Annotated in this window: 52 protein-coding genes and 1 tRNA gene (1 of these 53 cut by a window edge); 14 read left to right on the top strand and 39 right to left on the bottom strand. The window is 63.1% G+C overall.

Annotation, left to right across the window (positions count from 1 at the left end; all coding sequences use genetic code 11):
- From LB558_RS30235 to rsfS, 3 genes are all read right to left on the bottom strand, one after another.
- A protein-coding gene (locus LB558_RS30235; protein WP_224700840.1) for a murein hydrolase activator EnvC family protein crosses the window boundary here: on the bottom strand, positions 1-719 show its 5' portion. The gene continues 619 nt to the left of window position 1, outside the view; 719 of the gene's 1,338 nt are visible here — the first part of the coding sequence; the start codon lies at positions 717-719; its stop codon lies off the left edge, out of view.
- 124 nt (positions 720-843) lie between these two features.
- Complete coding sequence (rlmH, locus tag LB558_RS30230) at positions 844-1,326, bottom strand: 23S rRNA (pseudouridine(1915)-N(3))-methyltransferase RlmH (protein ID WP_224700839.1); 483 nt, start codon at positions 1,324-1,326, stop codon at positions 844-846.
- A gap of 27 nt (positions 1,327-1,353) precedes the next feature.
- Positions 1,354-1,731 carry a ribosome silencing factor gene (gene rsfS / locus LB558_RS30225; protein ID WP_013529073.1) on the bottom strand — a complete coding sequence of 126 codons (378 nt, stop codon included), beginning with the start codon at positions 1,729-1,731 and terminating at the stop codon, positions 1,354-1,356.
- Between the two features lie 242 nt (positions 1,732-1,973).
- Here rsfS and LB558_RS30220 point away from each other — a divergent pair, with 242 nt between their 5' ends.
- Positions 1,974-2,825, top strand: coding sequence for a mechanosensitive ion channel family protein (locus LB558_RS30220; protein ID WP_224700838.1), 852 nt, complete (start codon positions 1,974-1,976; stop codon positions 2,823-2,825).
- 9 nt (positions 2,826-2,834) lie between these two features.
- On the opposite strand, the gene LB558_RS30215 is transcribed toward LB558_RS30220, so the two are convergent.
- The 5 genes from LB558_RS30215 to obgE all read right to left on the bottom strand — a co-directional run bounded on the left by LB558_RS30215 (position 2,835) and on the right by obgE (position 8,576).
- Complete coding sequence (locus tag LB558_RS30215) at positions 2,835-4,118, bottom strand: MFS transporter (protein ID WP_224700837.1); 1,284 nt, start codon at positions 4,116-4,118, stop codon at positions 2,835-2,837.
- Positions 4,119-4,186: 68 nt separating this feature from the next.
- On the bottom strand, positions 4,187-4,774 hold the full coding sequence (locus tag LB558_RS30210) for a nicotinate-nucleotide adenylyltransferase (protein WP_224700836.1): 588 nt from the start codon (positions 4,772-4,774) through the stop codon (positions 4,187-4,189).
- A gap of 249 nt (positions 4,775-5,023) precedes the next feature.
- Positions 5,024-6,310: a glutamate-5-semialdehyde dehydrogenase gene (locus LB558_RS30205; protein WP_224700835.1), complete on the bottom strand. Its 1,287-nt coding sequence runs from the start codon at positions 6,308-6,310 to the stop codon at positions 5,024-5,026.
- Between the two features lie 3 nt (positions 6,311-6,313).
- A complete protein-coding gene (gene proB / locus LB558_RS30200; RefSeq protein WP_224700834.1) occupies positions 6,314-7,540 on the bottom strand; it encodes a glutamate 5-kinase in 1,227 nt (408 codons plus the stop codon).
- 4 nt (positions 7,541-7,544) lie between these two features.
- Positions 7,545-8,576 carry a GTPase ObgE gene (obgE, locus tag LB558_RS30195; RefSeq protein WP_224700833.1) on the bottom strand — a complete coding sequence of 344 codons (1,032 nt, stop codon included), beginning with the start codon at positions 8,574-8,576 and terminating at the stop codon, positions 7,545-7,547.
- A gap of 134 nt (positions 8,577-8,710) precedes the next feature.
- Here obgE and LB558_RS30190 point away from each other — a divergent pair, with 134 nt between their 5' ends.
- Positions 8,711-9,580 carry an endonuclease/exonuclease/phosphatase family protein gene (locus tag LB558_RS30190; protein WP_224700832.1) on the top strand — a complete coding sequence of 290 codons (870 nt, stop codon included), beginning with the start codon at positions 8,711-8,713 and terminating at the stop codon, positions 9,578-9,580.
- Positions 9,581-9,790: 210 nt separating this feature from the next.
- Here the strand turns inward: LB558_RS30190 and LB558_RS30185 are convergent, their stop codons facing one another.
- From LB558_RS30185 to LB558_RS30175, 3 genes are all read right to left on the bottom strand, one after another.
- Positions 9,791-10,378, bottom strand: a complete 588-nt coding sequence (locus LB558_RS30185; protein ID WP_164754369.1) for a GNAT family N-acetyltransferase — start codon at positions 10,376-10,378, stop codon at positions 9,791-9,793.
- A 120-nt stretch (positions 10,379-10,498) separates the two neighbouring features.
- The gene (gene rpmA / locus LB558_RS30180; RefSeq protein ID WP_013529063.1) at positions 10,499-10,768 is read right to left on the bottom strand and encodes a 50S ribosomal protein L27; all 270 of its coding nucleotides are present in this window, start codon (positions 10,766-10,768) and stop codon (positions 10,499-10,501) included.
- A gap of 97 nt (positions 10,769-10,865) precedes the next feature.
- Positions 10,866-11,546 (bottom strand): 50S ribosomal protein L21, encoded by a 681-nt coding sequence (locus LB558_RS30175; protein ID WP_127260461.1) that lies wholly within the window; start codon positions 11,544-11,546, stop codon positions 10,866-10,868.
- A gap of 404 nt (positions 11,547-11,950) precedes the next feature.
- Between LB558_RS30175 and LB558_RS30170 the strand changes: the two genes are divergently transcribed.
- Positions 11,951-12,040 (top strand) — tRNA-Ser (locus LB558_RS30170).
- A 258-nt stretch (positions 12,041-12,298) separates the two neighbouring features.
- On the opposite strand, the gene LB558_RS30165 is transcribed toward LB558_RS30170, so the two are convergent.
- Together LB558_RS30165 and LB558_RS30160 are read right to left on the bottom strand one after the other, a co-directional pair.
- Positions 12,299-12,898 (bottom strand): NADPH-dependent F420 reductase, encoded by a 600-nt coding sequence (locus tag LB558_RS30165; protein ID WP_224700831.1) that lies wholly within the window; start codon positions 12,896-12,898, stop codon positions 12,299-12,301.
- A gap of 73 nt (positions 12,899-12,971) precedes the next feature.
- Entirely contained in the window at positions 12,972-13,706 is a 735-nt protein-coding gene (locus LB558_RS30160) for an SDR family NAD(P)-dependent oxidoreductase (RefSeq protein ID WP_224700830.1), read from the bottom strand.
- A gap of 266 nt (positions 13,707-13,972) precedes the next feature.
- Here LB558_RS30160 and LB558_RS30155 point away from each other — a divergent pair, with 266 nt between their 5' ends.
- A complete protein-coding gene (locus tag LB558_RS30155) occupies positions 13,973-14,869 on the top strand; it encodes a LysR family transcriptional regulator (RefSeq protein WP_224700829.1) in 897 nt (298 codons plus the stop codon).
- A 49-nt stretch (positions 14,870-14,918) separates the two neighbouring features.
- Here LB558_RS30155 and recQ read toward each other — a convergent pair whose 3' ends face one another.
- The 10 genes from recQ to uxaC all read right to left on the bottom strand — a co-directional run bounded on the left by recQ (position 14,919) and on the right by uxaC (position 25,189).
- The gene (recQ, locus tag LB558_RS30150) at positions 14,919-16,763 is read right to left on the bottom strand and encodes a DNA helicase RecQ (RefSeq protein ID WP_224700828.1); all 1,845 of its coding nucleotides are present in this window, start codon (positions 16,761-16,763) and stop codon (positions 14,919-14,921) included.
- Positions 16,763-17,449 (bottom strand): sulfotransferase family protein, encoded by a 687-nt coding sequence (locus tag LB558_RS30145; RefSeq protein ID WP_224700827.1) that lies wholly within the window; start codon positions 17,447-17,449, stop codon positions 16,763-16,765. The genes recQ and LB558_RS30145 overlap by 1 nt, the downstream gene beginning before the upstream one ends.
- 491 nt (positions 17,450-17,940) lie before the next feature.
- Entirely contained in the window at positions 17,941-18,279 is a 339-nt protein-coding gene (locus LB558_RS30140) for a cupin domain-containing protein (protein WP_224700826.1), read from the bottom strand.
- 112 nt (positions 18,280-18,391) lie between these two features.
- Positions 18,392-19,150, bottom strand: coding sequence for a 2-dehydro-3-deoxy-D-gluconate 5-dehydrogenase KduD (gene kduD, locus LB558_RS30135; protein ID WP_224700825.1), 759 nt, complete (start codon positions 19,148-19,150; stop codon positions 18,392-18,394).
- The gene (gene kduI, locus LB558_RS30130) at positions 19,147-19,998 is read right to left on the bottom strand and encodes a 5-dehydro-4-deoxy-D-glucuronate isomerase (RefSeq protein ID WP_224700824.1); all 852 of its coding nucleotides are present in this window, start codon (positions 19,996-19,998) and stop codon (positions 19,147-19,149) included. Before kduI ends, kduD begins: the two co-directional genes overlap by 4 nt.
- A gap of 22 nt (positions 19,999-20,020) precedes the next feature.
- Positions 20,021-20,794: a FadR/GntR family transcriptional regulator gene (locus LB558_RS30125; RefSeq protein ID WP_224700823.1), complete on the bottom strand. Its 774-nt coding sequence runs from the start codon at positions 20,792-20,794 to the stop codon at positions 20,021-20,023.
- A 104-nt stretch (positions 20,795-20,898) separates the two neighbouring features.
- The gene (locus LB558_RS30120; protein WP_224700822.1) at positions 20,899-22,179 is read right to left on the bottom strand and encodes a TRAP transporter large permease; all 1,281 of its coding nucleotides are present in this window, start codon (positions 22,177-22,179) and stop codon (positions 20,899-20,901) included.
- The gene (locus tag LB558_RS30115) at positions 22,179-22,706 is read right to left on the bottom strand and encodes a TRAP transporter small permease (protein WP_224700821.1); all 528 of its coding nucleotides are present in this window, start codon (positions 22,704-22,706) and stop codon (positions 22,179-22,181) included. Before LB558_RS30115 ends, LB558_RS30120 begins: the two co-directional genes overlap by 1 nt.
- Positions 22,707-22,765: 59 nt before the next feature.
- Positions 22,766-23,743, bottom strand: coding sequence for a TRAP transporter substrate-binding protein (locus tag LB558_RS30110; RefSeq protein ID WP_224700820.1), 978 nt, complete (start codon positions 23,741-23,743; stop codon positions 22,766-22,768).
- 33 nt (positions 23,744-23,776) lie between these two features.
- Entirely contained in the window at positions 23,777-25,189 is a 1,413-nt protein-coding gene (gene uxaC / locus LB558_RS30105; protein WP_263495452.1) for a glucuronate isomerase, read from the bottom strand.
- Between the two features lie 143 nt (positions 25,190-25,332).
- On the opposite strand from uxaC, the gene LB558_RS30100 reads away from it, so the two are divergent.
- Positions 25,333-26,853 carry a mannitol dehydrogenase family protein gene (locus LB558_RS30100; protein ID WP_224700819.1) on the top strand — a complete coding sequence of 507 codons (1,521 nt, stop codon included), beginning with the start codon at positions 25,333-25,335 and terminating at the stop codon, positions 26,851-26,853.
- Positions 26,854-26,907: 54 nt separating this feature from the next.
- On the opposite strand, the gene LB558_RS30095 is transcribed toward LB558_RS30100, so the two are convergent.
- From LB558_RS30095 to LB558_RS30060, 8 genes are all read right to left on the bottom strand, one after another.
- Entirely contained in the window at positions 26,908-27,315 is a 408-nt protein-coding gene (locus tag LB558_RS30095; protein WP_183447452.1) for a F0F1 ATP synthase subunit epsilon, read from the bottom strand.
- Positions 27,316-27,417: 102 nt separating this feature from the next.
- A complete protein-coding gene (atpD, locus tag LB558_RS30090) occupies positions 27,418-29,010 on the bottom strand; it encodes a F0F1 ATP synthase subunit beta (RefSeq protein WP_224700818.1) in 1,593 nt (530 codons plus the stop codon).
- 70 nt (positions 29,011-29,080) lie between these two features.
- Complete coding sequence (locus tag LB558_RS30085) at positions 29,081-29,965, bottom strand: F0F1 ATP synthase subunit gamma (protein ID WP_127261419.1); 885 nt, start codon at positions 29,963-29,965, stop codon at positions 29,081-29,083.
- A gap of 31 nt (positions 29,966-29,996) precedes the next feature.
- Positions 29,997-31,526, bottom strand: a complete 1,530-nt coding sequence (gene atpA / locus LB558_RS30080; RefSeq protein WP_224700817.1) for a F0F1 ATP synthase subunit alpha — start codon at positions 31,524-31,526, stop codon at positions 29,997-29,999.
- Positions 31,526-32,086: a F0F1 ATP synthase subunit delta gene (locus LB558_RS30075; RefSeq protein ID WP_224700816.1), complete on the bottom strand. Its 561-nt coding sequence runs from the start codon at positions 32,084-32,086 to the stop codon at positions 31,526-31,528. Before LB558_RS30075 ends, atpA begins: the two co-directional genes overlap by 1 nt.
- A gap of 246 nt (positions 32,087-32,332) precedes the next feature.
- Positions 32,333-32,728 (bottom strand): DUF4345 family protein, encoded by a 396-nt coding sequence (locus LB558_RS30070; protein ID WP_127294213.1) that lies wholly within the window; start codon positions 32,726-32,728, stop codon positions 32,333-32,335.
- Between the two features lie 94 nt (positions 32,729-32,822).
- Entirely contained in the window at positions 32,823-33,518 is a 696-nt protein-coding gene (locus LB558_RS30065) for an aspartate/glutamate racemase family protein (protein ID WP_224700815.1), read from the bottom strand.
- A gap of 54 nt (positions 33,519-33,572) precedes the next feature.
- Positions 33,573-35,756: a primosomal protein N' gene (locus LB558_RS30060; protein ID WP_224700814.1), complete on the bottom strand. Its 2,184-nt coding sequence runs from the start codon at positions 35,754-35,756 to the stop codon at positions 33,573-33,575.
- A 90-nt stretch (positions 35,757-35,846) separates the two neighbouring features.
- Between LB558_RS30060 and fsa the strand changes: the two genes are divergently transcribed.
- A complete protein-coding gene (gene fsa, locus LB558_RS30055; RefSeq protein ID WP_224700813.1) occupies positions 35,847-36,503 on the top strand; it encodes a fructose-6-phosphate aldolase in 657 nt (218 codons plus the stop codon).
- An 88-nt stretch (positions 36,504-36,591) separates the two neighbouring features.
- On the opposite strand, the gene LB558_RS30050 is transcribed toward fsa, so the two are convergent.
- From LB558_RS30050 to leuS, 3 genes are all read right to left on the bottom strand, one after another.
- Positions 36,592-39,288, bottom strand: coding sequence for a DNA translocase FtsK (locus LB558_RS30050; RefSeq protein ID WP_224700812.1), 2,697 nt, complete (start codon positions 39,286-39,288; stop codon positions 36,592-36,594).
- Positions 39,289-39,564: 276 nt separating this feature from the next.
- On the bottom strand, positions 39,565-40,143 hold the full coding sequence (lptE, locus tag LB558_RS30045; RefSeq protein WP_023811749.1) for an LPS assembly lipoprotein LptE: 579 nt from the start codon (positions 40,141-40,143) through the stop codon (positions 39,565-39,567).
- Positions 40,130-42,754, bottom strand: a complete 2,625-nt coding sequence (gene leuS / locus LB558_RS30040) for a leucine--tRNA ligase (protein WP_224700811.1) — start codon at positions 42,752-42,754, stop codon at positions 40,130-40,132. Before leuS ends, lptE begins: the two co-directional genes overlap by 14 nt.
- 155 nt (positions 42,755-42,909) lie before the next feature.
- On the opposite strand from leuS, the gene LB558_RS30035 reads away from it, so the two are divergent.
- Both LB558_RS30035 and LB558_RS30030 read left to right on the top strand, forming a co-directional pair.
- Positions 42,910-43,572, top strand: coding sequence for a YggS family pyridoxal phosphate-dependent enzyme (locus LB558_RS30035; RefSeq protein ID WP_224700810.1), 663 nt, complete (start codon positions 42,910-42,912; stop codon positions 43,570-43,572).
- 111 nt (positions 43,573-43,683) lie between these two features.
- Positions 43,684-44,733 (top strand): aldo/keto reductase, encoded by a 1,050-nt coding sequence (locus tag LB558_RS30030; RefSeq protein WP_224700809.1) that lies wholly within the window; start codon positions 43,684-43,686, stop codon positions 44,731-44,733.
- Between the two features lie 44 nt (positions 44,734-44,777).
- On the opposite strand, the gene LB558_RS30025 is transcribed toward LB558_RS30030, so the two are convergent.
- Entirely contained in the window at positions 44,778-45,686 is a 909-nt protein-coding gene (locus LB558_RS30025) for a LysR substrate-binding domain-containing protein (RefSeq protein ID WP_224700808.1), read from the bottom strand.
- Between the two features lie 119 nt (positions 45,687-45,805).
- On the opposite strand from LB558_RS30025, the gene LB558_RS30020 reads away from it, so the two are divergent.
- The 3 genes from LB558_RS30020 (at position 45,806) to LB558_RS30010 (ending at position 48,668) form a co-directional block, all read left to right on the top strand.
- Positions 45,806-46,987: an MFS transporter gene (locus LB558_RS30020; protein WP_224700857.1), complete on the top strand. Its 1,182-nt coding sequence runs from the start codon at positions 45,806-45,808 to the stop codon at positions 46,985-46,987.
- Between the two features lie 58 nt (positions 46,988-47,045).
- A complete protein-coding gene (locus LB558_RS30015; RefSeq protein ID WP_224700807.1) occupies positions 47,046-48,080 on the top strand; it encodes an aldo/keto reductase in 1,035 nt (344 codons plus the stop codon).
- 75 nt (positions 48,081-48,155) lie between these two features.
- On the top strand, positions 48,156-48,668 hold the full coding sequence (locus tag LB558_RS30010) for an SUKH-3 domain-containing protein (RefSeq protein ID WP_224700806.1): 513 nt from the start codon (positions 48,156-48,158) through the stop codon (positions 48,666-48,668).
- 20 nt (positions 48,669-48,688) lie between these two features.
- On the opposite strand, the gene LB558_RS30005 is transcribed toward LB558_RS30010, so the two are convergent.
- The gene (locus LB558_RS30005) at positions 48,689-48,961 is read right to left on the bottom strand and encodes an usg protein (RefSeq protein WP_013529022.1); all 273 of its coding nucleotides are present in this window, start codon (positions 48,959-48,961) and stop codon (positions 48,689-48,691) included.
- A gap of 302 nt (positions 48,962-49,263) precedes the next feature.
- Between LB558_RS30005 and acs the strand changes: the two genes are divergently transcribed.
- The gene (acs, locus tag LB558_RS30000; RefSeq protein ID WP_224700805.1) at positions 49,264-51,219 is read left to right on the top strand and encodes an acetate--CoA ligase; all 1,956 of its coding nucleotides are present in this window, start codon (positions 49,264-49,266) and stop codon (positions 51,217-51,219) included.
- Entirely contained in the window at positions 51,219-51,962 is a 744-nt protein-coding gene (locus LB558_RS29995; RefSeq protein WP_224700804.1) for an MOSC domain-containing protein, read from the top strand. Before acs ends, LB558_RS29995 begins: the two co-directional genes overlap by 1 nt.
- Position 51,963: 1 nt before the next feature.
- On the opposite strand, the gene LB558_RS29990 is transcribed toward LB558_RS29995, so the two are convergent.
- The 3 genes from LB558_RS29990 to LB558_RS29980 form a co-directional block, all read right to left on the bottom strand.
- Positions 51,964-53,232, bottom strand: coding sequence for an SAM-dependent methyltransferase (locus LB558_RS29990; RefSeq protein ID WP_224700803.1), 1,269 nt, complete (start codon positions 53,230-53,232; stop codon positions 51,964-51,966).
- A 410-nt stretch (positions 53,233-53,642) separates the two neighbouring features.
- A complete protein-coding gene (locus LB558_RS29985; protein WP_224700802.1) occupies positions 53,643-55,061 on the bottom strand; it encodes a pilus assembly protein in 1,419 nt (472 codons plus the stop codon).
- Between the two features lie 341 nt (positions 55,062-55,402).
- Complete coding sequence (locus tag LB558_RS29980; RefSeq protein WP_224700801.1) at positions 55,403-56,272, bottom strand: transglutaminase-like domain-containing protein; 870 nt, start codon at positions 56,270-56,272, stop codon at positions 55,403-55,405.
- 166 nt (positions 56,273-56,438) lie between these two features.
- On the opposite strand from LB558_RS29980, the gene LB558_RS29975 reads away from it, so the two are divergent.
- Positions 56,439-57,104 (top strand): HAD-IA family hydrolase, encoded by a 666-nt coding sequence (locus LB558_RS29975; RefSeq protein ID WP_224700800.1) that lies wholly within the window; start codon positions 56,439-56,441, stop codon positions 57,102-57,104.
- Positions 57,105-57,175: the final 71 nt, after the last annotated feature.

The raw sequence follows: 57,175 nt of genomic DNA, 5'->3' as shown, positions 1-57,175 counted from the left end.
GCCGCCAGCGCTTCGGATCGCTGCTTTTCGGCGGCCATTTGCGTTTGCGTATCGGCTTCGAGCTTCTGCTTGGCCTCCAGCAGCATGCCGAGCCGCTTCTTTTCCGCCGCCTGGTCGCCGACCGCCGCCGTCAGCCGTGCCCGTTCGGCCTCGATCGAGGCCGTGACCCGCGACTGCTCCTTGAGATCGGCGAGCAGGCTATCTGTCTGCTGGCGCAATTCCGGCACCACGGCACCGAGCAGGATGGCGCTGCGCACCGACGACAGCGCATCCTCGGGCTTGACCAGGATCGCCGGCGGCGGGTTGAGGCCCATGCGCTGCAGCGCGCCCAGCACTTCGGCCAGAACGTCGCGCCGCGCCATCAGCGAGGCGCGGATCTTCTGCTCCTGGCCCTTCAGCCCTTCCAGCCTGGCGCCGATGTCTTCGATGTCTTGGCCGAGCTTCTGTTCGGTCATCGCCGACTGGATCAATGCGGCGGTGATCGAGGCGTGATCCTTCTTGATCGTCGCGATGTCGGCGGAGAGCTTGGCCAATCGTTCGGACGACAGCGTGATCTCCTTCGAGACCCGTTCGTATTCGGCCCGGCTCTGATCCGGATCAGGAGCCATGTCGAGCGTGTTTTCCGCCCGACCCGCATGCAGCGACAGCACAAGCACCGCCGCCGCGATGCAGCAGCGCGCGCGCCATGAGCCTGTTCTTGATTTTCTGTCTTCAGACATTGAAGCCCGACTCTATGCGTGGCTTCGTTAACGAACAATCAACCATGTTCGAAACTGCCCACTCGATGCAATCTTGCTTCGGCATTGGGGCGGAAATCCGGGTGTGTCGCACCAATTCACCGGTTTACGAGCGATGGTAGGGATGTCCCGAAAGGATGGTGGCCACCCGATAAAGCTGCTCTCCCAGCATCACGCGCACCAGTTGATGCGGCCATGTCAGCAATCCGAACGACATTACCAGTTCGGCCTGGTCGCGCAGCGACTGATCGTGGCCGTCGGCGCCACCGATGGCGATGATCACGGCCTTGCGGCCACCGTCACGCAACAGACCGAGGCGCCCGGCGAAATCTTCCGAGGAAAAGCTTTTGCCGCGTTCGTCGAGCAGGATCAGCGCGGTGCCGGGCTGCAACTGCGTCTGCAGCTTCTGGCCTTCCTCACGCCGCCGCTCGTTGGCGGTCTGGCCGCGCCCCTCGGGGATTTCGGCAATGCCGCCAAATTCAAGCCCTACCGCCGGGCCGCTCTTGGCGAAACGCTCGAAATAACGGTCGGCGAGCAGCTTTTCGGGGCCGGCTTTCATCCGGCCCACGGCATGAACTGATATCTTCATCCTCGCCTTGTAAGCCGCGCGAACGACTTAGTGGAGCGTTTCTTCCTCGAGATCCGGCGCCTGCCACATCTTTTCGAGATTGTAGAATTCGCGGACTTCGGGACGGAAGACATGGACGATGATGTCGCCAGAATCGATCAGGACCCAGTCGGCGCCGGACAGCCCCTCTACGCGCGCGGTGCCGAGACCGGCATCCTTGATCGCTTTGAGAAGATGATCGGCGACAGCCGCGACATGACGGTGCGATCGGCCCGAAGCGACGACCATGTAGTCGCCGAGGCTCGATTTCCCCTGGATGTCGATGGAGACAATGTTTTCGGCCTTGGAGTCTTCCAGACTGGCAAGGACTGTCTTGATGGCGCGGGACACGGCGTCGTCTACGCTGATCCTGGCCGGCGAAGGCATGATATCGGCCTTCTTCCGCAGTGCTGTTCTCAGTGTATTTCCTTTCGCAGCAAGAACAACCAAATCACCCCTTCAAGCAGGTGACACCACTTAAATAGGCAGAGTTCCCTGACAGTTTCAAGACGGGACCCTGCCTCGCACGAACGTATTGTCGCTGCTGTGGTTCCGCCGCATGCTGGAAAAGATCGGAACCCTCGCTGTTGGCACGGGTTATCGGCTCACCGACCAACCGGATTTCCCCCATGCCGATCGACCCGCAAAACGCCTTACTCAGCGTCCAGGCTGGCCTTGCCCAACTGAGCACGCTGATTGTTTCGTATTCCTTCTCTGCCATCGGTGCCGTCATCCTCTTGATTGTCGGCTATATCGTCGCCGGCCTTGCCGAACGTTCGATCTTTGCCGGTCTCGGCCATATCCATGGTTTCGACGCGACGTTGCGGCATTTCTTCTCCAAGATCGTCCGCTACGCCATCCTGATCCTCGTCACCATCATGGTGCTCGGCCAGTTCGGCGTGCAGACGGCCTCGATCATTGCCGCGATCGGTGCCATTGGCCTCGCCATCGGCCTGGCGTTGCAAGGCACGCTGCAGAACATCGCCGCCGGCATCATGCTTCTGGCGCTGCGGCCGTTTCGCATCGGCGAGTCCGTCGAGGTCGGTTCGATTGCCGGTACAATCGAGGAGATCGGCCTGTTCGCAACCAAGCTCAGGACGGCCGACGGGGTCTACATATTGGCGCCCAACTCGACGCTGTGGAACCAGCCGGTGCGCAACTTTTCGCGCAACGGCGTGCGCCGCAGCGACATCACGCTCAGCATCGGCTCCTGGAACGACATCGACAGGGCTCAGAAAACCTTGCTTAGCATTGCCGCGGCCGAGCGGCGGATCAAGCGGGAGCCGGCACCGATCGCTTTCGTCTCGACATTGGGCGACAGCACTGTTTCGATTGCCTTGCGCTATTGGACATCGTCGGCGGACTTCTTCGCCACCCAGACCGATCTCACCAAGCGCGCCAAGCAGGAATTCGATAGCGAAGGCATATCGATCCCGCTGCCGCCACCGGAAGCGCCGTCGCCGGAAGCCCGTCGACAATAGTCGGTTGGCTCAGTGCCGGCCCTCATCGTCCGGTGCGAAGGCAAGTTCGACCGGCAACGGAGCCTGCGCCGTCATCGGTGCGAAACTGCCGGTTTCACCGACCGGGACCGCACGCGTCGTGAACACACGCAAAAGCACGAACAGGCAGAAGGCTGCGGCGATGAGAACAGCCACATAGATGAAAGCCTGCGTTCCGAAGACGGCCGACAGCGCCGTCACAATGCCGGGCACGACGAAGCCCGACAACGACCAGGCAAACAAAAGCGAACTGGACAGCGCCACCATGTCATCCTTGCCGGCGCGGTCGGCGGCATGTGCGCTGGCCAGTGAATAGATCGATTCCGAAGCGCCATCCCACACGATGTAGATCACGACCAACGCGGCCAACGCGCCGCCATCGAACCCGAGCGCAAACAGGCCCGCGACCATGGCGAGCGCGGACGCGGCGATCAGCACATAGCGGCGGTCGGTTCGGTCGGAAATCCAGCCAAGCGGGATCTGCAGGATCAGCGTGCCGAGAGGCATCGCCGAAAGCAGCAGCGCCACATCGGCCTGGCTGTAGCCCTTGGCCGTGGCGTGGATCGGCGCGAAGCCCGCAATCGACATCGACAGGCCGCCGACGGCAAGCATGCCGGCGACGCCGACCGGTGAAACCCGCCAGGCACGGCGCAGCGCCACCGAGGCCGCCCGCGGTGCCGGCGGCTGGGCAAGTTTGGTCATCCCGACGGGGAGGATCGATAGCGCCGTGAAGACGATGCCGATCAGCGGCGCATCCGCTGTCCTGATATCGACCAGCGCCAGCGTCGCGTAACCGACGCCGAGCCCGGCGACATAGGCAACGTAGAAGAAAGCCATCACCCGGCCGCGGATGGCGTTTGCAACAGCATCGTTCAGCCAGCTCTGCGCGACGATGAACAGACCACAGATGGCAAAGCCGTAGAGCGCGCGGGCGGCTATCCACAACAGCGGATGGACCCCGGCGCCGACAGCGGCGTTGGCCAGCGCGATCAGCGCCGACAGCACCATGAAGGCACGCGCATGGCCAACCCTTCGCACCAGCGGCCCGGTCAGGATGCAGCCGGCGAGGCCGCCGGCCGAAAGTCCTGTGATGATCAGCCCGGCCCAGGTCGGATCGAAACCCTCGGCGCCGAGCCGCACCGGGATATAGGCAAACATCAGCCCGTTGCCGACGGCGATCAGCGCCATCGATACGATGACGCTGGCAATCGCGATCAGCGGCGTGGGCTCGGCGCCCTGCTCGGCTTCGCTGCGGTTTTTCCCCGGAATCGACATGCCTGCTCAGGATTGCCCATGAAACGGGCAAAGGGAGCGATAAAAGCGACATGGCCGGGCGGCCGGGCTCACCCCTTCGCCAGCTTGCGGATCGCGCTCGACGACAGCGACGAGCGCGGGCCGTGGATGAAGGTCCAGGCCGGCGCCTTCATGCGGGCAAGCCGCGGCGCATCGCCCTCGTCGATGCGGGCATAGTCGAAGGTCTTGGCGACGACCGAGGACAGGAACGACAGCGTCGAGCCCGGGCGGTCGATGACGGCGATCGGGAAGGTCATGACAATCTCGCGCCAGCGCTGCCAGCGATGGAAATCGCGCAGACTATCGGCGCCCATGATCCAGACGAAATCGACACCGGGATTGCGCGCCTTGACCAGCGCCAGCGTGTCGGCGGTGTAGCGGACGTGATGGGCGGCTTCGAAAGCGGTGACCTTGATTTTCGGGTTCTTGGCGATCTGTTCCGACAGCTGCAGCCGCTCGTTGAGCGGCGCCAACTCCCTGGTGCTCTTCAGCGGATTGCCCGGCGTCACCATCCACCACAGCTGGTCGAGCGCCAGACGCCTGAGCGCAATCTCGGCGACCAGCGCATGGCCGGCATGCGGCGGATTGAACGAGCCGCCGAACAGGCCGACGGCGAGGCCTTTTTCGGCGTGCGGCATGCGCAGATGGTGGGAGGGGAAAGGGCGTGGGGAAAGGGATAGCATCGCGCTAAGCACCCCCCTCTGCCCTACCGGGCATCTCCCCCGCAAGGGGGGAGATCAGCAGTTTCAGCGTAGGCGTAAATCTTGCAGCGTTGAAGATTAGCGAAATCAGAAATGTCAGCCAATCTCCCCCCTTGCGGGGGAGATGTCCGGCAGGACAGAGGGGGGTGGCTGGGCGCAAGCTTCAGGCCCTTTGGGCGAAAGACGTCAAGGTCTCACCTGTCCCGAGCCGCGCACGCGGTATTTGAAAGACGTCAGCTGCTCGACGCCGACCGGTCCGCGCGCATGCATCTTGCCGGTGGCGATGCCGATCTCGGCGCCCATGCCGAACTCGCCGCCATCGGCGAACTGCGTCGAGGCGTTGTGTAGCAGGATCGCCGAATCGATCTCATTGAAGAATTTTTCGACCGCTTGCGCATCCTCGGCGACGATCGCCTCGGTGTGGTGTGAGGAGAAATTCTCGATGTGGTCGATCGCACCACCAATACCGTCGACCAGCTTCACCGCTATGATGGCATCGAGATATTCGGTCACCCAGTCGGCATCGGTCGCAGGCTGGGCGTCGAAAAACACTTTCAGCACCTCGGCATCGGCATGGATTTCGCAGCCGGCGGCGCGAAGTGCATCGAGGATCGGCACCAGATGGGTGGAGGCAACCGCCCGGTCGACCAGCAGCGTCTCGGCGGCACCGCAGACGCCGGTGCGCCGCATCTTGGCGTTGACGGCGATCCGCACCGCCATGTCGAGATCGGCCGAACGGTCGATGTAGAGATGGCAGATGCCTTCGAGGTGCGCGAAGACCGGTACCCGCGCCTCGTTCTGCACCCGCCCGACGAGGCTTTTGCCACCGCGCGGAATGATAACGTCTAGCGTACCGCCCAAGCCTTTCAGCATCTCGCCAACAGCGGCGCGGTCAGTGGTCGGCACCAACTGGATGGCGTCTTCCGGCAGGCCGGAGGCCTTAAGTCCCTCGACCAGGCAGGCATGGATGGCGGCCGAGGAATTGAGCGAATCCGAGCCGCCGCGCAGGATTACCGGATTGCCGGCCTTGAGGCACAGCGCGCCGGCATCGGCGGTGACGTTCGGGCGGCTCTCATAGATGACGCCGACGACGCCGAGCGGCGTGCGCACGCGCTCGATATGCAGGCCGTTCGGACGGTCCCATGCAGCGATGACATCGCCGACCGGATCGCGCAGCGCGGCGATTTCTCTGATGCCCTCGGCCATGGCACGGATACGCGCCGGATCGAGCTTCAGCCGGTCCATGAACGAAGCGGACAAGCCAGACTCGTGGCCGTTCGAGACGTCGATGGCGTTGGCGTCGAGGATGTCCTGCTCACGAGCGACGATCGCCTCGGCCATGGCGGCAAGTGCAGCATTTTTGGTGGCGGTCGCGGCGATGGCCAGCGGTCGGGCGGCAGCGCGCGCACGACGGCCGATATCGGCCATCATCGCCACGGTGTCATCCCCGGATTTTTCATGCAGTTTCAGCATGGCTCATCCTCCGCTTATATCACCGTCGACCGTGACTTGGTCACCGGCTCGTACTTGGTCACCGGCCCGTACTTGGTCACCGGCTTGTATTTGGTCACCGGCCCGTACTTGGTCACCGGAATGGCTCACCACAAGGTCGTCGCGGTGGATCATCGCCGAACGCGCTTCGTAACCAAGCACGGTTTCGATCTCGGCCGTCTTCAGGCCCGCGATCCTTACGGCATCGGCTGCATCGTAGGCAACCAGCCCGCGCGCGATCTCGCGGCCCTCGGGCGACAGGATCGCCACCGTGTCGCCGCGCGAGAAATTGCCGCTGACCAGCTTGACGCCGGCCGGCAGCAGCGACTTGCCCGATAGCAGCGCGCCGATGGCGCCGGCATCGACCGTCAGCCGGCCGGCTGGCTCGAGCTGGCCGGCGATCCAGGTCTTGTAGCCCTTGACCGGGTTGCTGCTCGGCCGAAAGAAAGTAGCGCGCTCGCCGCGTTCGATCGCCATCAGCGGCGATAGCCTTGTGCCCGACGTGATGATCATCGCGGTGCCGGCGGCGGTGGCGATCTTGCCGGCATCGAGCTTCGTGCGCATGCCGCCGCGCGACAGCTCGGAAGCGGCGGCGCCCGCCATCGCCTCGATATCTGGCGTGATTCGGTCGACCACCGGAATGAATTTAGCCTGGGGCTCACGCGCCGGCGGCGCCGTATAGAGCCCGTCGATGTCTGAGAGCAGCACCAGCAGATCGGCGCCCATCATCGTGGCGACGCGGGCCGCCAGCCGGTCATTGTCGCCATAGCGGATTTCGGAAGTCGCCACCGTATCGTTCTCGTTGATGACCGGCACCGCCTTCATCTTGAGCAGCGTCGAGATCGTCGCCCGCGCGTTGAGATAGCGGCGGCGCTCCTCGGTATCGCCGAGCGTCAGCAGGATCTGGCCCGATTTCAGGCTGCCCTTGCCGAGCGCGTCCGACCAGGCGCCGGCCAATGCGATCTGTCCCACGGCTGCCGCCGCCTGGCTCTCCTCCAGTTTCAGGGCGCGCTTGCCGAGGCCAAGGATGGTGCGGCCAAGCGCGATGGCGCCGGACGAGACGACGAGGATTTCAGCGCCGCCCTGGGCCAGCACGGCAATGTCGTCGGCGAGCGAGGCCAGCCAGTCGCGCTTCAGGCCCGTCGTGCGGTCGACAAGCAGCGCCGAGCCGATCTTGACGGTGATGCGCCGATATTTTCTCAGCGACTGCATCGTCCTATCTGTCCCAGCGCGTCTCGACCGGCGCAGCGATCTTGTCGCGTGCCTCGGCCACAACAGACATCAGCGCGCGCAGCACCGCCTCGACACCCTCGCCGGTGACCGCCGACAACAGCATAGGCGCGCGGCCGGCGGCGCGCTTTAGCGAGGCGACCTTCTTCTTGCGCGCTTCGGCATCGAGCGTGTCGACCTGGGACAGCGCCACGATCTCGAGCTTGTCGGTCAGGCCGTTGCCATAGGCTTCGAGTTCCGCGCGCACGGTCTTGTAGGCCTTGCCCGGATTTTCCTCCTGCGCCGAAACCAGATGCAGCAGCACGCGCGTGCGCTCGACATGGCCAAGGAAGCGGTCACCGATGCCGACGCCCTCATGCGCGCCTTCTATGAGGCCCGGAATATCGGCGATGACGAATTCGCGCGCATCGATGCGGGCGACGCCAAGGCCGGGATGCAGCGTCGTGAACGGATAGTCGGCGATCTTCGGCTTGGCCGCGGTGACGGCGGCCAGGAATGTCGACTTGCCGGCATTGGGCAGCCCGACCAGCCCGGCATCGGCGATCAGCTTCAGCCGCAGCCAGATGTTGAGCTCTTCGCCCGGCAGGCCGGGATTGGCGCGACGCGGCGCCTGGTTGGTCGAGGTCTTGAAATGCTGGTTGCCGAAACCGCCATTGCCGCCCTTGGCCAGCAGAAAGCGCTGGCCGACCACGGTCAGGTCGCAGATCAGCGTCTCGTTGTCTTCTTCGAACACTTGCGTTCCCGCCGGCACCTTCAGCGTGACGTCGGCGCCCTTGGCGCCGGTCATGTTGCGGCCCATGCCGTGGACGCCGGTCTTGGCCTTGAAATGCTGCTGATAGCGGTAGTCGATCAGCGTGTTCAGCCCGTTGACCGCCTCCAGCCAGACATCGCCGCCACGACCGCCATCGCCGCCGTCGGGCCCGCCGAACTCGATGAATTTTTCGCGCCTAAACGACACCGAACCAGCGCCGCCGTCACCGGAGCGTATGTAGACCTTGGCTTGATCGAGAAATTTCATGAGATTGTACAGTTTCTACTAGTGGCTTTGCGGCATTGCTCTAAACCTTGGCCCTTGCTCTAAACCAAGGCGCGGCGAAGGGCGAGGCCGTTTTGTGACAATGGCCGCGCGGGATCGGCCGGAGAGATGCCGGAATGAAGCTTGTAACCTATAACATCCAGTACGGCATCGGCCTCGACGGACAGTACAATGTCGGGCGCATCGCTGATGCCGTGCGCGGCGCCGACGTGATCGCTTTGCAGGAAGTGACCCGCAACAATCCCCGGAATGGCGGCCGCGACATGGTCGCCGAGATCGGCGAGGCGCTGCCCGACTATTTCGCCGTCTATGGCAGCAATTTCGAGGCCAATATCGGTTCGCACATCAACAACGGCCGTGCCGTCACGAAAACCTTCCAGCTCGGCAACATGGTGCTGTCGAAAACACCCATTCATCTGTCGCGCAACCTGCTTTTGCCGCGCAGCCGCAGCTTCGAGATGATGAACTTCCAGCGTGGCGCGCTGGAAGCGCTGATCGAGACGCCGCTTGGTTTCATCCGCTTCTATTCCATCCATCTCGATCACCGCAGCCCACTCGAACGCGCCAGCCAGATCCAGTTCCTGCGCCAACGCATGCTGAACTATGCGCTCGAAGGCGGCGCGCTGTCCGGCGTCGCCGAGATCGGCCTGCCGGAACTGCCGCATCCCGAAGCCTTTGTCGGCATGGGCGATTTCAACATGCTGGCCGGCTCGCCAGAATATGTCGAACTCGCCGGCCGGCCGGACCATGAATTCGGCATGCCGCTGACCGCCGACTTCGCCGTCGATGCCGCCTTGCGGCTGAACGCCAGCGGCGACGATCTGATCAGCTGGGTCGACCCCAAGCAACCCACAGATCCCAGCCGCCACAAGCGCATCGACTATATCTTCACCAGCGCTTCGCTTGCCAGATCCCTGCAGCGTCTATGGGTCGACCGAAAGGCCGTCGGCTCGGACCATTTGCCGGTCTGGGTCGAACTGGGCTGAGCTTGAGCCGCCAATCCAATGGCGTATGAGAAAGGCCCCCTCATCCGGCCGCTGCGCGGCCACCTTCTCCCTGAGGGGAGAAGAAACTGGCGTCAACGCCGGGACCCCCTCCTCTCCCCCACGGGGAGAGGTCGGATTGCCCCGAATTGCCATTCGCAATTCGGTTGGCAATCCGGTGAGGGGGCCTGTCGTGCGCCCGCAGGGCAGTCATCAGAAATGCACCCAGTTCCGCAGGCTGGTCCACGTCTTCCTGTCCAGCCGGTAGCGCTCGACCGGCACCTGGCCGGCGACGATCGAGTTCAGCATGCCCTGGCCGGCATATTGGAACCCGCATTTGTGGATGACGCGGCGCGAGGCCGGATTGATGACCCGCGTCGAGGCATGCAGAACCTGGATCGACGTCCTCTGGAAGGCGAGATCGACCAGCGCGTGCGCCGCTTCGGTCGCATAGCCCTTCTTCCAGTACGGCTCGCCGATCCAGTAACCGAGCTCCAGCCCGCGATCGGTGGTGTTGAGGCCGGCGCAACCGACAAACGTGTCGGTGCCGGCCAGCGTCAGGGCATAGGCAATGCCGGCCCGGCGCGACTTGGTCATGGCCAGGAAAGAGCGCGCCTCGGCCTCGCCATAGGGGTGCGGCATGCGTGCCAGCATTTCGGCGACATGACGGTTGTCGGCAAGTTCGACCAGTTGCGCGACATCGCCTTCGTGAGGCGCCCGCATCACCAGCCGCTCGGTGACCAGCACCGGACAATCTATCGCGTAACTTTCGTCTTCTGAGTCTTCCGCTTCGGCAACCATTTGAAAGTCCTCCAGGCACAAGAAAAAGGGGAGATGGAAACCCATCTCCCCTGATCCTTTTCCTGGCTTTGCCAGACACCGGTTCCCGAGATGGGCGCCGGTGTTCTAGTGCGGAACCGGCTACTCCGCGGCTTTGGCAATCGGATTGACCGATACGTAGGTTCGGCCGTTGGCTTTTTTGTTGAACGTCACGGCGCCGGTCTCGAGCGCAAAAAGCGTATGGTCCGTGCCCATGCCGACATTGACGCCGGGATGCCACGTGGTGCCGCGTTGACGAATGATGATGTTGCCCGGGATGACGGCTTCGCCGCCGAACTTCTTCACGCCCAGACGCTTGGAATGCGAGTCGCGACCGTTGCGCGACGAGCCGCCAGCTTTCTTGTGTGCCATCTAACTAACTCCGTTGCGCCGCAAGGCGCCTAAAAGGCCTTATGAACGCGTTCGCGTTCCGTTTCAAGTCCGGTCCGGCGACCTAATCGCCAGAAAATTACTTCGCAGCCAATTCCTTGGCCTGCTCGCGCCAGTCCTTGATCTGGTCGGCGCTGAAGGGCATGTGCTCGTCGATCTTGGCGACATCCTTGTCGGTCAGCTTGGCGAGCTGCGCGAAGGTGATGATGCCCTGCTCGTTGAGATCCTTGGCTGCCACCGGGCCGATGCCCTTTATCACGGTCAGATCGTCCGGCTCGCCCTTCGGCGCCTTGAACAGCGGTGCTGCCGCGGTCTCGGCTGCCTTTGTCTCGGCTGCCTTGGCCTTGGGCTCCTTCTTCGGCGCGGCTTCCGCCTGCACCTCGGTGGCGGCCTCGGCCTTCACCTTCTTCGGCGCTTTGACCGCTGCCGTCTTCGTCGGCTTGGCGCCACCCAGCAGGATCTCGGAGATCCGCACGGTGGTCAGAAGCTGGCGATGGCCGATCTTGCGGCGCGAATTCTGCCGGCGGCGCTTCTTGAAGGCGATGACGGTGCGGTTCTTGCCCTGCTCGACGACTTCCGCGGTGACCACCGCGCCGTCGACGAACGGCGCGCCGAACGTGACATTCTCGCCTTCGCCATGTGCCAGAACATGGCCGATCTCGACCATATCGCCGACAGCGGCTTCGACTTTTTCGATCTTCAGGAGATCGTTGGCGGCAACGCGATACTGCTTGCCACCCGTTTTAATGACTGCGAACATTTTTTGCCTTTCGCTGTTCGGTCGGCCTTGATGAACCGCCTCTGGCGGTTCAGCCGTCTTTTTGTCAGTCTGCGGGTTCAAAAAACAAGCGGCGCGGAAGAACCCTCCACGCCGATTGCGCGCTGTCCCTAACCGAAGGTTGAGTGCGAGTCAAGGCAAACAGCTGTTGTCGGGACTGTTGTTGGCGGCCGAAGGACCGAGCGTGTCAGCACGACTGCACAGCGTCACCGTCGTCGAGGCAAGGATGCATGACTGGTCACCGATCTACCCAGGCCTCGCCGCAGCTGAACCGTCGCGAATCCGCTGCTTGCCCGGCAAGCCAAATAACTGACGGATTGGCCTTGTAACCTGCCCGTTCAGCCGTTATCTAGTGCGCCGCGCCGGCAACGGCCGACCATGACCGCGGAGAGGTGGCAGAGTGGTCGAATGCACCGCACTCGAAATGCGGCATGGGTGCAAGCCCATCGGGGGTTCGAATCCCTCCCTCTCCGCCATTCAATCCGGAAAACCGGCAGTTGGGGTGGCTTCGGACCCCTCCGCGTAGGCGGTCGTGAGGCAACTTCCAAAAGACGCGATGCCGGCTGGGACATCACAATTGCAACTACGATTCATGGGTGGCCGGCACATGTCGGCCGAAGGATCCCAGGCAGATGTAAGCCGCTTTCAAGCGCGTCACTTTGCGCGCTCGGGTCGATGCTGACGATGTGGCCGGCGCTGAACACCTGTCACTCTGTCGGTGCACGGTAAATCCGTTACTGCTCCTTCTTGAACAGGTCCTGGAAGATCAGCTGGCCCCAAGTGCGGCCGCGTGCGTGCACCAGTGCGCCGCCCTCGTTGAGCTTTCCCAACTTGACCGGTGCGAACCCGAGTTGTCTGGCCAAGTCCGCCACGGGCGCGATCGCGTCCTCGTCCTCGCTCGACAGAAAGACGACCCGGTGCCCGCCCTCGACGATCGGATCGGCAGCCAGGGCGGCCGCGATCAAGTGATTGAACCCTTTGACGAGCTTGGCGCCGGTGAACGCCTTGGCGACGAAGGCGGAGGACGGCAGACCGTCCAGCTCTTCAGGGACTGGAAACACGTTCGTTGCGTCGATGATCGTCTTGCCTTCCCAGCTTGGCAGCGCCTTCGCGACATCTGGGTGCGACTCGAAACGAACCGCCAGAAAGACGATGTCCGCCTTGATCGCTTCCGCCAGCGTTTTGGGGATAATCGTGGGTCCGATCGCGGCCGCATCGGCGGCAAAGCTTTCCGGGTCGCGCGTGGTTGCCACGGACACTTCGATGCCGTTGCGGGCAAACGCCTCGGCAAGAGCGTGGCCGATCTTGCCGAAGCCAATAATTGCATAGCTCATGTGTATTCTCCTTCAGTTTACCACGCCTACGGGCACAAAATATCGAATGGAGTGACCGGCCCGGCGCAGGGCGTCAGATTTGCGCCAGGCCGCCGTCGACGGCGAGCTCGCTGGCGGTCATGAAGCTGCTGTCCGACGACGCGAGAAAGGCAGCCGCCGCCCCGATCTCCGCCGGATCGGCCATGCGCTGGAGCGGAGTCATCGAAGCGAAAACCTTCATGCCCTCCTCGCCTACCGCTGCCTTCGCGAGTTCGGTTGCCGTCGGCCCGGGCGACAGCACGTTTACCCGGATGCCGGTGCCCTTCAGGTCCTCCGCCCAGGTCCGCGCGAGGTTGCGCACTGCCGCCTTGCTCGCGCTATAGACGCTGAATGCGGGGGCGCCCGTGGTGCCGGCGCTCGATCCCGTCAGGATAATCGAACCGCCATGGCCCATCAGCGGCAGCGCCTTCTGGACCGTGTAGATCGTACCCTTCACATTGGTGTCGAAGGTCTCGTCAATGTGCTCGGCGGTGAGCTTGCCGAGCGGCAGCAGGCCTCCCGCCCCGGCATTGGCGAAGAGGATGTCGAGGGTTCCGCGCTCGGCCTTCACCGCTGCGTAGAGTCGGTCGAGGTCCGCCAGATCGGAGACCGAGCCCTTCACCGCGCGGGCATCGGGCCCGAGGTCGGCCACAGCGGCGTCGAGCGCTTCCTGCCGGCGGCCGAAGATGAAGACCAAGGCGCCCTCTTCGATGAAGCGCTTTGCCGCGGCGCGGCCGATGCCGGTAGCGCCACCGGTGATGACTGCAACCTTACCCTCAAGCTTTCCCATGACTTTTCCTTTCGTCGTGTCGGACAGCATCTGCCTCCGAGAACCTCGAAATGGGTCCGCCGCCGTCAGTTGTTGAGTGCGCAAGCGCGCACATCGGTGGTGCAAAATCGATCCGCTTCAGGGCTGACGCCAGCCGCGACGATCCGCGTCTGCCATTCAGAATTGCGCCGCCCTTGTCGACATAAGCTATGAGGACCGCCCGTACTTCTGTACGATGCGCTAGATACGGGCTTTGGAAGGCGCACCGCGCGGTGCCGGATTGCACCATGATCGACTGGGATGACATTCGCTACTTTCTTGCCGTGGCGCGCGGAGGTTCGGTGCGGGCCGCCGCCGAGGGCCTCGGCGTGTATCACTCGACCGTGCTGCGACGCATCGCACAGCTCGAGGATCGCCTCGGGGCGCAAATGTTCGAAAAGCTGCCTTCGGGCTACCGTCTGACGACTGCGGGCGAGGAAGTTCTTGAGCTTGCGAACCAGATGGAAGCGTCGTCGCACCAACTGGAGACGCGCGTCTTCGGGCGCGACCAGAGCGTGCGCGGGCTTCTGCGGGTGACGCTGGCTCCGCCCCTCGCGACACACCTGCTCATGCCGGACTTCGCCGACTTCGCGAGTCTGCATCGCGACATCGAGATGGAGATCCTGTCGACCGGCGAGTTGGCAAATCTGACCAACCGAGAGGCCGACGTCGCGATCCGCGTCGTCTACGACCGCAAAACCCTGCCGCTCAATCTTCACGGCTTGAAGGGACCGGAGGTTTTCGGCGGCGTCTACATGTCCCGCGATCGCCTAACCGCATGGCGTACGGGCGCGCCTGATCCCATCCGGTGGATCGTCATAAGCGTTCATGGAATTCCAGAGTGGGCCCGCGAGGGCGAGGTTCGCACCACAGGGGTGCCGTTCAGGACCACCGACGGCGAGGCGCAGATCGTTGCCGTACGGCAAGGGATCGGCATCACGACACTGCCGTGCTTCATCGGAGATGCCGACCCCCTGCTGGTGAGAGTTCCGGGCACCGACTTGCACATGCATGGAACGCTCTGGCTTCTCACCCAGGGTGAGACACGCAAGACGAAGCGGGTGCGGCTCTTCACCGAGTTCGTATCCCGCAGGCTCGCCGCGCACGCTCCGCTTCTCGCGGGGCTGTCTGTATCGCGCGACTGACGCCCGGCGGGTCGGCGCTTGCGGCACGTGACCAGTCGCTGATCTGACCTCAGGCCGAGCCATCGGATTGGTGCGCGGCAATCGCACTCAGAAAAACCTGGCCGAACTCCTTCAGCTTCGCCGCCCCAACCCCATTCACTTCAGCGAAGGCGTCGAGGTCGTTCGGGCGGCGCTCGGCCATGTCGATCAGCGTGCGATCGGAGAACACCACATAGGCTGGCACCTGGCGCTCCTTGGCTAGGCGCAGGCGCAAGGATTTGAGCGCGGCCAGCAGTGACGCATCGATACCCTCGGCGTTCATGCCCGAACCCTCGGCCGCTCGCATCTTGCGCAAGGCGCGGCTGCGCACCTCGACGCGATAATGGAACGGCATCTCGCCACGGCCAAGCGCATGGCCTTTTTCGGCGATGGCGAGGCCGCCATGGCCGGCCGGATCCGGCATCAGGAACCCGCCTGCGACGAGCTGCCGGATCAGCGACAGCCAGAAATCCTTCTTGTGCGCCAGACCGCTGCCGAAACTCGTGAGCCTCTGGTGGGTCCTGGCAAGCACCTTCTCGGTTTCATGGCCGAGCAGGATGTCGATGACATGGCCGGCACCGAAACGTTCACCGCTCTGCGCGATCGCCGTCAGGATGATCCGCGCCTCCGCTCCGCCGTCGGCGCGCGGTGCCTGATCGAGGCAGGTGTCGCAATTGCCGCAAGGCTGCGCTTCCTCGCCGAAATAGCCGAGCAGCACCTGGCGGCGACACTGCGCCGTCTCGCAATAGCCGATCAGCGTGTCGAGCCGGCCATGCGAGCGCCTCTTGTGCTCGGGCGGCGCGTCCTCGTCGTCGATGAACATCCGGCGCATGCGGATATCGCCAAGGCCGAACAGCATATGCGCCTCGGCGTCGCGCCCATCGCGGCCGGCGCGGCCAATCTCCTGGTAGTAGGCCTCCAGGCTGCCCGGCATGTCGGTGTGGAAGACATAGGCGACGTCAGGCTTGTCGATGCCCATGCCGAAGGCGATGGTCGCCACCATGACGACACCGGACAAGGTCATGAAGCTGTTCTGGTTGGCGTCACGCGCCTCCTTGCTCATGCCGGCATGATAGGGGAGCGCGGTGACGCCGTTCTTCTCGAGGAAGGCCGCCATCTCCTCCGTCTTCTTGCGCGACAGGCAATAGACGATGCCGCTGCGGCCGGGATGACGCTCGACGAAGCGCAGCAGTTGGCGCTTGCTATCCTGCTTGGCCTCGATGGCAAGCTTGATGTTGGGCCGGTCGAAGCCCAGCACCAGGGTCTCGACGCGCTCGGCAAACAGCCGGGATTCGATGTCGGTGCGCGTGCCTTCGTCCGCCGTTGCCGTCAGCGCGATGATCGGCACGTTTGGAAAGATGCCGCGCAGACGCGACAGATCCTCGTATTCGCGCCGGAACGCCGGCCCCCATTGCGAGATGCAATGCGCCTCGTCGACAGCGATCAGGCTGATATCGAGCCTGGCCAGCGCCTCGAGCATGCGCTCGGTCATCAGCCGCTCTGGCGCGAGATAGAGCAGGCGCGTCTGGCCGGAGGCGACGCGACGCCATGCGGCTATATTGGCATCGCGGTCGATCGAGGAATTGATCGTATCGGCGGCCACGCCGGCAAGCCGCAAGGCGGCGACCTGATCCTGCATCAGCGCCACCAACGGCGAAACGACAATGGTGAGCCCGCCCAGGACCAGTGCCGGGACCTGGTAGCAGAGCGATTTGCCCGCACCTGTCGGCATGACAGCCAGCACATGACGCCCAGCCAGCAGCGCGTCCATGACATCGGCCTGGCCGGGGCGAAAATCATCGAAGCCGAACACGTCCTTCAGCACGCGCCGCTTGGGATCTCGCTGTTCTGTCGCGAGGGCCGCCGGTGCCTGCATCACCGCGCGTCCACGGTCGGCGTGCTTATCGGCATGTCATAGCCGAACTCGGCGCAGAAACGCTGGACGCGGACGAGAAATGCCGGGGGCAGGCCGCCGAGATAAGCCCTGAATTCTTCATTCCGTTCCCATTTTCTCAACGAAGCCACCCGGATCGGATTGTCCGGATCCTCGCTGAAACGAATGCGCGGTGTCAGTCCGAATGACTGCGCGATTCTGTCCTGCTGCGCATCGGGCGCGCCGATCATGTCCTCGTAGCGGACAATGAGGATCTGCCGGTGCGGTTGTGCCTTCTTCAGCCGGATAAACGCGTCGTATTCGGCCAGCCAGCGTTGCGGCGTGACGTGGAACCGACGCTCGTTGCGTGTTTGCGGATGCGAACTTGTCAGCGTGTCGAATGGATGGCGCACGCAATAGATCAAGCCGATGGAGGGAGGTAGCTTCGCCAGATGCGCAAAACCGCGCGCATCGCGCTTGACGACGAGGTTCGATTCCGGCCGGTCCAACATGTCCAGCATTGTGTATCGCGCTTCGGGCGGATGGACGAAAATGTCCTCGAAACACCTCATCAGTCGCTGTGTCAGCGTCGTCCCGCTGCGCGCGCAGCCCGAAATGAAAATTCTGTTGGCGGGCGTCGGGCGTGCGTATGGGCGTCCTTGCACACGCTGGTTCAGCGACAGCGGCACGAACCGCAGAAACTCCCGCACAACCCTTCGCGCAGCGGTTCCAAACGCAGCCTCAAGCCTGTGAGCGCCCTTCATCCGCAATTCCGCTGGGCCGCCCGGCGCGAAATGCGCCGCTTGGGGTCCATGGCCAAGATGCTCGTCGCCGATATCAGCATCAGGCAGACACCGGGCTGGAATTTCGTGGAGAGGATGTGGAACCGGTCAAGACGACTCTCTGCGTGACGCTTTGGAGTAGCGCAGCCGTCATCCAACCACAACGCCCCTTTGCAGGAACCTGTCGTTGATGAGGCCATAGGCGCGCCCGCCGGATGCCGTGCACATCACCTGACAGAGGACAGCCCTCGGTTGTACGGCGCATTAAGCCGATGTTCACCACGATGCGGCAGGCTTCACATCCTGCGGTCATGTCTTGAGTACCGCGGCGCCACAAGCGCCCAGGCAACAACCCGCGCCTCTTTTGGGGCGCGGGTCTTCCTTGCTCCTACCCTTGGCTAGGCAAGAAAATCGGCCCGGCGCGGCGTAAAGCTGTCGACCAGCCGCCCCGCTTCCAGCGCCTTGACACCGTGCACCAGGCCCGACGGCACGATGAAGCTCCCGCCAGCCGCGAGGATCTCGCTGCGGCCGTCGATGGTCACCTCGAAGCGGCCTTCGGCGACATAGCTTGCCTGGACGTGTGGGTGCGAATGCAGGGCGCCGATGCCACCCTTGTCGAAGCCGAATTCTACCAGCATCAGTTCGTCGGTGTGCAGGAGTACGCGCCGCCTGTTGCCGTCCGCCGTTGTCGTCCAGGCGCCCTCGCCGGCATGCGCGAAAATCTTCGGCTTCGTCATCGTTGTCTCCTCAAAGCAATTCCAGGAAAAGTGTGAAACGGTTTTCCGTCCGGGATTGCGTTAAAACAATGAGATAGCGCGGTTCAGCGTCTCCGCGAAACGATGAACAGCGCTAGCGCGCCAGCCAGCCGCCATCCACCGGCACCACCGCGCCATGCATATAGTTCGACGCCGGCGCCAGCAGGAAGACGGCGGCATCGCCAATGTCGCCCGCTTCCCCCCAGCGACCGGCCGGGATGCGCGCCAGGATGGCGGCGCTGCGTTCGGGATCGGCGCGCAGCGCCTGCGTGTTGTTGGTCTCAATATAGCCCGGCGCAATGGCGTTGACGTTGATGCCCTTTTGCGCCCATTCGCAGGCGAGCAGACGCGTGATGCCGAGCACACCGTGCTTCGAGGCGGTGTAGGACGCGACGCGGATGCCGCCCTGGAAACTCAACACTGAGGCAATGTTGACGATCTTGCCTTTCCGCTCAGCGGCCAAGGCACGCCTGGCAAAGCTTTGGCAGAGCAAAAAAACCGTCTTCAGATTGACATCCATGACGTCGTCCCAATCGGCCTCGCTGAGATCAACGGCATCGGCGCGCCGGATGATGCCGGCATTGTTGACCAGCCCGTCGAGCGGGCCGCTTTCGTCGCAGATCCGGTCGAGCAAGAGGCCGGCAGCCGATGTGTCGGCAAGGTCGGCGCTCACCGCCTCGAATTGCCCGCCCATCGCGGCGATCTTGGCTGCGGTGTCGTCCATTGGCGAGCGGCCGACGCCGATCACCGTACCGCCCGCACGTGCGATCGATACGGCTATGCCCTGGCCGATGCCGGTGTTGGCGCCGGTGACCAGCATACGTTTTCCGGCAAGGCTGAAGGGGTCGCTCATCGCAGATCGCCCAGCGCTACCGGGTCGACATCGGTGTAGTCGACATTATCGCCGGCCATCGCCCAGATGAATGCATAGTTGGAGGTGCCGGCGCCGGAGTGAATCGACCAGCCCGGTGACAGCACGGCCTCCTCGTTGCCCATGACGATATGGCGCGTTTCGTCCGGCTCGCCCATGAAGTGAAAGACGCGTGCCGTCTCGGCCAGGTCGAAATAAAGATAGGCCTCCATGCGCCGGTCATGCACATGGCAAGGCATGGTGTTCCAGATGGAGCCGGGTGCCAGCTGGGTCATGCCGACCACCAGCTGGCACGTCTTCACGCCGTCGGCATGGATGAACTGGAAGATCGAACGCTCGTTGCAGGCATCCTTGCTGCCCAGATCGAGGCGCTTGGCATCACTGAGGCGGATCAGCCGGTTGGGATGAGCCTGATGCGCCGGCGCACTGAGCAGATAGAATTTGGCCGGCGCATCTGCATCGGCCGACGCGAACGACACGTCGTTGGTGCCCATGCCGAGATAGAGCATGTCGCGCGCCTGCAATTCGAAGGACTGGCCACCGGCCGTGATGACACCTGCGCCACCGATGTTGACGGCGATCAGCTCGCGCCGATCGAGAAAATCTTTGGTGCCGGTCGGCTTGATCGCTTCCAGCGGCAGCGGCGCACCCGTCGGCACGACGCCGCCGACGATCATGCGGTCGTAGTGGGTGTAGGTCAGGCTGATGCGGCCGGGCTGGAACAGGTTTTCAATGTGGAAATTGTGGCGCAATTCGTCGGTTCCCATCGCCGCGGCGGCGATCGGGTCGATGGCAAAGCGGGATGTATAGTCGGTATGGCTCTGGTTCATTGTCGTCCTGACTTGAGATGGATCATTCGCCGGCAGTGGCCTTGACCGAACTGGCATAAAAGGTCTGACGCGCATGCAGCCGCTCGCGGTAACGCAGCTGGCTGGCGGTGAGATGCGCGCGCATAGCCTCGCGCGCGGCCTCGGCATCGCCTGATGTAATGGCGTTGAGGATCACCAGATGCTCGTGCTGCAGCCCGCGCTGATAGCTGTCGGACTGCACCAATTCGGTCGACCAGGGCGAGGTCACGTCGCACGGAATGGCGCGCCGGCCGAGCACGTCGAGCATCTCGACATAGAACGGGTTGTTGGTGGCGCTGGCGATGGCGCGGTGGAAGGCGAGGTCGGCCGGACCGGTCGGCTCGCTGGCAAGCAGCAGCCGCTCGAATTCGAAGAAGGCTTCCTGGATCGCTGCCTCCTGCGCGGCGTTGCGACGGATGGCGGCGATCCCGGCCGATTCGATCTCGATCGCGAGGCGCACCTCGAGCACGTTGAGCGCGATCGAATCCTTGCTGCCCATGTCGGCGGCCAGCGCGCCGAACATCGTCGAGATGTGCTCGGTGACGAAGACACCGGCACCTTGGCGCGGCTCGACCAGCCCGTCGGCGGCAAGCTTGGCCAGCGCCTCGCGGATCACGGTGCGGCTGACACCGAAGGTTTCGGTCAGTTGGCCTTCGGTAGGCAATTTATGGCCAGGCAGGATCTCACCCGCCTGCAACTGCTTGCGGATCGTCGCGACCACGATCTCCGACAGTTTGGGTTTTCTCTCGACCCTGAGGTCGGCGGATGCAGCGGACACGTGGTGGTCTCCTAAAGCAATTCCAGGAAAAGTGTGAAACGGTTTTCCGTCCGGAATTGCGTCAAAACAAAGGGTTAGAGCAGTTCTCCATTTCGTGAACTGCTCTAATGGAACAGGCTCGGCAGCCACAATGAGATTTCCGGTATGTAGGTGACAAGCATCAACACGATGAAAGCCGCGCCGTAGAATGGCCAGATCGAGCGCATCGCCGTCCAGATCGGGATGCGACCGATGGCGCAGCTGACGAACAGCACCGCCCCAACCGGTGGCGTGCACAGGCCGATACCGAGATTGAGAATGAGGATCACGCCGAAATGCACGGGGTCTACGCCATAGGCCATGACCACCGGCAGGAAGATTGGCGTGGTGATGATGATCAGGGGCGACATATCCATGAACGTGCCGAGGATGAGCAAGACGACATTGATCATCAGCAGGATGACCAGCTTGTTGTCGGACACGGACTGCAGGAAGGCGACGAGCGCGGCGGGGACCCTGAGATAAGCCAGCAGCCAGCCAAAGGCAGCAGCACAGCCGATGATCATCAGCACCATTGCCGTTGTGCGCACGGCGGCCGTGGTGGCGGCGACGAAATCGTTCCAGCTCATCGAGCGGTAAATGATAAGCGTCACCAGGAAGGCGTAGACGATGGCGATGCACGAGCTTTCAGTGGCCGTGAAGATACCGGAGCGGACGCCGCCGAAGATAATGCCGATAAGGACCAGGCCCGGAATTGCTGCGACAAGCAGTTGCAACGCGCGGCCGAAGCCGGCGAAGGGCTCGGTCGGGTAGCCGCGGCGGCTGGCGACCCAATAGGCCGTGATCATGAGAGACAATGCCAGCAGCAGGCCGGGTATGACGCCCGCGGTGAACAGATCGGCGATCGAGATGCGGCCGCCGGCCGAGATCGAATAGATGATCATGTTGTGCGAGGGCGGGATCAGCAGCGCAATGATGGCGCCGACGGAGGTGATGTTGACAGCATAGTCGACGCCGTAGCCGCGCGCCTTCATCTGCGGGATCATCAGCCCGCCGACCGCCGAAGCATCGGCCACCGCAGATCCGGAAATGCCGCCGAACATGGTCGAGGCAGCGATGTTGACCTGCCCCAGCCCGCCGCGCAGGTGACCGACCAGGGAACCGGCAAGCGCCACCAGCCTGGCGGCGATACCGCCACGCACCATCAGGTCGCCGGCGAAAATGAAGAACGGGATGGCCATCAACGAGAACACGGAAACGCCCGAGTTGAGACGCTGGAACACCACCAGCGGCGGCAGGCCCAGCACCAGCACCGTCGCGAAGCTGGCGACGCCGAGGCAGAACGCGATAGGTGTGCCGATGATCAGCAGGAAGACGAAGGTGCCGAACAGAACCGTCAGTGCCATCACAGGCCCTCCTCGCCCGTGGCGTACTGGTCAGCATCGACCGGCAGTCCGGCAAACCGCCCGGCCAGCCGCTCAAGCGAAAACAGACAGACAAGCGCGCCGCCCAGGATGACCGGCAGGAAGCCGACGCCGCCCGGAAAGGCGAGAGACGGCATCACCGTATTCCAGGTCAGCCTGGCAAGCTGGACGCCGTAGACGATCATGCCGGCGCCGAAGGCGAGCACGACGATATCCGAAACGCTGCGCAGCACCGCCTTGGCGGCGGGCGGCAGGAAATAGAGCAACACATCGAAACCCAGATGGGTACGCTCGCGAACACCGACCGCTGCCCCCAGGAAGATGAACCAACCCATCAAAAGCACCGAGAAGGGTTCCGTCCAGCTTGGCGAATTGTTGAGCACATAGCGCGAAAATACCTGCCAGAAGATGATCACCGTCATCAGGGTCAGCCCGATGCCGCTGACCCACAGCGCAAGCCTCGCCAACCGTGACAGCAGCCGCTCTATTGCGAGCCAAAATGGTTTCATATGCATGCCTCCCCCGGATGATGGCGCGGACAATCGCGCCATCATTTGCCACCAACGGACTACTTGGTTGCCTGGATACGCGACGCGAGGTCTTTCAACTCGGGCGTCGACAGATACTTGTCGTAGACCGGCTTCATCGCATCGATCAGCGGCTGTTTGTCGATTTCGCTGACCTTGACTCCGGCCTTCTCGACGATTTCGCGGGACTTCTTCTCCTGCGCGTCCCACAGCTCACGCATCTTGACGACGCTGTCCTTGGCCGCCTGCCGCACGATCGCCTGGTCTTCCGGTGTAAGCTTGTCCCAGCTCGCCTTCGACATCACCAGAACCTCCGGCACGATCTGGTGCTGGTCGAGCGTATAGTGCTTGGCGACCTCGAAATGCTTGGCGGATTCGAAGCTCGGCCAGTTGTTCTCGGCACCGTCGATGACGCCTGTCTGCAAAGCCGAATAGACTTCGCCATAGGCCATCGGCGTGGCGTTGGCGCCCAGCGCATTGACCATGTCGACGAACACATCGGACTGGATGACACGGAACTTCATGCCCTTCATGTCGGCCATCGAGGTGATGTCTTTCTTGGTATTGTAGAAGGAGCGGGCGCCGGAATCGTAGAAGGCGAGGCCGACAAGGTCATGCGCCTCGAAAGCCTTCAGGATCTCGTCACCGATCGGCCCATCCATCACATGACGCATATGGTCGACCGATCGGAATATGTATGGCAGGGACGGCACTGCCGTTTCCGGCACGACGCCGTTGAACGGTCCCATCGAGACGCGGTTGAGGTCGATGACTCCGGCCTGGGTCTGCTCGATCGTGTCCTTTTCCTCTCCAAGTTGCGCCGAATGATAGACCTCGACCGAATAGCGGCCATTGGTGCGCTGCTTGATTAGGTCGCCCATGTATTTGACCGCCTCGACGGTCGGATAGCCGTCGGGATGGGTATCCGACGACCTCAGCACGGTGTCGGCATTGGCAATGCCGACCAGCAGTGAGCCGAAGGCGAACGTGGCCGCCGTCAATTTCGAAAGATGCAACATGACTTCCTCCCTTTTAAAATCAGGGCGCCCGGCTCAGAGCCGGTACGCCTTCTTCGCAAGCGTGTAGGCAAGCTCCCGCGCCAACTCATGCGCCTCGTCCTCGCGCAGCCGATGCTCGGCCACGAGACGCGCGAGGAAGGCGCAGTCGACCCGGCGCGCCACATCGTGACGCGCCGGTATCGATGGAAAGGCGCGGGTGTCGTCGTTGAAGCCGACGGTGTTGTAGAAGCCGGCCGTCTCGGTGGTCATCTCGCGGAAACGCCGCATGCCTTCCGGGCTGTCGTGGAACCACCAGGCCGGCCCGAGCTTCAGCGCCGGGTAAACGCCGGCGAGCGGCGCCAGTTCGCGCGCATAACTGGTCTCGTCGAGCGTGAAGAGGATGATGGTCAGGTCGCGTTCCAATCCGACGCAGTCGAGCAGGGGCTTCAGCGCCGTCACATAATCGGTCCGGGTCGGGATATCGAAACCCTTGTCGCGGCCGAATTTCTGGAAAATCGCGGGCGAATGATTGCGCCAGGAGCCGGGATGGATCTGCAGCACCAACCCATCGTCAAGGCTCATCTTGGCCATCTCGGTCAGCATCTGGGCGCGGAACAGTTTTCGCTCGCGCTCGTCGTCGGAACCACGGCGAACCCGATTGAACAGCTCTTGCGCCGCCGCATCCGAAAGATTGGCGGTCTCGGCCGTCGGATGGCCATGGTCGGACGAGGTCGCGCCAAGGCTTTTGAAGAAGGCACGCCGCTGGCGATGCGCGTCGAGATAGCCTGCCCAGCTGCCGGTGTCGCAGCCGGTGATCTCGCCGAGCTGGCCGAGATTGGTTGAAAACCCTTCGAAATCAGGATCGACGACCGCATCCGGCCGGTAGGCGGTGACAACGCGGCCCTGCCAGCCGCTGTCGCGGATCATCTTGTGCCATCGGAGATCGTCGAGCGCGCCTTCCGTGGTCGCGATGACCTCGATGTTGAAGCGCTCGAACAGGGCGCGCGGGCGGAAATTCTCCCACTGCAGCAGCGTTGCGATGGTGTCGTAATGGCGGTCGGCGGTCGCGGCGGTCAGCGGTTCGTCGATGCCGAACAGATCGGCAAGAACGTGGTCGAACCACAGCCGGGTCGGTGTGCCCCGAAATAGATAATAGTGCTCGGCAAAGCGCCGCCAGATCGTCCGGCCGTCGGTTTCGACAGGCGCGCCGTCCAGCGTCGCAACGCCGAGATCCTCGAGGCGGACGCCTTGGCTGAACAGCATGCGGAAAATGTAGTGGTCCGGGACGATGAGCAGTTGCGCCGGATCCGGGAAAGGCTCGTTCAGCGCATACCAGCGCGGATCGGTGTGACCATGCGGGCTGACCAGGGGCAGGTCCTTGATCCCGGCGTAGAGGTCGCGGGCAACCGAGCGCGAATGCGCCTCGGCGGGAAACAGCAGATCCGCATTGGTCAGTGCCACGATCATCCTCCCAGGGCGGCTATCGGTAGGGGCGGCAAGAAATAATGTCAACATACAAAAATTAGATTGTTGTATGATGACTTTTCGACCCATTGTGTGGTGGGAAATCGAATGTTACGCCGCTTTGCCGATCCCTGCCGAGGCCACTCATGTCATCCGACCAGATCAGTCGCACCACGACGACCGAACGCCTTTCCACGAAGACGGCGCGCGCACTGCCGGCTTCGATCGCGACGCCTTCGTATGATCGCAGCCGCGTCGTTCCGGGCATCGTTCACCTTGGTGTCGGCGCTTTCCACCGCGCCCATCAGGCAGCCTATGTCGACGATTGCCTGGCGGCAGGCGAGGCGGATTGGGGCATAACAGGCGTTTCGCTGCGCAGCACCGACACGCGCGACGCTCTCACGCCGCAGGACGGGCTCTACACGCTGGCGATCAGAAGCAGTGGAACCGAAAAGCTTCAGGTCATCGGTTCGATCGGTGCGATGCTGGTGGCGCCGGAAGACCCCGGGGCGGTGCTGGCCACGCTGACCGATCCGCGCACCCGCATCGTCACGCTGACGATCACCGAAAAGGCCTATCTGAGGGCGGCGGGCGGCGGACTGGACACCGCCCATCCCGATATCGTCCATGATCTGGCCAATCCGCAGATGCCGAAGACAGCGCATGGTTTTCTGACCGAGGCGCTTGCCCGGCGACGCGCCGCCGGCACAGCGCCCTTCACTGTGCTGTGTTGCGATAATTTGCCGGCCAACGGCGCCACGCTGCACCGGCTGCTGACCGAATTCGCCGAATTGCGCGACGCCAGGCTCGCCCAACTTGGCAGTGCCGGGCTCGCCAGCCACATCGCCCATCAGGTCGCGTTTCCCTCCAGCATGGTCGACCGCATCGTGCCGGCAACCACCGATGCCGATCGAGCACGGGTCGCAGAAGAACTCGGCGTCGAGGATGCCTGGCCCGTCATGACCGAGCCGTTCTGCCAATGGGTGGTCGAGGACAAGTTCCCGACTGGCCGGCCCGCCTGGGAACAATTCGGCGTCACCATGGTTCGCGATGTCGGCCCGTTCGAGGACATGAAGCTCAGGCTGCTCAACGGCTCGCATTCGGCCATCGCCTATCTTGGCCTGCTCAGCGGTCATGCCACGGTCGACCGCGCCTTCGCCGACCCGGCGATCCGGCAATTCGTCGATGCCTTGTGGGCCGAAGCCATCCCCACCCTGCCCGAGGATGCCGGATTGGACACGAGCGCTTACACTGCGGAACTCGCGGAGCGTTTTTCCAACACAGCATTAGCCCATCGCACGGCGCAGATCGCCAATGACGGCAGCCAGAAACTGCCGCAGCGCATCGTCGCCTCCGCCATCGAATGCCTCGAAGCCGGTACCGAGCTGGTCCATCTAACCCTGGTGGTGGCTGCCTGGATCGCTGCCTGCGCCGCGCGAGGAAAAACCTTGCCGGAGGGGCATTTCACCGATCCACTCGATGCTGCGTTGACGGCACTTTTGAACCAACAGCTACCGGCCAACGAAACCGTGACGGCAGTGTTCAACCTCGCCGGTTTCGCCAGGGACCACGCCGAACGCCAGACGTTGATTGAACTTGTGGCCGTCCATCTCGTCCACTTGCGGCGCGATGGCCCGACACTGGCCTTCGCTGCTTTGGGTATATAGACAAAAAAAGCGAGGCTAGGCCCCGCTTTTTCATCACGTCATTTGAAGCAGACCTCAGGCCGGCAGGATGGCGCCTTCCAGCGTAGTGAGCTGGCTAAGGAACTGCTCCGCCTTGCTGCGCGCCTGATCGTCCTTGGCGTCCGCAGCGTCTTCCCTGGCTTCCTGGATGCGGCGCGCGAGATCGGCGCGGTCGACATCCTTGACCGCCACAGCCGATTCCGCCAGCAGCGTGCAGCCGGCCGGAACGATGTCGGCGAAGCCGCCGAACACCACATAGCGCTCTTCGCCGCCCGACGCGGTCTTCACCGTGACGACACCCGGCTTGATCGTGGTCATGACCGGAGCGTGATGCGCCATCACGGTCATCTCGCCTTCGGCGCCCGGAATGACGACGGATTCAACCTGCTCGGAAACAAGCAGGCGCTCCGGCGAGACCAGTTCGAACTTGAAAGCTTCAGCCATGATCAAATTAGCGAATAGCGAATAGCGAATGGCGAATAGTCAGAAGAAGAATTCGCCGGCCCTATTCCCTATTCGCTACTCCCTATTCGCTATTTCGCTTGATTACGCCGCTTCAGCCGCGAGGCGCTGTGCCTTCTCGACCGCTTCCTCGATGCCGCCGACCATGTAGAAGGCAGCTTCCGGAAGGTGATCATAGTCGCCGTTGCAGAGGCCCTTGAAGCCCTTGATGGTGTCGGCGAGGTCGACCAGCTTGCCCGGCGCGCCGGTGAACACTTCGGCGACGAAGAACGGCTGCGACAGGAAGCGCTCGATCTTGCGGGCGCGGGCCACGGTCTGCTTGTCCTCTTCCGACAGCTCGTCCATGCCCAGGATGGCGATGATGTCCTGCAGCGACTTGTAGCGCTGGAGGATCGACTGCACCTGGCGCGCGACGCCATAGTGCTCGTCGCCGACGACCAGCGGGTCGAGCATGCGCGAGGTCGAATCCAGCGGATCGACGGCCGGATAGATGCCCTTTTCGGCGATGGCGCGGTTCAGCGTCGTCGTCGCGTCAAGGTGGGCGAACGAGGTTGCCGGCGCCGGATCGGTCAGGTCGTCGGCTGGCACATAGATGGCCTGCACGGACGTGATCGAACCCTTGGTGGTGGTGGTGATGCGTTCCTGCAGCGCGCCCATGTCGGTGGCGAGCGTCGGCTGATAGCCCACGGCCGACGGGATACGGCCGAGCAGAGCCGACACTTCCGAACCCGCCTGCGTGAAGCGGAAGATGTTGTCGACGAAGAACAGCACGTCCTGGCCCTGGTCACGGAAATATTCCGCGACCGTCAGGCCGGTCAGGCCGACGCGGGCGCGGGCGCCCGGCGGCTCGTTCATCTGGCCATAGACGAGTGCGGCCTTGGAGCCTTCGCCGCCGCCCTTCTTGTTGACGCCGGATTCGATGAACTCGTGATAGAGATCGTTGCCTTCGCGGGTGCGCTCGCCGACGCCGGCGAACACCGAATAGCCGCCATGCGCCTTGGCGATGTTGTTGATCAGTTCCTGGATCAGCACGGTCTTGCCGACGCCGGCGCCGCCGAACAGGCCGATCTTGCCGCCCTTGGCGTAGGGAGCCAGCAGGTCCAGCACCTTTATGCCGGTGATCAGGATCTGTGCTTCCGTCGACTGCTCGACATAGGTCGGAGCCGGCTGGTGGATGGAGCGCATTTCGGTTGCGTCGACCGGGCCTTCTTCGTCGACCGGCTCGCCGATGACGTTGATGATGCGGCCGAGCATGCCCGGGCCGACCGGCACGGTGATCGGCGCGCCGGTGTCGCGCACTTCCTGACCGCGAACCAGACCTTCGGTCGAGTCCATGGCGATGCAGCGCACGGTGTTTTCACCCAGATGCTGGGCGACTTCGAGCACCAGTCGGTTGCCGACATTGATGGTCTCGAGCGCGTTCAGGATCGCCGGCAGGTGGTCGCCGAACTGCACGTCGACAACAGCGCCGATGACCTGGCGAACCTTGCCGACAACGCCGGTTGCCTTGCTGGCCACTGCCGATGTCTTGGCAGCCGCGGCCTTCGCCGGTGCTGCCGCCTTGGCCGGCGCCACCTTCGCGGCTGCTGCTGGAGCCTTTGCCGCCTTCGCGGGGGCTGCGGTCTTCGCGGCTGCTGCCTTGGGGGCCGCCGTCTTGGGGGTCGCTGCTTTCGCCATCGTCTTTACCCTTTTTCGTCCTTTGTTTCTCACGCGGTCCGGTCGCGGGTCGATGACCCGCGAACCGCGCCTAGAGCGCCTCGGCGCCCGAAATGATTTCGATCAGTTCCTTGGTGATCTGCGCCTGCCGCTGACGGTTGTAGGTGATCGACAGCTTGTTGATCATGTCGCCGGCGTTGCGCGTCGCATTGTCCATGGCGCTCATCTTGGCGCCCATTTCGCCGGCCACGTTTTCGAGCAGCGCCCGGAAAACCTGCACGGAGATGTTGCGCGGAATGAGGTCGGAGAGGATTTCGCCCGGCTCCGGCTCATACTCGTAGACGGCGTTACCGCCATCGATCGCCTCGGCCGGAGCCGAAGCAACGCCGGCCGGAATGATCTGCTGCGCAGTCGGGATCTGGCTGATCACCGACTTGAACTGCGAATAGAACAGCGTGCAGATGTCGAAGCCGCCCTCATTGAAGAGGTGGATGACCTTCTTGGCGATCGCATCGGCATTGACGAAGCCGAGTGTCTTGACCTCGCGCAGGTCGACGCGGTCGATGATCATCGATGCGTAGTCGCGGCGCAGGATGTCGAAACCCTTCTTGCCGACGCAGATGATCTTGACCTGCTTGCCGTCCGCCAAAAGCTTGCGGATATGGTCGCGGGCAAGGCGGGCGATCTGCGAATTGAAGCCGCCGCACAGGCCGCGCTCGGCGGTGCAGACGACGAGCAGGTGCACGTCGTCCTTGCCGGTGCCGGTCATCAGCGCCGGAGCATCGCCACCGCCGCCGATCGCCTGGGTGATGTTGGCCAGAACGGAACCCATGCGCTCCGAATAGGGGCGCGCCGCTTCCGCGGCCTCTTGCGCACGGCGCAGCTTCGCCGCGGCGACCATCTGCATCGCCTTGGTGATCTTCTGCGTCGCCTTGACCGAGGCGATACGGTTACGAAGGTCTTTTAATGAAGGCATGCTTCAAACCTGATCCCGTCTTGCAATTCGCTCAGGCGAAGGTCTTGGCGAAAGCGTCGATCTCGGCCTTCAGCTTGGCGCGCAGATCGTCCGACAGCGCCTTTTCCTTGCGGATGGCGTCGAGAACGTCCTTGCCGGCCGAACGCATGTGGCTGAGCAGGCCATGCTCGAACTTGCCGACCTGGTTGACCGGCAGCTTGTCGAGATAGCCGTTGACGCCGGCAAAGATCACCGCGACCTGCTCTTCCGTCTTCAGCGGCGAGAACTGCGGCTGTTTCAGGAGTTCGGTCAGGCGCGATCCGCGGTTGAGCAGGCGCTGCGTGGCGGCGTCGAGATCCGAGCCGAACTGCGCGAAGGCCGCCATTTCGCGGTACTGCGCGAGCTCGCCCTTGATCGAGCCGGCAACCTGCTTCATCGCCTTGATCTGCGCGGCCGAACCGACGCGGCTGACCGACAGGCCGACGTTCACCGCAGGACGAATGCCCTGGAAGAACAGGTTGGTTTCGAGGAAGATCTGGCCATCGGTGATCGAGATCACGTTGGTCGGGATGTAGGCCGACACGTCGTTGGCCTGCGTCTCGATGATCGGCAAAGCAGTCAGCGAACCGCCGCCCAGGTCGTCGTTGAGCTTGGCGGCGCGCTCGAGCAGACGCGAGTGGAGATAGAAGACGTCGCCCGGATAGGCTTCGCGGCCCGGCGGGCGGCGCAGCAGCAGCGACATCTGGCGATAGGCGACGGCCTGCTTCGACAGATCGTCATAGCTGATCAGCGCGTGCATGCCGTTGTCGCGGAAATATTCGCCCATGGTGGCGCCGGCGAACGGCGCCAGGAACTGCATCGGCGCCGGGTCGGAAGCGGTGGCGGCAACGATGATCGAGTATTCGAGCGCGCCGCGCTCTTCCAGCACCTTGACGAACTGCGCGACGGTCGAGCGCTTCTGGCCGACGGCGACGTAGACGCAGTAGAGCTTTTCCTTCTCGGGGCCGTTATCGTGCACCGACTTCTGGTTGAGCATCGTGTCGAGGATGATGGCGGTCTTGCCGGTCTGACGATCGCCGATGACCAGCTCGCGCTGGCCGCGGCCGACCGGGATCAGCGCATCGATGGCCTTGAGGCCGGTCGACATCGGCTCGTTGACCGACTTGCGCGGGATGATGCCGGGCGCCTTGACGTCGACGCGCTTGCGTTCGATCGCCTTGATCGGACCCTTGCCGTCGATCGGATTGCCGAGCGCATCGACAACGCGGCCGAGCAGGCCGGGGCCGACGGGGACGTCGACGATGGCGCCGGTGCGCTTGACGAGGTCGCCTTCCTTGATGTCGCGGTCGGCGCCGAAGATGACGACGCCGACATTGTCGGCTTCGAGGTTGAGCGCCATGCCGCGGATGCCGCCGGGGAATTCGACCATCTCGCCGGCCTGGACATTGTCGAGGCCATAGACACGGGCGATACCGTCACCGACGGATAGCACCTGTCCGACTTCGGAGACCTCGGCCTCCTTGCCGAAATTCTTGATCTGGTCTTTCAGAATTGCGGAAATTTCCGCGGCGCGGATGTCCATCAGCCGACCTCTTTCAGTGCAAGCTTGAGCGAATTGAGTTTGGTTTTGAGCGACGTATCGATCTGGCGCGAGCCCATCTTGACCACCAGCCCGCCGAGCAGCGACGGATCGACGGTGACGGAGATGGCCACGTCCTTACCGGCAACGCTCTTCAGCGCCGCCTTGAGTTCGGTCTGCTGGGCAGCCGTCAGCTCGTGAGCCGACGTCACTTCAGCAGCGGTCTCGCCACGATGTTCGGCTGATATCTGGCGGAACGCCCTGATCATGCCGGGAATGGCGAACAGTCGGCGGTTGCGGGCGACGACGCGCAGGAAATTGCCCGTGAGGCCGGCAATCCCGGCCTTGTCGGCGATTGCCGCGATGGCCTTGGCCTGGTCCTCACTGGAGAACACCGGGCTGTTGATCAGCCGGGTGAGATCAGCGCTGCCCGCGAGCATCGCTTCGAAACTGTCGAGGTCGGCTTCGACCTTGGCCACGGAATTTGCCTGCAGGGCGAGTTCGAACAGCGAACCCGCATAGCGTTCTGCGACACCTGAGATTGGCGATGACGATTGAGCCACGGACCGTCTTTTCTCTTGTCTGACAGGCCGTAGATTGTTGGCGCGAGCAAAAACTCTGGCTAAATCTTTGACCTTACTGCATTTTTTCGAGCACGGAGGCGCGGCTTCCGCTATCCCCGGCCGAAAGTCGATTGCCGTCTAGCACAGGCATTTTAAGACCGCAATGCGTCGTTCCGCATGGTTTTCAGGCACTATTGTCGCATCCGGTGAAAGTCACCCGTCTTCCATCGCGGAATACCCAACGATTCAAGGCAGAAAGCCGAAGGCAAAGGCGAGCGGTAACGCCGCCAGCACCAATTCCACCACAATGGAAACCCAATTGAAAGGCGTGTTGGCGCCATCCGACATCATCGACAGCAGCCGGCCGAAGGCGGTGAACAACCAGGAAAAGCCGAGCGCCATGTAGATCAGCGGCTGCGCCAGCAGGATACAGCACAGGCCGACACCGAGATAGAAGCCCGACATCCTGCCGCGCCCCTCGGCGATCGCCGCGGCCTTCTCTGGCTTGACCTGCAAGCGCAGGGCACGGAAGGCGAGGTTAGGTGCCAGAAAAAACAAAAGACCGAGCAGCACGGTGACGACGGCGCTCGACCAGGCCAGCCATTCGCCCTGGCTCGTCGGCCATGGAAGCGCAAAATCCATCTTGTCCCCTCGAAATGCCTGTTTGAAATTCTAGGCATTCTAACGGAGGAAAGCCCCCGCGCCAGATGGGTCCAGGTACTTTAGGCAACGCGCATCAACCGAGCGCGAATTCCACAGCCGCCTCGGCATGAATGCGCGTTGTGTCGAAGACCGGGATGTCGAAATCCTGCTGGCCGATGAGCATGGTGATCTCGGTGCAGCCCATGATGACGCTGTCGGCCGCCTCTTCGCGGCGCAGGCGCTCGGTCTCGGCGATGTAGGCCGCCTTTGAAGTCTCCTTGACGATGCCCTGGCACAACTCGTCGTAGATGACGCGATGGACCATGTCGCGCCCGGCATCATCGGGTACGACAGGGTTTAAGCCAAATTTGTCGGCGAGTCGGCCCTTGTAGAAATCCTGCTCCATGGTGAAGCGCGTCGCCAGCAGCGCCGGACGCTGCATGCCGGCGCGCTTGACCGCAACCGCGGTGGCATCGGCTATGTGGATCAGCGGGATCGACACCGACGCCTGCACCCGATCGGCCAGTTTGTGCATGGTGTTGGTGCACAGAAGCAGACCTTCCGCGCCGCCGGCCTCAAGTTTGCGCGCCGCTTCGACGAGAAGCATGCCGGCACCGTCCCAGTCGCCGTGATGCTGCCGCTCTGCGATCTCAGCAAAGTCGAACGACCACAGCAGCAGTTTCGCCGAATGCAGCCCGCCCAGCCGCTCGCGCACGATCTCGTTGAGCAGGCGGTAGTAGATGGCGGTCGATTCCCAGCTCATGCCGCCCAGAAGGCCAAGGGTTTTCATGTCATTTTCCATATCTCGCTGGATTCCAGGCAACCTATCGCTGAAAGCGTAACCTTACAAAAAGCTCTGCGGGTCGATGTCGACCTGCACCCGGACCGAACCGCGCTGTTTCGGCCCGTTGGCCAGCATGGCGCGGATGAAAGTTTGCATGTCCGCACGCCGTTCGCCCTGGATAAGCAGGCGGAAGCGGTGGCGGCCGCCGAGCAAGGACAGCGGCGCCTCCGCAGGCCCCAGCACGAACAGATCGCTGGCCTCCGGCGCGGCGCGGCGCAGGCCGCGTGCATGGCCTTCGGCTTCCGCCCGTGTCACCGCACTGACGATGACGCCGGCGAGCCGGCCGAAGGGCGGCAACGCCGCCCGTTCGCGCTCGGCAATCTCGCGCTCATAAAAAGCCTCGGCGTCGCCGGAGACGATCGCCCGCATCACCGGGTGGTCGGGCTGAAAAGTCTGCAGCAGCCCAAGGCTCTTCTTGCCCGTGCGGCCAGCTCGGCCGGTGACCTGGCTGAGCAACTGGAAGGTGCGCTCGGCGGCACGCGGATCGCCATTGGCAAGTCCGAGATCGGCGTCGACGACGCCGACCAACGTCATGTTCGGGAAATTGTGACCCTTGGCGACAAGCTGCGTGCCGATGACGATGTCGGCCTCGCCATCGGCGATCGCCTCCAGCTCCAGCCGCAGCCGCCGCACACCGCCCATCAGGTCGGACGACAAGACGATGGTGCGCGCGTCGGGAAAATGCGTGACGACCTCTTCGGCGATGCGCTCGACACCTGGCCCGCAGGCGACCAGATGATCGAGCGTGCCGCATTCCGGGCAGGCTTCGGGGCGGCGCTCATTGTGCCCGCAATGATGGCAGACCAGCTGGCCGCGAAACCGGTGCTCGACCAGCCAGGCCGAGCAGATCGGGCAGCCGAAGCGATGACCACAAACCCGGCACAGCGTCAGAGGCGCATAGCCGCGCCGGTTGAGGAACAGCAGCGACTGCTCCTTCCTCTCCAGCGTCTGGCGCATCTGGTCGAGCAGCACCGGCGACAGGAAACCGCCGCGCGCCGGCGGCGCGCGCCGCATGTCGACCGCCTTCAGATGCGGAAGCGCCGCTTCGGCGAAGCGAGCGGAAAGCACCGCTCTGTTATATTTACCTTGGCTGGCATTGACCCGGCTTTCGACCGACGGCGTCGCTGACGCCAGCACCACGGGGAAGCTGCCGATATGGCCGCGCACCACCGCCATATCGCGCGCATTGTAGAAGACGCGGTCCTCCTGCTTGTAGGCAGGGTCGTGCTCCTCATCGACGACGATAAGGCCGAGCTCCTTGAATGGCAGGAACAGCGCCGAGCGCGCGCCGGCGACGACCCGCACGCCGCCTTCCGCCACTTGCCGCCAAACCCGCTCGCGCATCCGCGGCGGCAGGTCGGAATGCCATTCGCCCGGCTTGGCGCCGAAGCGCTGGTGGAAGCGCTCGAGAAAGGCATGCGTCAGCGCGATTTCCGGCAACAGGATCAGCACCTGCCTGCCCTGGTCGAGCGCCGCCGCCACCGCCTCGAAATAGACCTCGGTCTTACCTGATCCGGTGACGCCGTCGAGCAGCGCGACGTTGAACACGCCGGCTGCGACATTGGCGCGCAGCATCTGCGCCGCGGCGCTCTGGTCCGGCATCAGTTCCGGAATGGCGTAGCCGGGATCGGGCGCGGCCACCACCGGGCGCGGCGGGATCATCACCGTCTCGAACACGCCTTGCGCCCTCAGGCCGTCGATCACCGTCGACGACACGCCGGCGGCGTGAGCGAGGCCGGAGCGCGTCCAGGCAAGGCCGCCTTCGGCCGTCTCCAGCACGCGCTGCCTGGCGCCCGTCATCCGGTCGGGTGCGAGAAGCGTGCGCTGCAAACCCTCGATCCACGGTTCGGGGTCGAAAGCCTCCGGCGCCCTGAGCAGCATGCGCGCCACCATGCCCGGCGGCGACAGCGTGTACTGCGCCACCCAGTCGACGAAACGGCGCATAGCGCGGTCGATGGGCGGGCAGTCGAAGACCTGTTCGATGGGGCGCAGCTTTTTCGCGTCGACCTTCTCGACCGCGCCATCCCAGACGATGCCGGCGACCTGGCGCGGCCCGAGCGGCACGCGCACGATCGAGCCCGGCACCACGCGCATGCTGGCCGGCACGGCATAGGTGTAGGGGCGTTCGGCGGGCATCGGCACCAGCACCGGTGCGGCTGCGACAAAGGGCGAATCTTCGATCATGAGGCGTGACCTTGCCCTGACTTTGGTCTAGATCAAAGGCCGACCCCGAATGTGCATGACATGCACATGAAAATCTTCAGGAGACCCGCCATGAAATTTTTTGTCGACACCGCCGACGTCAAGGATATCCGTGAGCTGAACGATCTGGGGCTGCTCGACGGCGTAACCACCAATCCGTCGCTGATCCTCAAATCCGGCGGCAAGATCGCCGACGTCACCAAAGAGATTTGCGACATCGTCAAGGGTCCGGTTTCAGCTGAAGTCACCGCCACCGAATATTCCGAGATGATGCAGCAGGCCAAGGCTCTGGCCAAGATCGCCGACAATGTCTGCATCAAGGTGCCGCTGACGCTGGACGGCCTCAAGGCCTGCAAGACGATCCGCACCGAGATGAACCGCCTGGTCAACGTCACGCTGTGCTTTTCGGCCAACCAGGCGCTTCTGGCGGCCAAGGCCGGCGCCTCGTTCATCTCGCCCTTCGTCGGTCGCATCGACGACATCGGTATCGACGGCATGGAGCTGATCCAGGAGATCAGGCAGATCTACGACAATTACGATTTCCAGACCGAGATTCTGGTCGCTTCGGTGCGGACCGTGAACCACGTCAAGCAGGCGGCGCTCATCGGCGCCGATGTTGTGACCGCGCCGCCAGCGACGCTGAAGGCACTGGTCAAGCACCCGCTGACCGACAAGGGCCTGGAACAGTTCCTCGCCGACTGGGCCAAGACCGGCCAGAAGATCGGCTGAGAATGGCGATCGGCTGAAGCCAATTCGCTTGTGATGAAAAAGGCCGGGCAACCGGCCTTTTTCATGTGCGCTCCAAGCAGACTGCCGCTCAATCCGCGCCGTCATCCTCAGGCGCGCTCGCCGGCAGGCGCCGGCCCATGATGATTTCGCGTTTGCCGACATGGTTGGGTGTGCCGACCAAGCCTTCCTTTTCCATACGCTCGACCAGGGACGCTGCGCGGTTGTAGCCGATGCCGAGGCGGCGCTGGATGTAGGAAGTCGAGCACTTCTTGTCGCGCACCACCACCTTGACCGCCTCGTCGTAGATGGCATCGCTGTCTTCGGCTGCGACGGATCCCTTGTCGAAGACCGCGCCCTGGTCGTCTTCGATTTCGTCCTCGTCTTCGTCGGCCGTCACGGTTTCCAGATATTCAGGGCGGCCCTGCGCCTTGAGATGCGCGACCACATGCTCGACCTCGGCGTCGGAAACAAACGGCCCGTGCACACGCGAAATGCGCCCGCCACCCATCATGTGCAGCATGTCGCCCTGGCCGAGCAGCTGTTCAGCGCCCTGCTCGCCCAGGATGGTGCGGCTGTCGATCTTGGATGTCACCTGGAAGGAAATCCGGGTCGGGAAGTTGGCCTTGATCGTGCCCGTGATGACATCGACCGAGGGGCGCTGCGTTGCCATGATCAGGTGAATGCCGGCAGCCCGCGCCATCTGCGCCAGCCGCTGGATCGCGCCTTCGATCTCCTTGCCGGCGACCATCATCAGGTCGGCCATCTCGTCGACGATGACGACGATGTAGGGCATCGGCGCAAGGTCGATTTCCTGCTGCTCGAAAAGCGGCTCGCCGGTGCCCTTTTCGAAGCCGGTCTGCACGGTCATGACAACCGTCTCGCCCTTGTCGCGGGCTTGGGCGGCGCGCTCGTTGTAGCCGTCGATGTTGCGCACACCGAGCCGCGCCATCTTGCGATACCGGTCCTCCATTTCGCGTACCGCCCATTTGAGCGCGGTGACGGCTTTCTTGGGGTCCGTGACGACGGGCGTCAGAAGATGCGGGATGCCGTCATAGACGGAGAGTTCGAGCATTTTGGGATCGACCATGATCAGCCGGCATTCTTCCGGCTTCAGCCGATAGAGCAACGACAGGATCATGGTGTTGATGGCGACCGACTTGCCGGAGCCAGTGGTTCCGGCCACGAGCAGATGCGGCATCTTCGCCAGCTCGGCGATGACCGGCTCACCCCCGATCGTCTTGCCCAAGCAAAGCGCCAGCTTGCAACTGGTCTTGCGAAAACCCTCCGATTCGATCAGCTCACGGAAATAGACGGTTTCGCGCGTCTCGTTCGGCAGCTCGATGCCGATGACGTTGCGGCCGGGCACGACGGCAACGCGCGCCGAAATCGCAGACATGGAGCGGGCGATATCGTCGGCAAGCCCGATGACGCGAGAGGATTTGACGCCCGGCGCCGGCTCGAACTCATAAAGCGTGACGACCGGGCCTGGGCGAACATGAATGATCTCGCCGCGCACACCGAAATCTTCGAGCACGCTTTCCAACAGATCGGCGTTCTGCTCCAGCCGCTCCTGCGACATGTAGAAGCCTTGTCCCTCCGGTGGCTGCTGCAACAGCTCTTCCGAGGGAAGCTCATAGGGATCGCCCGCGGTTGACAGCACGACCTTTCCAGCCGCAGGCAAGCGTGCAGAGCGGGCGGCGAGGGCCTTGGCAGGAACGTTCACACTTGGCGCCGCCGACGCGGAAACGGCGTCGCTTTTGGCGGCTGGAATTGCGACAGGCTGGACCGGCGACGGCGCGTTGCTCGCCGGCACTTCAGGTTGGGCGACGGCCTGGTTCGAATTGGCCGGCCAAACATCCGGCAACGGCTTCAAGGCCTGGCCCGGAAGGCAGTCGATGACGCGAAACAATGCGGTGGCATCGATCCCTGCCGTCGGGCGGATGTCGATCGGCATAGCGGTGACTGGCGCCACGACGAGCGGTGCCGGCGACGCTGGACCGATCTGCCGGGCCGGGGACGAAACGTCGACCAGATAGGGTGCCATAGCCTCGAAAAAGGCATGATCCGAAAGATGTGGCCAGCGCAGCCTTTCGGAAGTGGTCGTTTTGGCGCCCGGAGCAACGGACGCACGCGCGGATGCCCGTCCCGTTGCGACCGTCCTCGGCGGCACCGGCGCAACGACTGGCACCTTCTCCCTGGCGCGCTCCGGGGGGACAAAAGCAGCAGCCGGCGGCAATGGCCCTTGCGTGGCGCGGCCGGCTAGCGACTGGGAAGCAGGGCTTTTCACCGATGCCGGCAATGCCAGGAGCGAGGGCGCGGAGGACGCCTCATCGACCATGGGTTGCGCGACTGCTTGCTGCGTTGGGAGCGCGTCTGCTCCGCCTTGCTCGACAACACGCTCGTTCTGCGGACGATTCTTCTTGCTCTCATAATCTGGTGTGCGGGTAAAACGCACATTGGGGGCGAGGAAGAAGTATTCTTGCCAGGCAGGGCTTTCGATATCGCCGCCTTTCGAGGGCGCGTTGCCCGCCTCTGCGCTACCCCTGGGCTCCAAATAGGGCCGCCTGTTGCCGCCGAGATCGACAACCGGGGCGGAATAGCTCGCCTGGTGTGTGCCGGGCTGCCGGCCATGCAGTTCCTTGTGCGCCGGACGATCAAGAGCGCCCGTCGCGGCTGAAGAAATTCGCTGACCGCCCGCGCTGCTGCCGTCGAAACGCTTCCCCTCGGGATCATCGGGCGATGCTGCCGTCGACAAATTGATCCGGGAAAAACGCTTGGCTTCCATTCTCAAGACTCACTCTGAAATGTCTGCCGAGCAATAGGGAGCGAGTGGTTAACAGTTGCTTCCCGGATGGGTCGCCGACGATCCTGAGCGCCAAAATCTTCGTGACAGTCTGCGAGCGTCGTTGTCTCGCCGCACCCACCCCGGTGGCGCGATCTGCTCGCTGCGCCGTAGCAGGTCGATGTGTATCTTCGGACAATCTCTGCCCGGGAATCTGGTCATGATCCCACGATCATCCCATCATGCCTGGGGCGCCAGACCGTTCCGTGAAGCGGTGCGCTAGCCCGTCTTGCCGTGCCGGACAAGGTCCTGGGCAATGGACAGCTGCAATGCTTCCGCCAACTCTCGCGCAGCGCGATTCTCGGCGTCGATCTGCGCCCGGTATGCGGCGAATTCCTGACGCGGCCTGTCGAAGGACGAGGTGATCGAACGCTTGCCGGATGCGATCACCACGCCGGTCTTCGCATCGGCCAGCGTATAGCTGCCGGTCAGCGTCACGGAACCGGCGGTCGGTTCGTCTTCGTCGGTTCCGACCTGCACAAGTGCCGCGGACTCGACCGCTTCGGTCACGCCGAGATTGAGCGAATAGGCCGGCGATGCCGGCTCGCCGGCGCCTCGTCCAAACCCGAAAATGAGATTGTTGCGCACCTGTTGGCCGTAACGCGTATTGACCGGCTTGATGCCGATCAACGCCAGTTCGGCACTGGCACTGGCCTGCGAACCCGACAGTGGCGCGCTCGAATAGAGCGGCCGCACCGTGCAGGCCGAGACAAGCGCTAGCGAACCTATCAGGCCAGCAAGCGCTATGCGGCGCAGCAAATGGCTCAACTCTGTCTTTTCCCGATCAGGCAACGACATTGACGATCCTCTGCGGCACGATGATCACCTTGCGCGGAGCCTTCCCTTCGAGTGCTTTCTGCACGAAGTCGAGAGCCAATACCGCTTTTTCGACCGCACCTTGGTCCGCGTCGCGGGCAATTGTCAAATCCCCCCGCTTCTTGCCGTTGACCTGCACCGGATAGGTGACTTCGTTGTCGACGACCAGCGCCGGATCGAAGATCGGCCAGGGCCGTTCGGCGACGAGATCGGTGCCGCCGAGCGTTGCCCAGCACTCCTCGGCCAGATGCGGCATGACCGGCGCGATCAGATGCACGAGGATCTCCACAGCCTGCCGGCAGGCGCCTTTCAGCGCTGCATCGGCCTTGCCTTCGGCCACCTCGTTGAGCGGCGTGGTCAGCGCGTTGGCCAGTTCGTAGATGCGGGCGATGGCGCGGTTGAAAGCGAGCTTCTCGATATCTTCGCCGACCGCCTTCAGGATCTTGTGCGCGGCCTTGGAAATCACCGCGGCCTCACCGCTGCCAGCCGCCGCGGGCTCGACGCCCGCCAGCGTCTCAGCCGCTGTCGACACCAGGCGCCAGATACGCTGGATGAAGCGATGCGCGCCGGCGGCGCCATCGTCGGTCCATTCGACATCGCGCTCGGGCGGCGAATCCGACAGCATGAACCAGCGCGCCGTATCGGCGCCGTAGCCATCTGTGATGTCTTCCGGGCTCACCGTGTTCTTCTTCGATTTCGACATCTTTTCCAGGGGACCGATGGTGACGGCCTCGCCGGTGGCGATGTCGATGGCGCTGCGCTTGCCGTCGACATCCTCCAGCCGAACCTCGGTGGGCGCCAGCCAGCGGCCGTTCGATGCCGAGCCGACTCGATAGGTTTCGTGCACCACCATGCCTTGCGTGAACAGGCCCTTGAACGGCTCGGCCAGATCGACATGGCCGGCCTCGCGCATGGCGCGGGTGAAGAAGCGCGAGTAGAGCAGATGCAGGATCGCGTGCTCGATTCCGCCAATATATTGGTCGACCGGCAGCCATTCGTTGGCCGCCTTGGGATCGGTCGGTTCATGCGCCCACGGCGCGGTGAAGCGGGCAAAATACCACGACGAATCGACGAACGTATCCATCGTGTCGGTTTCGCGCCGCGCATCCCTGCCGCATTGCGGACATTTCACATGGCGCCATGTCGGATGCCGGTCGAGCGGATTGCCTGGCCGGTCAAAATCGACATCGTCGGGCAGCTTGACTGGCAGGTCGGCCTTCGGCACCGGCACCACGCCGCAAGCCTCGCAATGGATCATCGGGATAGGGCAGCCCCAGTAGCGCTGGCGCGAAATGCCCCAGTCGCGCAGGCGGAAATTCACCTTGCGCTCGGCCATCGGCCGGTTGCCGATCGTCTTCTGCTCCAGCAGTTTGGCGACCTCGTCGAAAGCCTGATCCGGCTTCATGCCGTCGAGAAAGCGCGAATTGATCATCACGCCGTCATCGACATAGGCTTCATCGATGATCTGGAACGTCGCCGGATTCTCGCCTTCCGGCATCACCACCGGAATCACCGGTAGGCCGTATTTGTTGGCGAAGTCGAGGTCGCGCTGGTCGCCGGATGGGCAGCCGAAAATGGCGCCGGTGCCGTATTCCATCAGCACGAAATTGGCGACATAGACAGGCAGCGTCCAGTTGTCGTCAAACGGATGGACGACGCGGATGCCGGTGTCAAAACCCTTCTTCTCAGCTGTCTCCAGCGCCGCCACCGAGGTGCCCATATGGCCGATATCCTCGATGAACTTCGCCAGCGCCGGATTGTGCGCAGCGGCCTTCTTGGCCAACGGATGATCGGCGGCGACTGCCATGAAGGAAGCGCCGAAGATGGTGTCGGGCCTTGTCGTATAGACTTCCAGCTCATGCTCGCCATCAGAGGCGTCGGCCAGAGGCCAGCGGATCAGCAGGCCTTCCGAGCGGCCGATCCAGTTCTGCTGCATCAGCTTCACTTTTTCCGGCCATTCGTCGAGGCCATCGAGCGAATCCAGCAGATCCTGGGCGAAGTCGGTGATCTTGAAGAACCACTGCGTCAGTTCGCGCTGTTCGACCAGTGCGCCCGAGCGCCAGCCGCGCCCGTCGATGACCTGCTCGTTGGCAAGCACCGTTATGTCCTCCGGATCCCAGTTGACCTTGGAGGATTTGCGCGTCACCAGCCCCTTCTCGACAAAGTCGAGGAACAGCATCTGCTGGCGGTGGTAGTAATCGACGTCACAGGTGGCGAATTCGCGCGCCCAGTCCAGCGACAGCCCCATGACCTTGAGCTGCTCGCGCATGGTGGCGATGTTCTGGTAGGTCCATTCCTTGGGGTGGACCTTGTTCTGCATCGCCGCGTTTTCGGCCGGCATGCCGAAGGCGTCCCAGCCCATCGGGTGCAGCACGTTGAAGCCCTTGGCCCGCTTGTAGCGCGCCACCACGTCGCCCATCGTATAGTTGCGGGTGTGGCCGATATGGATGCGCCCCGACGGATAAGGGAACATCTCGAGCACGTAGTATTTCGGGCGCGGATCGTCATTATGCGCTTCGAACAGCTTCTTGGCGTCCCAGGCCTTCTGCCATTTGGGCTCTGACGCGCGCGGATTGTATCGTTCGGTTGCCATGGGACGTTTTTCACTTAAAAGCATGCGCGAACTGCGGGCGACGGCTCGGCAGTTCAGGGAATGTGGTCCGGGTGTTCACCATGGTTTGGCAAACCCGTCAACCATATGGGTATCGCGTCTGACAAAAACGCCGGTCAAAACAGCAGGATTTGCATATGGGTGACGCCGTTCAGCAATTTTTCGCGGTCAAGGCGAAAATCGCCGCCGCTGAGCGCGAGGCCAATCGCGATGCTGGCGCCGTGACGCTGGTCGCGGTTTCCAAGACCTTTGATGCCGCCGACATTAGCCCGGCCATCGAGGCCGGCCAGCGCGTCTTCGGCGAGAACCGCGTGCAGGAAGCGCAAGGCAAGTGGCCTGATCTGAAGGACGCATTTCCGGATATCGAACTGCATCTGATCGGCCCGCTGCAATCCAACAAGGCCAAGGAGGCGGTAGCGCTGTTCGACGTCATCGAAACGGTCGATCGCGAGAAGATCGCCGCCGAACTCGCCAAGGAGATCGCAAGGCAAGGCCGGGCACCAAGACTCTATGTCCAGGTCAACACCGGCTCCGAGCCGCAGAAAGCCGGCATTGAGCCCAAGGAGGCGGTGGCCTTCGTCGCCCGCTGCCGCGACGTGCATGGCCTCGCCATCGAGGGCCTGATGTGCATCCCGCCGGCCGATGAGAATCCCGGCCCGCATTTCGCCTTGCTGGAAAAGCTTGCCCATGAAGCCGGCGTCGCCAGACTGTCTATGGGCATGTCCGGCGACTACGAAACGGCAATCGCCTTCGGCGCCACCAGCATCCGGGTCGGCTCGGCGATCTTCGGCAGCCGTTGAGAGGGCAACGGCCTTTAGGCCAGATCGACAGGCTCGTTGCTCCAAGACTGGAAACGAAACGTACCGTTCCTATTTGCTTTGTGCCATCACAAACTCTCTGGAGCCTCCACCATGCGTTACAACCAGCTTGGAAATACGGGGATGTTCGTCTCCGAAATCTGCCTCGGCACCATGACCTTCGGTGCTGCCGGTGAAAATGCCCAATGGGGCCTGATCGCCAGCCTCGACCAGAAGGGCGTCAACGAGATCGTTGCCCATTCGCTCGCCGCCGGCGTCAATTTCTTTGATACGGCCGACGTCTACTCCTTTGGCGAATCCGAACGGCTGCTTGGCCAATCGCTCAGGGATCTCAAGGTCAACAGGCAAAACGTCGTCATCGCCACCAAGGCCCACGGCGCCATGGGCGAAGGCCCTAACCAGCGCGGCTCGTCACGCGGCCACATCATGGACTCGGTCGATGCCAGCCTGAAGCGGCTGCAACTCGACCATATTGATCTCTACCAACTGCACGGCACCGACACCGTGACGCCGATCGACGAGACGCTGCGGGCGCTCGACGATCTGGTTGCCAGCGGAAAGGTCCGCTATGTCGGCGTCTCCAACTGGGCGGCATGGCGCATCGCCAAGGCGCTCGGCATCGCCGAGCGCAAGGGCTTTGCCCGTTTCGAGACCGTGCAGTCCTATTATTCGATCGCCGGCCGCGACCTCGAGCGCGAAATCGTGCCGTTGCTCAACGAGGAGAAGCTCGGCCTGATGGTGTGGTCGCCGATGGCCGGTGGCCTGCTGTCCGGCAAATATGGGCCCGGCGCACCCGGCAATGGCGAAGGCCGCCGCGCGTCGTTCAACTTCCCGCCGGTCAACGAGGACCGTGCCTGGGCGGCCGTTGCCGTCATGCGTGAAATCGCCAAAAAGCATGATGTGAGCGTCGCCACGGTGGCGCTCGGCTATGTCCTGGCCAAGCCCTTCGTGATGAGCGTCATCATCGGCGCCAGCCGCATGGAGCAGCTGGAGCAGAACCTTGCCGCCACTGAAGTGAAGCTCGACACCGACGATCTGGTTCGTCTCGACCAGGTCAGCGCCCTGCCGTCCGAATATCCCGGCTGGATGCTGGAGCGCCAGGCAGCGGGCCGCCGCCCGGCGCCGTTCACGCCGAAAGCATAACGCCGCCCAGGCTGACATCTCGGGAGCCCGAGGCTCCGGAGATGTCAGGTCAGCCGGACGCTCTCGCCCAGAAAATCGAGAAAGGCACGCACCCGCGCCGGCAGATGCCGGCCCTGGCCGACATAGACCGCATGGGTGGGCTCCTCGTCGCCGGGATTGAATGCCTCCAGCAGCGACACCAGCCCGCCGGCGGCGATATCGGACGCAACATGCCAGCGCGCCAGCCGGGCGATACCCGCGCCCGCCAGCGCCATCAGCCGCATCGCCTCACCATCGCTGACCAGCGTGTTGCCGTTAATCGGAACCATGATGGCGCGGCCTTCCGCATCGAGGAAAGGCCAGCCATCGATATGCCGCACAAAACCGAAGCCCATGCGGTTGTGTCTGTCGAGATCGGCTGGCGTCTGCGGCATGCCGTGCTTCTCCAAATAGGAAGGTGCTGCAACGACGACGACCGGGCTTTGCCCGAGCTTGCGCGCCACCAGCCGTGACTCACTCAACGGCCCGGCGCGGATGGCGACGTCGGCGCGTTCGGCCATCAGGTCGATGACGCTGTCGGTCAGCACCAGATCGACCGAGATGTCGGGGTAGCGTTCCAGGAACCGAGGCAGAAGCGGGATCAGCCGGCGCACCCCGAAGGGCACGTAGCTGTTGACGCGCAAGCGTCCGCGCGGTGAAGCACCCGCCGCTGCCTCCTGCTCGGCCGCCGCCATGTCGGCGAGGATGCGCAGCCCGCTCTCGTAGAATGCTGTGCCTTCCGGCGTCAGTTGCAGCTTTCGCGTCGAGCGGCTGACCAGCCGCGCCCCAAGCCTGGCTTCCAGCCGCGCGATCAGCTTGCTCACCGCCGACGGCGTCATGCGTAACGCGCGTGCCGCGGAGGAAAAACTGCCTTCCTCGACGACGCGCAAGAAAACTTCGATCTCGCCGGAGCGATTGATGTCAGGCCTGGCCATTTGTGAATCTATTTCACAAAGAATGTGCCCAAGGCAAGTCTGGTTCACAATGCATGGCAGCACGATCTCAGGAGCCGGGGCGCGGGACGGCGCTCTTCGTCATCGAAGTGGAAACCGCCATGCCTCTTGCTCTCTACGCTCTCGCCGCCGGTGCCTTCGGCATCGGCGTCACCGAATTCGTCATCATGGGTCTGCTGCTCGACGTCAGCAAGGATCTCGGCGTTTCGATCTCGGCCGCGGGCCAGCTCATTTCGGGCTATGCGCTCGGCGTCGTCATCGGCGCGCCCCTGCTGACCATCGCCACCGGCCACTGGCCGCGCAAGACCGTGCTTCTGGCACTGATGGCGATCTTTACGCTTGGCAATCTCGCCTGTGCGCTGGCGCCCGACTACTGGACGCTGATGGGCGCCCGCATCATCACCGCCTTTGCCCATGGCACCTTCTTCGGCGTCGGCTCAGTCGTCGCCACTGGGCTGGTCGCGCCTAACAAGAAGGCCTCGGCGATCGCGCTGATGTTCACCGGCCTGACCATCGCCAACATCCTCGGCGTGCCCTTCGGCACCTGGCTCGGCCAGGCTTTTGGCTGGCGGGCGACCTTCTGGGCGGTGACATTGGTCGGTGTGGCGGCCTTCGCCGTCATCCTGGCCCTGGTGCCAAGCAGCCAGACGGCGCCCGAAAAGAGCGACCTGCGCGCCGATCTCGCCGTCCTGCGCCGCACGCCTGTCCTCCTCGGTCTCGCCACCACCGTGCTCGGCTATGCCGGTGTCTTCGCCGTCTTCACCTACATCGCCCCTTTGCTAACCGAGATAAGCGGCTTCAAGGAAGCAGCCGTATCGCCGATCCTGCTCGTCTTCGGTGGTGGTCTCATCGTCGGCAATCTCGCCGGCGGCAAGATCGCCGATCGCTGGCTGGTGCCGGCCGTACTGGGGAGTCTCATCGTGCTGGCACTGGTGCTCGCCACCATGACCTTCGCCATCCACAGCCAGGTGATGGCTGTCATCTATGTCGGCCTGCTCGGCGCGGCCGCTTTCGCCACCGTGGCGCCGCTGCAGATGTGGGTTCTGGACAAGGCGCAAGGTGCCGGCCAGAGCCTCGCCTCGTCTTTCAACATCGCCGCCTTCAATCTCGGCAATGCGGCAGGCGCCTGGCTTGGCGGCGCGGTCATTGCCCATGGGCTTGGCCTGGGTTCCCTCACCTGGGTCGCCGCCCTGCTGCCGCTCGCGGCCCTCGGCGTGGCCGGACTGGCGCTGCGTCTCGATCGCACCGCCACGCTCGGCGAGCCTGCCACCATCCGGTCGTGACCGTCCTCGGCAAACCCGCTTTCGACACCCTTCATTCCACACCACCAGGAGTAAAAAGATGGATTATCGACGTCTCGGCGCATCGGGCTTGAAAGTGCCCGCACTCTCCTTCGGCGCGGGAACCTTTGGCGGTTCCGGCCCGCTGTTCGGCGCCTGGGGCAACAGCGACGCCAGGGAAGCGCGGCGGCTGATCGACATCTGCCTGGAGGCTGGCGTCAATTTGTTCGACACCGCCGACGTCTATTCGAACGGCGCTTCTGAACAGGTGCTTGGCGAAGCAATAAAAGGCCGCCGCGACGCCGTGCTGATCTCGACGAAGACCGCGCTGCCGATGGGCGATGGGCCGGCCGATTACGGCTCCTCGCGTTCGCGATTGATCAAATCCGTGGACGATGCGCTGAGGCGCCTCGGCACCGACTACATCGACCTGTTGCAACTGCATGCCTTCGACGCCGGCACGCCGATCGAGGAGGTTCTGTCGACGCTGGACAACCTGGTCCGCGCCGGCAAACTGCGTTATGTCGGCGTCTCCAATTTCTCCGGCTGGCAGGTGATGAAGTCGCTCGCGCAAGCCGACAGCCAGGGCTACCCGCGCTATGTCGCCCATCAGGTCTATTACTCGCTGGTCGGCCGCGACTACGAATGGGAACTGATGCCGCTCGGCCTCGACCAGGGCGTCGGCGCGCTGGTGTGGAGCCCGCTTGGCTGGGGCCGCCTGACCGGCAAGATTCGCCGTGGCCAGCCCTTGCCGGAACAGAGCCGGCTGCACGACACGGCGAGCTTCGGACCGCCGGTCGAGGACGAGCATCTCTACCGGGTCATGGATGCCCTCGACGCGGTGGCCGGGGAAACCGGCAAGACCGTGCCGCAGATCGCCATCAACTGGCTGCTGCAGCGGCCGACCGTGTCATCGGTGATCATCGGCGCCCGCAACGAAGAACAGCTGCGGCAGAATCTCGGTGCCGTCGGCTGGAATTTGACGCCGAAGCAGATGAAAAAGCTCGACGCGGCAAGCGAAGTCACGGCGCCCTACCCGTATTTCCCCTATCGCCGCCAGGAAGGTTTCGCCCGGCTGAACCCGCCTGCGGTGTGACCGTATGGGCGCCAGCGGAAATTCAGACCAGGCAGCATGCGTTGCGAACCGTAGAACTCCTGATCATAATGCAGAATGAGAACTCTACCGACTGCTGTTCTGCCTATCTTCGCCGCAGCCGGATGGATTGTCGGGCGCAAGGTGCCCGTAGCTCCTGCGGCCCCGGCGGGTCATCCGGTGGCCGCTATTCTAGGTGAATTCGGCGGCCTCAACGTTGGCGAGCCCGGCCTCGGGATCGAATGCGCTCGGAGCGATGTCGTCTTTGGCTGGTCTCCACACGAAGGCTACGAAGAAATTTCCGAAATTGGCGACCTGCTTGAGACAGACTTGGCTTGCTTCGCTGAGGCTCACAATGGCCACCAAAGCCTTTATCTCGATAGAGAGGGCCGGGTCTTCGATGTGTCCCCGGTGGCGCCCGGCATAAGCCTTGTGGGACGCAGTTTTGGTGAGGCAATGGAACGCATCCTGCTGGGCAGAAAAGGCTCTCCACTTCTCCTACCATCACACGACAAAGTGTACTGGTATGGCGAGGTGCTTCTGCGTGGGAATCCTCAAATCCTCGGTATCGAGGAGTTGAGGAAGGGATAGAGCGCCGGCCGGTCTGGCCCTCAATGCAGCACGAACTCACCGTCCACCTTGCGCCATTCGTTCGGCGCGATCAGCTTCTGGTGCGTGTAACTGATCGAATGCAGCGGCCCGTCCAGCTTGGCCTTCCAGAACTCGATGAACTTGATCAGCACCGGAAACTTCGGCGCCAGATCGTAGTCTTGCCAGATGAAGCTCTGCAGCAGATGCGGGTGATCGGGAAAGTGATAAAGAATCTTGGCCGTGGTCAAGCCATAGCCTTTGAGCATCAGGTCCATTTCGGCATGGTCGCGCATGACGGTCCCCAAGTTGATTCGCCTGTCCTCCCACGGCTGATTGTGCGCGCCGCTGATTAACCGTCTATTGATTTTTTCTTCATCCGAACCGCCTTTAGCATGCGAAAACATGCAGTTAGCAGCGCACCTCTTCGAGTGCTGACAGCGCTGGAGCAGCCCCCTGCGGCATCCCGCCGCGCGAATCCAACGTCTAATGTTGCCGTAACGGCGGAACTGGTAATAATGCCGCCGAATTCGCGGCCGTGTCGCTGCGATCCCGCCGACATTTCAAGCCGGCGATTGGTTCGGGAGGAAAGTCAGGAATGTCCGAGGTTCATGTCCATCGCGTCCAACCGGCGTGGAAGAAAAACGCGCTGATCGACAATGACACCTACCTGAAATGGTATGCCGACAGCGTCAAGAACCCGGACAAATTCTGGGGCAAGCACGGCAAGCGCATCGACTGGTTCAAGCCCTTCAGCAAGGTCAAGAACACCTCCTTCGAAGGCAAGGTCTCGATCAAATGGTTCGAGGACGGACTGACCAACGTTTCCTACAACTGCATCGACCGGCACCTGAAGAAGCGCGGCAACCAGACCGCCATCATCTGGGAAGGCGACAATCCCTACGACGACAAGAAGGTCACCTATAACGAGCTCTATGAGCATGTCTGCCGGCTCGCCAATGTGATGAAGAAACACGGCGTCAAGAAAGGTGATCGAGTTACCATCTACATGCCGATGATCCCGGAAGCCGCCTATGCGATGCTGGCCTGCACGCGTATCGGCGCCGTCCATTCGATCGTCTTCGGCGGTTTCTCGCCGGATGCGCTGGCCGGCCGCATCGACGACTGTAAGTCGACCTTCGTCATCACATCGGATGAAGGCCTGCGTGGCGGTAAGCCGATCCCGTTGAAGGAAAACACCGACAAGGCGATCGAGATCGCCGCGAAGGCGGGAACGAAAGTCGAAAAAGTGGTGGTCGTGCGCCGCACCGGCGGCAAGACCGGCTGGGTGGCCGGACGCGACGTCTGGTACCATGACGAGGTCGCGACGGTGAAAGCCGAATGCAAGCCCGAGAAGATGAAGGCCGAGGACCCGCTGTTCATCCTCTACACATCGGGCTCGACCGGCAAGCCGAAGGGCGTGCTGCACACCACCGCCGGCTATCTCGTCTACGTCTCGATGACCCACCAATATGTTTTCGACTACCATGACGGCGACATCTACTGGTGCACCGCCGATGTCGGCTGGGTCACCGGCCACAGCTACATCGTCTACGGCCCGCTCGCCAACGGCGCCACCACGCTGATGTTCGAAGGCGTGCCGAACTATCCGTCGCAGTCGCGCTTCTGGGAAGTCATCGACAAGCACAAGGTCAATATCTTCTATACCGCGCCGACGGCGCTGCGCGCGCTGATGGGCGCCGGCGATGCGCATGTCACCAAGACGTCGCGCAAGTCGCTGCGCGTGCTGGGTTCGGTCGGCGAGCCTATCAATCCGGAAGCCTGGGAGTGGTATTTCAACATCGTCGGCAACGGCAAGGTGCCGATCGTCGACACCTGGTGGCAGACCGAGACCGGCGGCATCCTGATCACCCCGCTGCCGGGCGCCACCGACCTCAAGGCGGGTTCGGCGACGCGGCCCTTCTTCGGCGTCAAGCCGCAGCTGGTCGACGGCGAGGGCAAGGTGCTGGAAGGGGCCGCTGACGGCAATCTGTGCATCACCGATTCCTGGCCCGGCCAGATGCGCACCGTGTATGGCGACCATGACCGCTTCATCCAGACCTACTTCTCGACCTACAAAGGGAAATACTTCACCGGCGACGGCTGCCGCCGCGACGCCGACGGCTATTACTGGATCACCGGCCGCGTCGACGACGTCATCAACGTCTCCGGCCATCGCATGGGCACGGCGGAAGTGGAATCCGCACTGGTCAGCCACGACAAGGTTTCGGAAGCCGCCGTCGTCGGCTATCCGCACGACATCAAGGGCCAGGGCATCTACTGCTACGTCACGCTGATGGCCGGCGAGCAGCCCAGCGAGGAGTTGCGCAAGGAACTGATCGCCCATGTCCGCAAGGAGATCGGCGCCATCGCTTCGCCCGACAAGATCCAGTTCGCGCCCGGCCTGCCGAAGACGCGCTCGGGCAAGATCATGCGCCGTATCCTGCGCAAGATTGCCGAGGACGATTTTTCAGCCCTCGGCGACACCTCGACGCTTGCCGATCCAGCCGTGGTCGACGACCTAGTTGCCAACCGGCAGAACAAGAAGAGCTGATGCAGGCCGCGCTCGGCACTGTCAGTGAGCTTTGGCGCTATCCGGCGAGTTCGCTTGCCGGCGAGCGTCGGGAAACAATCTCGGTCGATATCGAGAGCATCGAGGGCGACCGCATGTTCGGCCTTGTCGACGCTTCCGACAATGAGATCGCGCGACCTGACCGCGACCCGAAATGGCACAAGGTGCCGCGCATCCGCACCCGGCTGTCGCCGACCCTGGAATTCGAGATTGCCGTTCCCGGGGACAACTGGCTCACTGCGCCAAGTATCGAGAGTGACCGCGCGGTGTCGGCCTATCTCGGCTTCGAGGCCTCGATCCGGCCGTTCCGCCGCGAGAATGCCGGGCCTGACTATTCCGGCCCGCTGACTGCGGAGCGCTACCGCAAGGCGCCCGTCCATCTGTTGACCACCGCCTCGCTGGCAAGGCTCAAAGCGTTGCATCCGGAAGGGGTCGCCGACCCACGCCGCTTCCGCCCCAACATCGTCGTCGACATGGCGGCAATCGAAGGGTCGTTTCCCGAAACGGAATGGATCGGCCGCAAGCTTGCAGTCGGCGATCTCCTGCTGACCATCTCCGAGCCATGCCGCCGCTGCGGTTTCACCATCGTCGCCCAGGATGGCTTCGACCATGATCCGGCGATCCTGCGCAACCTGGTCCGCCACAACGCCCACAATTTCGGCGTCTATTGCACGGTCGACCGGCCGGCGCGCGTCGAAGTCGGCGACGCGATGCGCTTCGTGTAAGCTATCGATACAGATCCGCCCGCGTCGGCGGCAGGCCGCTTGGGCCGCGTGCGCGCTTGGTGACGACGGTCTGGAAAATCTGTGCCGAGGCACGTTCGAAGGTGATCGAACAGCCGGTCAGGTAGAGCAGCCATAGCCGCGCCCTGGCCTCGCCCACCTCGGCGATAGCCTCGTCGAAACGCGCATGCAGGCGCTCGGCCCACAGGCGACAGGTGCGGGCGTAATGCTCACGCAGATTCTCAACGTCGTAGACCAAGAAGCCGTGCGCCTCGAGATTGCCGAGCGTCATGCCGATCGTGTCGAGCTCGCCACCGGGGAAAATGTATTTGAGCAGCGCCTTGTACTCCGGCCCCTTGCGCAGGGTCTTCTTGATATCGCCCTTGCTGCGCCTGGTAATGGCGTGATGCAGATAGATGCCGCCGGGCTTCAGCAGGCGGTGGACAGTTGAGAAATAGGTCGCGTGGTTGGCGAGCCCGAGATGCTCGAACATGCCGATCGATGAGATCTTGTCGAAGCTGCCGGTGAGTTCGGCATAGGATTTGATTTCGATGGTGATGCGGTCTTCCAGACCCTCGGCGCGGATGCGTTCCCGGGCAAGATTGCTCTGGGCCTGCGACAGCGAGACACCATGGCCGATGATGCCATAGTTCTTCGCGGCATGGATGAGCATCGCTCCCCAGCCACAGCCGATGTCGAGCAGTCGTTCGCCAGGCTTCAGCCGGAGCTTGCGGCAGATATGGTCGAGCTTGTCGATCTGCGCTTGATCGATGCTGTTGGCGAAATCCTTGAAGTAGCCGCAGCTGTAGACCATGCGCTCGTCGAGGAAGAGCCGGTAGAAGGCGTTCGAAATGTCGTAGTGATGCTGGATCGCCTCCTGGCTGGAGCCGCTGACATAGGGATTGCGCCCCGAAAGATCGGTTCGCGCCGTCATCTGCTTGCGTGCCAAGAGCACGGAAGGCAGGTCGCGCAGGATTGCGATTTTCGGCAGCGACTTGAGCTTGGTTCTGAGCTTGCCTTGCGACGGCAGGGCATAAAAATCGAATATCGTCCCGTCTTCGATGTTGATCGTCTTGGAAATCCACATCTCGATCAGCGTCGACAGGGACGGTCGCTTCACGATTTGCCAGACGATGTCCTGGTCGTTGATGGTGAGCACCGGACCAGTAGCGGGGCCGATCCGCTCCCCGGTCCACAGCCTGACGGCAAATCCCGGTTTCAGCGTCTCGACAACCGTCCGCACGATCCGCGCCGCTCTCTCGGCTGCCTCCATGCATCCCTCCCACAGGGGCCGACCCGGATTGCCGGCTCGGCTCTATGCCATGATCTTGCCTGCCCGGCCGACAGCCCGCAACCCAGTTGTCGTGTCAAAAGCGCCTTCCAGACTTTTTCAAACCTGCGCCTTGTCTTTTGCTGCAACGCACCCCATCATGAGTATGTGTTCAACAAATCGAAAGGAGGTGATCCGATGTCGAGTGATTTCGTTTTCCAGAACGTGGCCTCAGCGGATTGCACTTTCGGGAAGCAGTCTTCCCGTTAAGGCGCGAGATGCGCGGCGGCTGACCTGATAGGTCATCGCCATAGGGCCGCGCCACGGACGGAAACACGGAAGGCCGCCGGCTTCGAAAGAAGCGGCGGCCTTTTCCGTTTGCGGATTACGACTGAAACGCAGGTCTCGACAGCTTATTTGGCAACAGTGACCTTCTCGATGTTCCGGACGATGTCATCGAACGCCTGCTTCAGTTCCACACCGGTTGCGGCCTCGTAGTAGTGCCTCAACGAGGATGTATCCGCCGTGGAGCAATCCTGGAGCACGCTTTTCGCCTGGTACCGTTCGGTCGCCGTCATGGTCGGATCGTTCAGGTCGAAGCCGATCGTGTATATCTCGATGCCGTCGCGCTTCATGGCGTCGCAGATGACTTCGGCATTGCCACGGGACATCTGGCCAGCGGTCTGTGATTTTGGCGCCCCGCGACCGCCAGCGAACGCTGTATTGAACTGGCCGTCCGTCATCAGGATGGCGACCTTGGCGACTTTCTTCTTGTCGAAATTGGCGGGACCCGCACCGAGCCCGGCATTGACGATCGTCGGGCGCCACGAGGGCGAAAGCATGTAGTAGCCCCACTGCACCGCGATGCCGCCGGCGGTCACGCCAGCCGCGCTGAAGTCGTCGATCGTATCGAGCAGTTTCTCCTCGTCTGCCGACAACGGGACGAGCTCCGGTGTCGGGCATGTTCTCATGTGATCATCCCGATTGATTCTAGCCAGATACTCTTTGCCGTTGTTGTCCCACCGCGACGTGTAAGGTCCGTCGGATGACGTGTCGGCATAGCCATCCTTGTCTTTGCGTTCCGTGGCACATTTGTCCGGCGCGGGTATCACCGACGCCGAGACCGGAGCATCCACAGGCGGCGGCAGATCCGGCCCGCCTCTCGCCTCGACGAAGACGCTGTCAGCGAGACCACCGGTATTCACCGCTTCGGCATAGGGAACGATCGCCACACGCACGCGTGGGTTTTTCGCATCGATGTTGTTGTCCAGGAGATCGCTGACAGCCCCGGAAGCGGCATTTTGTAAGTCAGCGATCTTGTTGGTCTTGGCCCATGCGTTCGGCCCCATCGACCCGGTCACATCGAGCATCATCGCCACTTCGATGGTCTTGTCCGAATAGAGCGCCGTTGTGGAGGCGGCGACGCGTTTCATGTCGCCCGTGCCAAAAATTGGGAAATACAGCCCGACATCGACATGAGCGTCGGCCTGAACCGTCTTGGCAGTCCTGTTGACGATCAGCTTGTCGAGTACGATCTGGTCGGCCTGCAGAATGCCTGCCTGGCTGTTGGCGTCGAGAAAGGCCTGCACCGATTTGTTGGCATCGGCTTCCTTGATAACACCGGTCGTCAGGTCGCGTGCCGTCGACGTGACCGCAGCGTCGACCACGCCTTGGAGGCTCGATTTGGCATTGTAGAGCTGCGATACGTTGACCGAAAAGCCCACTGCCAGCGCCAAGACCGAGGCGCTAAGGCCGAACAGGACTGCGAAATTTCCACCGCGATCCCTGGCGAACCCGCCGACCGCGTGAACAAGACCCCCGTAATTCCGCATCCTACAGCCTCCACTCGCCTCGGCCTCGTCGCCGCGGAAAGGGCAATGCAGGATTCCCGCCGGATGACGCCTTGGCTTGGCGGAGAACTGGCTTGCCAGCAGCAAGTCATTGTTTTTGTTAATTTTTGAAACCCACAAAGGTGAACGGCTGGTAAACGAAAACGCGCCGTGGCGCTGGCGTTTACCGGGCGCTTACCATGCTCTGGCCCGAGGCATCGCGACGCCGTCGACGACGTCCTGTTGCGGCACAAGCTCACTGTGCCGAAGCGGACCATGTGTCCCGGAAGTTGCGCCTGGAGAGAACCTCGTTACCGCCCTGTTGCGTCGGCAGGCATCGCGGACTACGCCAGCATCTGTGCGCTGACGGTCCTGTCGATGCCGTGGTAGGGCGGGTTGAACAGATTGCCTTCCTGTTCATAGGTCCACACCTTGAACAGGCTGAGCCGGTGGGAGCCGAAACTGTGCAGCAGCGGCACGTCTGTGGCGTCGCGGCCGCGGGCGATGACGACACGGCCGATTCTCGGCGTGTTGTGGCGAGGATCGAACGTATACCATTTGCCGTCGAGGAACACTTCCAGCCACGCCGAGAAGTCCATCGGCGCCGGATCGGCTGGCACGCCGATATCGCCGAGATATCCGTTCACATAGCGTGCCGGAATATTCATGCAGCGGCAAAGCGTGATCGCCAGATGGGCGAAGTCGCGGCAAACTCCGACGCGCTCCTCATGCGCCTGAGCCGCGGTGCGGGTCGAGCGCGCATAGCCATAGCCGAACGACAGCCGATTGTGGACATAGTCGACGATCGCCTGCACGCGCGCCCAGCCGGGCGGGATGTCACCGAAGAGCTGCCAGGCCAGGCTGCTCAGATGATCCGTCTCGCAATAACGGCTGCCCAGGAGATAACCGAGAACCTCGTCCGGCAGGTCCGCCACCGGCACTTCCCTGGCCAGCGTGTTGACCTCGTCCGTCTCGCCGCTGTCCTCGACGACCGCGTCATACAGGATGCGAAAACCACCGGCGGGCGCTATGAAGCGTCGGCAGGCATTGCCATGCAGATCGTGGTACAGCCTTGTCGGGACCGCGGGCGAGGTCATCACCCGCGTCTGCCGCTTGATGTCGGCCTGCCTGTCGCGATGGATCTCGAGCACTGAAATCACCGGCGTGGCGGTTACGCATTCAATGGCGATTTCGTAGCCGAGCCGGATCAGCATCGTTGGTCCCCTTCGATGGTTGTTGTGAGAAGCAGTCTTTCCCAAACGCCCGCAGGATACCGTGGTTCCCTGGGCCGATCGAAAAGCCCGCCCCGTGTCTTCCCCTGCCCCGGTCGAGACGTTAGGTTCGGCACCCCACCAGCGCCTCTCGGACTCAAGGAAAATCATGTATTCAGGCAGAAACTTCGCGGCCTTCCTCTTCGACATGGATGGCACGCTCATCAATTCCATCGCCTCGGCGGAACGGGTATGGAGCGATTGGGCACGCCGCCAGGGCCTCGACGTCGCCGCCTTCCTGCCGACGATCCATGGCGTGCGCGCGATCGAGACCATCACCGGCCTGGCGCTGCCGGGCGTTGACCCGGCACACGAGGCTGATCTGCTGCTGAAGGCCGAGGCGGCTGATCTCGACGGCATTATCCAGATCGCCGGCGCCGTGGCATTTCTCGATTCGCTGCCGCCCGAACGCTGGGCGATCGTGACCTCCGCCCCACGTGAGCTGGCGCTGTTGCGCATGAAGGCCGCCGGCATCCCCGTCCCGGCCGTCATCGTCGCGGCGGAAGACGTTTCCCGCGGCAAGCCGGCGCCCGATTGCTTCCGGCTTGGCGCGGAACGGCTCGGCTTCGACGCGCGCGATTGCCTCGTCTTCGAGGATGCTCCGGCTGGCATCGCGGCAGCCGAAGCGGCGGGCGCGGCGGTCATGGTCATCAGCGCCACGCACAAGCACCCCTTGCCAACGCAACATGCCGCGATCGCAGGCTACGACATGGTCGGCATCACCGTCGACGAGCGTGGCTGGATCGCGCTCGAGCCACAGCGCAACGCTGCCTAGAGTATCCGTCTTGGTCAAGGCATCTGAGGTGACCATTTGCGGTCGTCCCTGATGAGAGCGTTTGCGAGAAT

It is taken from the genome of Mesorhizobium sp. CO1-1-8 (genome assembly GCF_020164875.1).
GTDB lineage: Bacteria > Pseudomonadota > Alphaproteobacteria > Rhizobiales > Rhizobiaceae > Mesorhizobium.
Note: the sequence above shows the minus strand (reverse complement) of the source record. Positions and strands in the feature narration are given on the sequence as shown.

Coding starts and splice junctions, on each gene's coding strand:
- rlmH (WP_224700839.1), bottom strand. CDS start 1,326: ATGAAGATATCAGTTCATGCCGTGGGCCGGATGAAAGCCGGCCCCGAA.
- rsfS (WP_013529073.1), bottom strand. CDS start 1,731: ATGCCTTCGCCGGCCAGGATCAGCGTAGACGACGCCGTGTCCCGCGCC.
- LB558_RS30220 (WP_224700838.1), top strand. CDS start 1,974: ATGCCGATCGACCCGCAAAACGCCTTACTCAGCGTCCAGGCTGGCCTT.
- LB558_RS30215 (WP_224700837.1), bottom strand. CDS start 4,118: ATGTCGATTCCGGGGAAAAACCGCAGCGAAGCCGAGCAGGGCGCCGAG.
- LB558_RS30210 (WP_224700836.1), bottom strand. CDS start 4,774: ATGCCGCACGCCGAAAAAGGCCTCGCCGTCGGCCTGTTCGGCGGCTCG.
- LB558_RS30205 (WP_224700835.1), bottom strand. CDS start 6,310: ATGCTGAAACTGCATGAAAAATCCGGGGATGACACCGTGGCGATGATG.
- proB (WP_224700834.1), bottom strand. CDS start 7,540: ATGCAGTCGCTGAGAAAATATCGGCGCATCACCGTCAAGATCGGCTCG.
- obgE (WP_224700833.1), bottom strand. CDS start 8,576: ATGAAATTTCTCGATCAAGCCAAGGTCTACATACGCTCCGGTGACGGC.
- LB558_RS30190 (WP_224700832.1), top strand. CDS start 8,711: ATGAAGCTTGTAACCTATAACATCCAGTACGGCATCGGCCTCGACGGA.
- LB558_RS30185 (WP_164754369.1), bottom strand. CDS start 10,378: ATGGTTGCCGAAGCGGAAGACTCAGAAGACGAAAGTTACGCGATAGAT.
- rpmA (WP_013529063.1), bottom strand. CDS start 10,768: ATGGCACACAAGAAAGCTGGCGGCTCGTCGCGCAACGGTCGCGACTCG.
- LB558_RS30175 (WP_127260461.1), bottom strand. CDS start 11,546: ATGTTCGCAGTCATTAAAACGGGTGGCAAGCAGTATCGCGTTGCCGCC.
- LB558_RS30165 (WP_224700831.1), bottom strand. CDS start 12,898: ATGAGCTATGCAATTATTGGCTTCGGCAAGATCGGCCACGCTCTTGCC.
- LB558_RS30160 (WP_224700830.1), bottom strand. CDS start 13,706: ATGGGAAAGCTTGAGGGTAAGGTTGCAGTCATCACCGGTGGCGCTACC.
- LB558_RS30155 (WP_224700829.1), top strand. CDS start 13,973: ATGATCGACTGGGATGACATTCGCTACTTTCTTGCCGTGGCGCGCGGA.
- recQ (WP_224700828.1), bottom strand. CDS start 16,763: ATGCAGGCACCGGCGGCCCTCGCGACAGAACAGCGAGATCCCAAGCGG.
- LB558_RS30140 (WP_224700826.1), bottom strand. CDS start 18,279: ATGACGAAGCCGAAGATTTTCGCGCATGCCGGCGAGGGCGCCTGGACG.
- kduD (WP_224700825.1), bottom strand. CDS start 19,150: ATGAGCGACCCCTTCAGCCTTGCCGGAAAACGTATGCTGGTCACCGGC.
- kduI (WP_224700824.1), bottom strand. CDS start 19,998: ATGAACCAGAGCCATACCGACTATACATCCCGCTTTGCCATCGACCCG.
- LB558_RS30120 (WP_224700822.1), bottom strand. CDS start 22,179: ATGGCACTGACGGTTCTGTTCGGCACCTTCGTCTTCCTGCTGATCATC.
- LB558_RS30115 (WP_224700821.1), bottom strand. CDS start 22,706: ATGAAACCATTTTGGCTCGCAATAGAGCGGCTGCTGTCACGGTTGGCG.
- LB558_RS30110 (WP_224700820.1), bottom strand. CDS start 23,743: ATGTTGCATCTTTCGAAATTGACGGCGGCCACGTTCGCCTTCGGCTCA.
- uxaC (WP_263495452.1), bottom strand. CDS start 25,189: ATGATCGTGGCACTGACCAATGCGGATCTGCTGTTTCCCGCCGAGGCG.
- LB558_RS30100 (WP_224700819.1), top strand. CDS start 25,333: ATGTCATCCGACCAGATCAGTCGCACCACGACGACCGAACGCCTTTCC.
- LB558_RS30095 (WP_183447452.1), bottom strand. CDS start 27,315: ATGGCTGAAGCTTTCAAGTTCGAACTGGTCTCGCCGGAGCGCCTGCTT.
- atpD (WP_224700818.1), bottom strand. CDS start 29,010: ATGGCGAAAGCAGCGACCCCCAAGACGGCGGCCCCCAAGGCAGCAGCC.
- LB558_RS30085 (WP_127261419.1), bottom strand. CDS start 29,965: ATGCCTTCATTAAAAGACCTTCGTAACCGTATCGCCTCGGTCAAGGCG.
- atpA (WP_224700817.1), bottom strand. CDS start 31,526: ATGGACATCCGCGCCGCGGAAATTTCCGCAATTCTGAAAGACCAGATC.
- LB558_RS30070 (WP_127294213.1), bottom strand. CDS start 32,728: ATGGATTTTGCGCTTCCATGGCCGACGAGCCAGGGCGAATGGCTGGCC.
- LB558_RS30065 (WP_224700815.1), bottom strand. CDS start 33,518: ATGAAAACCCTTGGCCTTCTGGGCGGCATGAGCTGGGAATCGACCGCC.
- LB558_RS30060 (WP_224700814.1), bottom strand. CDS start 35,756: ATGATCGAAGATTCGCCCTTTGTCGCAGCCGCACCGGTGCTGGTGCCG.
- fsa (WP_224700813.1), top strand. CDS start 35,847: ATGAAATTTTTTGTCGACACCGCCGACGTCAAGGATATCCGTGAGCTG.
- LB558_RS30050 (WP_224700812.1), bottom strand. CDS start 39,288: ATGGAAGCCAAGCGTTTTTCCCGGATCAATTTGTCGACGGCAGCATCG.
- lptE (WP_023811749.1), bottom strand. CDS start 40,143: ATGTCGTTGCCTGATCGGGAAAAGACAGAGTTGAGCCATTTGCTGCGC.
- leuS (WP_224700811.1), bottom strand. CDS start 42,754: ATGGCAACCGAACGATACAATCCGCGCGCGTCAGAGCCCAAATGGCAG.
- LB558_RS30035 (WP_224700810.1), top strand. CDS start 42,910: ATGGGTGACGCCGTTCAGCAATTTTTCGCGGTCAAGGCGAAAATCGCC.
- LB558_RS30030 (WP_224700809.1), top strand. CDS start 43,684: ATGCGTTACAACCAGCTTGGAAATACGGGGATGTTCGTCTCCGAAATC.
- LB558_RS30025 (WP_224700808.1), bottom strand. CDS start 45,686: ATGGCCAGGCCTGACATCAATCGCTCCGGCGAGATCGAAGTTTTCTTG.
- LB558_RS30020 (WP_224700857.1), top strand. CDS start 45,806: ATGCCTCTTGCTCTCTACGCTCTCGCCGCCGGTGCCTTCGGCATCGGC.
- LB558_RS30015 (WP_224700807.1), top strand. CDS start 47,046: ATGGATTATCGACGTCTCGGCGCATCGGGCTTGAAAGTGCCCGCACTC.
- LB558_RS30010 (WP_224700806.1), top strand. CDS start 48,156: ATGAGAACTCTACCGACTGCTGTTCTGCCTATCTTCGCCGCAGCCGGA.
- LB558_RS30005 (WP_013529022.1), bottom strand. CDS start 48,961: ATGCGCGACCATGCCGAAATGGACCTGATGCTCAAAGGCTATGGCTTG.
- acs (WP_224700805.1), top strand. CDS start 49,264: ATGTCCGAGGTTCATGTCCATCGCGTCCAACCGGCGTGGAAGAAAAAC.
- LB558_RS29995 (WP_224700804.1), top strand. CDS start 51,219: ATGCAGGCCGCGCTCGGCACTGTCAGTGAGCTTTGGCGCTATCCGGCG.
- LB558_RS29990 (WP_224700803.1), bottom strand. CDS start 53,232: ATGGAGGCAGCCGAGAGAGCGGCGCGGATCGTGCGGACGGTTGTCGAG.
- LB558_RS29985 (WP_224700802.1), bottom strand. CDS start 55,061: ATGCGGAATTACGGGGGTCTTGTTCACGCGGTCGGCGGGTTCGCCAGG.
- LB558_RS29980 (WP_224700801.1), bottom strand. CDS start 56,272: ATGCTGATCCGGCTCGGCTACGAAATCGCCATTGAATGCGTAACCGCC.
- LB558_RS29975 (WP_224700800.1), top strand. CDS start 56,439: ATGTATTCAGGCAGAAACTTCGCGGCCTTCCTCTTCGACATGGATGGC.